General features: G+C 64.9%; 63 protein-coding genes and 3 tRNA genes (2 of these 66 only partly in view). 46 read left to right on the top strand and 20 right to left on the bottom strand.

The annotated features are described in order from the left end of the window. The 4 genes from ACIPPQ_RS13900 to ACIPPQ_RS13885 form a co-directional block, all read left to right on the top strand. Positions 1-448 carry the 3' portion of a fasciclin domain-containing protein gene (locus tag ACIPPQ_RS13900; protein ID WP_446544653.1) on the top strand. Its footprint begins 152 nt before the window's first position, so 448 of the gene's 600 nt are visible here — the last part of the coding sequence; its start codon lies beyond the left edge, outside the window; its stop codon occupies positions 446-448. A gap of 165 nt (positions 449-613) precedes the next feature. After that, complete coding sequence (locus ACIPPQ_RS13895; RefSeq protein WP_327454275.1) at positions 614-895, top strand: NAD(P) transhydrogenase subunit alpha; 282 nt, start codon at positions 614-616, stop codon at positions 893-895. A 1-nt stretch (position 896) separates the two neighbouring features. Continuing rightward, positions 897-2,378 (top strand): NAD(P)(+) transhydrogenase (Re/Si-specific) subunit beta, encoded by a 1,482-nt coding sequence (locus ACIPPQ_RS13890; protein ID WP_446544652.1) that lies wholly within the window; start codon positions 897-899, stop codon positions 2,376-2,378. A 112-nt stretch (positions 2,379-2,490) separates the two neighbouring features. Continuing rightward, entirely contained in the window at positions 2,491-3,186 is a 696-nt protein-coding gene (locus ACIPPQ_RS13885) for an aspartate/glutamate racemase family protein (protein ID WP_446544651.1), read from the top strand. 37 nt (positions 3,187-3,223) lie between these two features. Here the strand turns inward: ACIPPQ_RS13885 and ACIPPQ_RS13880 are convergent, their stop codons facing one another. Next, entirely contained in the window at positions 3,224-3,586 is a 363-nt protein-coding gene (locus ACIPPQ_RS13880; RefSeq protein ID WP_446544650.1) for a DUF2147 domain-containing protein, read from the bottom strand. Positions 3,587-3,734: 148 nt separating this feature from the next. On the opposite strand from ACIPPQ_RS13880, the gene ACIPPQ_RS13875 reads away from it, so the two are divergent. From ACIPPQ_RS13875 to ACIPPQ_RS13840, 8 genes are all read left to right on the top strand, one after another. Beyond that, on the top strand, positions 3,735-4,949 hold the full coding sequence (locus ACIPPQ_RS13875) for a parallel beta-helix domain-containing protein (RefSeq protein ID WP_446544649.1): 1,215 nt from the start codon (positions 3,735-3,737) through the stop codon (positions 4,947-4,949). Further along, positions 4,946-5,974 (top strand): SO2930 family diheme c-type cytochrome, encoded by a 1,029-nt coding sequence (locus ACIPPQ_RS13870; RefSeq protein ID WP_446544648.1) that lies wholly within the window; start codon positions 4,946-4,948, stop codon positions 5,972-5,974. Before ACIPPQ_RS13875 ends, ACIPPQ_RS13870 begins: the two co-directional genes overlap by 4 nt. 7 nt (positions 5,975-5,981) lie before the next feature. Beyond that, complete coding sequence (gene maiA / locus ACIPPQ_RS13865; protein WP_446544647.1) at positions 5,982-6,614, top strand: maleylacetoacetate isomerase; 633 nt, start codon at positions 5,982-5,984, stop codon at positions 6,612-6,614. Next, the gene (locus ACIPPQ_RS13860; RefSeq protein WP_446544646.1) at positions 6,611-8,680 is read left to right on the top strand and encodes a TonB-dependent receptor; all 2,070 of its coding nucleotides are present in this window, start codon (positions 6,611-6,613) and stop codon (positions 8,678-8,680) included. The genes maiA and ACIPPQ_RS13860 overlap by 4 nt, the downstream gene beginning before the upstream one ends. 89 nt (positions 8,681-8,769) lie before the next feature. Further along, positions 8,770-9,216, top strand: a complete 447-nt coding sequence (locus ACIPPQ_RS13855; protein ID WP_327454259.1) for a MarR family winged helix-turn-helix transcriptional regulator — start codon at positions 8,770-8,772, stop codon at positions 9,214-9,216. Next, positions 9,209-9,490, top strand: coding sequence for an HPr-rel-A system PqqD family peptide chaperone (locus ACIPPQ_RS13850; protein WP_446544645.1), 282 nt, complete (start codon positions 9,209-9,211; stop codon positions 9,488-9,490). The genes ACIPPQ_RS13855 and ACIPPQ_RS13850 overlap by 8 nt, the downstream gene beginning before the upstream one ends. After that, positions 9,487-10,353, top strand: a complete 867-nt coding sequence (locus ACIPPQ_RS13845) for an HprK-related kinase A (protein WP_446544644.1) — start codon at positions 9,487-9,489, stop codon at positions 10,351-10,353. The genes ACIPPQ_RS13850 and ACIPPQ_RS13845 overlap by 4 nt, the downstream gene beginning before the upstream one ends. Next, positions 10,350-11,363, top strand: coding sequence for a nucleotidyltransferase domain-containing protein (locus ACIPPQ_RS13840; protein WP_446544643.1), 1,014 nt, complete (start codon positions 10,350-10,352; stop codon positions 11,361-11,363). Before ACIPPQ_RS13845 ends, ACIPPQ_RS13840 begins: the two co-directional genes overlap by 4 nt. On the opposite strand, the gene ACIPPQ_RS13835 is transcribed toward ACIPPQ_RS13840, so the two are convergent. Beyond that, positions 11,360-12,022 carry an HAD-IA family hydrolase gene (locus ACIPPQ_RS13835; RefSeq protein ID WP_446544642.1) on the bottom strand — a complete coding sequence of 221 codons (663 nt, stop codon included), beginning with the start codon at positions 12,020-12,022 and terminating at the stop codon, positions 11,360-11,362. The two genes, ACIPPQ_RS13840 and ACIPPQ_RS13835, sit on opposite strands and share 4 nt — an antisense overlap. Positions 12,023-12,069: 47 nt before the next feature. Here ACIPPQ_RS13835 and glmU point away from each other — a divergent pair, with 47 nt between their 5' ends. The 10 genes from glmU to ACIPPQ_RS13785 all read left to right on the top strand — a co-directional run bounded on the left by glmU (position 12,070) and on the right by ACIPPQ_RS13785 (position 19,698). Next, positions 12,070-13,434 (top strand): bifunctional UDP-N-acetylglucosamine diphosphorylase/glucosamine-1-phosphate N-acetyltransferase GlmU, encoded by a 1,365-nt coding sequence (gene glmU / locus ACIPPQ_RS13830; protein WP_446544641.1) that lies wholly within the window; start codon positions 12,070-12,072, stop codon positions 13,432-13,434. Positions 13,435-13,439: 5 nt separating this feature from the next. Further along, positions 13,440-13,979, top strand: coding sequence for a GNAT family N-acetyltransferase (locus ACIPPQ_RS13825; protein WP_446544640.1), 540 nt, complete (start codon positions 13,440-13,442; stop codon positions 13,977-13,979). After that, on the top strand, positions 13,976-14,290 hold the full coding sequence (locus ACIPPQ_RS13820; protein ID WP_446544639.1) for a hypothetical protein: 315 nt from the start codon (positions 13,976-13,978) through the stop codon (positions 14,288-14,290). Before ACIPPQ_RS13825 ends, ACIPPQ_RS13820 begins: the two co-directional genes overlap by 4 nt. Positions 14,291-14,303: 13 nt before the next feature. After that, the gene (locus ACIPPQ_RS13815) at positions 14,304-14,912 is read left to right on the top strand and encodes a Pr6Pr family membrane protein (protein ID WP_446544638.1); all 609 of its coding nucleotides are present in this window, start codon (positions 14,304-14,306) and stop codon (positions 14,910-14,912) included. A gap of 41 nt (positions 14,913-14,953) precedes the next feature. Next, entirely contained in the window at positions 14,954-15,178 is a 225-nt protein-coding gene (locus ACIPPQ_RS13810; protein ID WP_446544637.1) for a ribbon-helix-helix domain-containing protein, read from the top strand. Next, entirely contained in the window at positions 15,175-15,543 is a 369-nt protein-coding gene (locus tag ACIPPQ_RS13805; protein WP_446544636.1) for a PIN domain-containing protein, read from the top strand. The genes ACIPPQ_RS13810 and ACIPPQ_RS13805 overlap by 4 nt, the downstream gene beginning before the upstream one ends. Positions 15,544-15,558: 15 nt before the next feature. Further along, positions 15,559-17,382 carry a glutamine--fructose-6-phosphate transaminase (isomerizing) gene (glmS, locus tag ACIPPQ_RS13800; protein ID WP_446544635.1) on the top strand — a complete coding sequence of 608 codons (1,824 nt, stop codon included), beginning with the start codon at positions 15,559-15,561 and terminating at the stop codon, positions 17,380-17,382. Positions 17,383-17,386: 4 nt separating this feature from the next. Beyond that, the gene (locus tag ACIPPQ_RS13795) at positions 17,387-18,001 is read left to right on the top strand and encodes an Nmad2 family putative nucleotide modification protein (RefSeq protein ID WP_446544634.1); all 615 of its coding nucleotides are present in this window, start codon (positions 17,387-17,389) and stop codon (positions 17,999-18,001) included. Beyond that, entirely contained in the window at positions 17,998-18,657 is a 660-nt protein-coding gene (locus tag ACIPPQ_RS13790) for an HAD family hydrolase (protein WP_446544633.1), read from the top strand. Before ACIPPQ_RS13795 ends, ACIPPQ_RS13790 begins: the two co-directional genes overlap by 4 nt. A gap of 168 nt (positions 18,658-18,825) precedes the next feature. Next, the gene (locus ACIPPQ_RS13785) at positions 18,826-19,698 is read left to right on the top strand and encodes a dienelactone hydrolase family protein (protein ID WP_446544632.1); all 873 of its coding nucleotides are present in this window, start codon (positions 18,826-18,828) and stop codon (positions 19,696-19,698) included. Between the two features lie 3 nt (positions 19,699-19,701). Here the strand turns inward: ACIPPQ_RS13785 and ACIPPQ_RS13780 are convergent, their stop codons facing one another. Continuing rightward, positions 19,702-20,280 (bottom strand): hypothetical protein, encoded by a 579-nt coding sequence (locus tag ACIPPQ_RS13780; protein WP_446544631.1) that lies wholly within the window; start codon positions 20,278-20,280, stop codon positions 19,702-19,704. Positions 20,281-20,295: 15 nt separating this feature from the next. Beyond that, on the bottom strand, positions 20,296-20,763 hold the full coding sequence (locus ACIPPQ_RS13775) for a DUF411 domain-containing protein (RefSeq protein ID WP_446544630.1): 468 nt from the start codon (positions 20,761-20,763) through the stop codon (positions 20,296-20,298). Between the two features lie 47 nt (positions 20,764-20,810). Between ACIPPQ_RS13775 and ACIPPQ_RS13770 the strand changes: the two genes are divergently transcribed. After that, on the top strand, positions 20,811-21,380 hold the full coding sequence (locus ACIPPQ_RS13770; protein ID WP_446544629.1) for a hypothetical protein: 570 nt from the start codon (positions 20,811-20,813) through the stop codon (positions 21,378-21,380). On the opposite strand, the gene ACIPPQ_RS13765 is transcribed toward ACIPPQ_RS13770, so the two are convergent. Both ACIPPQ_RS13765 and ACIPPQ_RS13760 read right to left on the bottom strand, forming a co-directional pair. Then, positions 21,365-22,381: an aldo/keto reductase gene (locus tag ACIPPQ_RS13765; protein ID WP_446544628.1), complete on the bottom strand. Its 1,017-nt coding sequence runs from the start codon at positions 22,379-22,381 to the stop codon at positions 21,365-21,367. The genes ACIPPQ_RS13770 and ACIPPQ_RS13765 overlap by 16 nt on opposite strands. Before the next feature lie 68 nt (positions 22,382-22,449). Next, a complete protein-coding gene (locus ACIPPQ_RS13760) occupies positions 22,450-23,040 on the bottom strand; it encodes a LysE family translocator (protein ID WP_446544627.1) in 591 nt (196 codons plus the stop codon). 72 nt (positions 23,041-23,112) lie between these two features. Between ACIPPQ_RS13760 and ACIPPQ_RS13755 the strand changes: the two genes are divergently transcribed. The 8 genes from ACIPPQ_RS13755 (at position 23,113) to queE (ending at position 29,812) form a co-directional block, all read left to right on the top strand. Continuing rightward, positions 23,113-23,565 carry an Lrp/AsnC family transcriptional regulator gene (locus ACIPPQ_RS13755; protein WP_446544626.1) on the top strand — a complete coding sequence of 151 codons (453 nt, stop codon included), beginning with the start codon at positions 23,113-23,115 and terminating at the stop codon, positions 23,563-23,565. A gap of 67 nt (positions 23,566-23,632) precedes the next feature. Further along, positions 23,633-24,619: an LLM class flavin-dependent oxidoreductase gene (locus ACIPPQ_RS13750; protein ID WP_446544625.1), complete on the top strand. Its 987-nt coding sequence runs from the start codon at positions 23,633-23,635 to the stop codon at positions 24,617-24,619. A gap of 115 nt (positions 24,620-24,734) precedes the next feature. Continuing rightward, complete coding sequence (locus ACIPPQ_RS13745; protein WP_446544624.1) at positions 24,735-25,922, top strand: acetylornithine transaminase; 1,188 nt, start codon at positions 24,735-24,737, stop codon at positions 25,920-25,922. After that, positions 25,919-26,845: an ornithine carbamoyltransferase gene (argF, locus tag ACIPPQ_RS13740; protein WP_446544719.1), complete on the top strand. Its 927-nt coding sequence runs from the start codon at positions 25,919-25,921 to the stop codon at positions 26,843-26,845. The genes ACIPPQ_RS13745 and argF overlap by 4 nt, the downstream gene beginning before the upstream one ends. Before the next feature lie 7 nt (positions 26,846-26,852). Continuing rightward, complete coding sequence (gene hslO / locus ACIPPQ_RS13735) at positions 26,853-27,767, top strand: Hsp33 family molecular chaperone HslO (protein ID WP_446544623.1); 915 nt, start codon at positions 26,853-26,855, stop codon at positions 27,765-27,767. A gap of 128 nt (positions 27,768-27,895) precedes the next feature. After that, the gene (locus ACIPPQ_RS13730) at positions 27,896-28,300 is read left to right on the top strand and encodes a hypothetical protein (RefSeq protein ID WP_446544622.1); all 405 of its coding nucleotides are present in this window, start codon (positions 27,896-27,898) and stop codon (positions 28,298-28,300) included. Between the two features lie 176 nt (positions 28,301-28,476). Next, positions 28,477-29,175 carry a 7-cyano-7-deazaguanine synthase QueC gene (gene queC / locus ACIPPQ_RS13725; RefSeq protein WP_327454207.1) on the top strand — a complete coding sequence of 233 codons (699 nt, stop codon included), beginning with the start codon at positions 28,477-28,479 and terminating at the stop codon, positions 29,173-29,175. 4 nt (positions 29,176-29,179) lie between these two features. After that, the gene (queE, locus tag ACIPPQ_RS13720; RefSeq protein ID WP_446544621.1) at positions 29,180-29,812 is read left to right on the top strand and encodes a 7-carboxy-7-deazaguanine synthase; all 633 of its coding nucleotides are present in this window, start codon (positions 29,180-29,182) and stop codon (positions 29,810-29,812) included. 1 nt (position 29,813) lies between these two features. Here queE and ACIPPQ_RS13715 read toward each other — a convergent pair whose 3' ends face one another. Beyond that, complete coding sequence (locus ACIPPQ_RS13715; RefSeq protein ID WP_446544620.1) at positions 29,814-30,158, bottom strand: hypothetical protein; 345 nt, start codon at positions 30,156-30,158, stop codon at positions 29,814-29,816. Between the two features lie 9 nt (positions 30,159-30,167). Beyond that, complete coding sequence (gene lipB / locus ACIPPQ_RS13710) at positions 30,168-30,821, bottom strand: lipoyl(octanoyl) transferase LipB (protein WP_446544619.1); 654 nt, start codon at positions 30,819-30,821, stop codon at positions 30,168-30,170. A gap of 130 nt (positions 30,822-30,951) precedes the next feature. Between lipB and ACIPPQ_RS13705 the strand changes: the two genes are divergently transcribed. Together ACIPPQ_RS13705 and ACIPPQ_RS13700 are read left to right on the top strand one after the other, a co-directional pair. Further along, the gene (locus ACIPPQ_RS13705) at positions 30,952-31,767 is read left to right on the top strand and encodes a hypothetical protein (RefSeq protein ID WP_446544618.1); all 816 of its coding nucleotides are present in this window, start codon (positions 30,952-30,954) and stop codon (positions 31,765-31,767) included. 110 nt (positions 31,768-31,877) lie between these two features. Continuing rightward, complete coding sequence (locus tag ACIPPQ_RS13700) at positions 31,878-32,759, top strand: hypothetical protein (RefSeq protein ID WP_446544617.1); 882 nt, start codon at positions 31,878-31,880, stop codon at positions 32,757-32,759. A 55-nt stretch (positions 32,760-32,814) separates the two neighbouring features. On the opposite strand, the gene hemF is transcribed toward ACIPPQ_RS13700, so the two are convergent. Together hemF and ACIPPQ_RS13690 are read right to left on the bottom strand one after the other, a co-directional pair. Next, positions 32,815-33,675: an oxygen-dependent coproporphyrinogen oxidase gene (gene hemF, locus ACIPPQ_RS13695; protein ID WP_446544616.1), complete on the bottom strand. Its 861-nt coding sequence runs from the start codon at positions 33,673-33,675 to the stop codon at positions 32,815-32,817. Beyond that, positions 33,672-34,130 carry a tRNA (cytidine(34)-2'-O)-methyltransferase gene (locus tag ACIPPQ_RS13690; protein WP_446544615.1) on the bottom strand — a complete coding sequence of 153 codons (459 nt, stop codon included), beginning with the start codon at positions 34,128-34,130 and terminating at the stop codon, positions 33,672-33,674. Before ACIPPQ_RS13690 ends, hemF begins: the two co-directional genes overlap by 4 nt. A gap of 222 nt (positions 34,131-34,352) precedes the next feature. On the opposite strand from ACIPPQ_RS13690, the gene petA reads away from it, so the two are divergent. The 4 genes from petA to ACIPPQ_RS13670 are packed head-to-tail and all read left to right on the top strand — an operon-like array spanning position 34,353 to position 37,631. Further along, positions 34,353-34,910: a ubiquinol-cytochrome c reductase iron-sulfur subunit gene (gene petA, locus ACIPPQ_RS13685; RefSeq protein ID WP_327454191.1), complete on the top strand. Its 558-nt coding sequence runs from the start codon at positions 34,353-34,355 to the stop codon at positions 34,908-34,910. Between the two features lie 13 nt (positions 34,911-34,923). Then, complete coding sequence (locus ACIPPQ_RS13680) at positions 34,924-36,210, top strand: cytochrome b (protein ID WP_446544614.1); 1,287 nt, start codon at positions 34,924-34,926, stop codon at positions 36,208-36,210. A 31-nt stretch (positions 36,211-36,241) separates the two neighbouring features. Continuing rightward, positions 36,242-37,054: a cytochrome c1 gene (locus tag ACIPPQ_RS13675; protein ID WP_446544613.1), complete on the top strand. Its 813-nt coding sequence runs from the start codon at positions 36,242-36,244 to the stop codon at positions 37,052-37,054. A gap of 22 nt (positions 37,055-37,076) precedes the next feature. Next, on the top strand, positions 37,077-37,631 hold the full coding sequence (locus ACIPPQ_RS13670) for an adenine phosphoribosyltransferase (protein ID WP_446544612.1): 555 nt from the start codon (positions 37,077-37,079) through the stop codon (positions 37,629-37,631). Here the strand turns inward: ACIPPQ_RS13670 and ACIPPQ_RS13665 are convergent. Both ACIPPQ_RS13665 and ACIPPQ_RS13660 read right to left on the bottom strand, forming a co-directional pair. Continuing rightward, positions 37,628-38,005 (bottom strand): RidA family protein, encoded by a 378-nt coding sequence (locus ACIPPQ_RS13665; protein ID WP_446544611.1) that lies wholly within the window; start codon positions 38,003-38,005, stop codon positions 37,628-37,630. The genes ACIPPQ_RS13670 and ACIPPQ_RS13665 overlap by 4 nt on opposite strands. Before the next feature lie 105 nt (positions 38,006-38,110). Continuing rightward, positions 38,111-38,875 (bottom strand): DUF1134 domain-containing protein, encoded by a 765-nt coding sequence (locus ACIPPQ_RS13660; RefSeq protein WP_446544610.1) that lies wholly within the window; start codon positions 38,873-38,875, stop codon positions 38,111-38,113. A 243-nt stretch (positions 38,876-39,118) separates the two neighbouring features. On the opposite strand from ACIPPQ_RS13660, the gene ACIPPQ_RS13655 reads away from it, so the two are divergent. From ACIPPQ_RS13655 to ACIPPQ_RS13635, 5 genes are all read left to right on the top strand, one after another. Continuing rightward, positions 39,119-39,211 (top strand) — tRNA-Ser (locus ACIPPQ_RS13655). A 150-nt stretch (positions 39,212-39,361) separates the two neighbouring features. Then, positions 39,362-40,006 carry a PepSY-associated TM helix domain-containing protein gene (locus tag ACIPPQ_RS13650; protein WP_446544609.1) on the top strand — a complete coding sequence of 215 codons (645 nt, stop codon included), beginning with the start codon at positions 39,362-39,364 and terminating at the stop codon, positions 40,004-40,006. An 11-nt stretch (positions 40,007-40,017) separates the two neighbouring features. After that, positions 40,018-40,548, top strand: a complete 531-nt coding sequence (locus ACIPPQ_RS13645; protein ID WP_446544608.1) for a DUF2271 domain-containing protein — start codon at positions 40,018-40,020, stop codon at positions 40,546-40,548. Positions 40,549-40,568: 20 nt separating this feature from the next. Further along, a complete protein-coding gene (locus ACIPPQ_RS13640; protein ID WP_446544607.1) occupies positions 40,569-41,402 on the top strand; it encodes a DUF4198 domain-containing protein in 834 nt (277 codons plus the stop codon). A 92-nt stretch (positions 41,403-41,494) separates the two neighbouring features. Next, positions 41,495-42,358: an FAD:protein FMN transferase gene (locus ACIPPQ_RS13635; RefSeq protein ID WP_446544606.1), complete on the top strand. Its 864-nt coding sequence runs from the start codon at positions 41,495-41,497 to the stop codon at positions 42,356-42,358. A gap of 96 nt (positions 42,359-42,454) precedes the next feature. On the opposite strand, the gene ACIPPQ_RS13630 is transcribed toward ACIPPQ_RS13635, so the two are convergent. The 4 genes from ACIPPQ_RS13630 to ACIPPQ_RS13615 form a co-directional block, all read right to left on the bottom strand. Further along, complete coding sequence (locus tag ACIPPQ_RS13630; RefSeq protein WP_446544605.1) at positions 42,455-43,138, bottom strand: Fe2+-dependent dioxygenase; 684 nt, start codon at positions 43,136-43,138, stop codon at positions 42,455-42,457. Positions 43,139-43,197: 59 nt separating this feature from the next. Continuing rightward, on the bottom strand, positions 43,198-45,588 hold the full coding sequence (locus ACIPPQ_RS13625) for a TonB-dependent receptor (RefSeq protein WP_446544604.1): 2,391 nt from the start codon (positions 45,586-45,588) through the stop codon (positions 43,198-43,200). Positions 45,589-45,706: 118 nt separating this feature from the next. Beyond that, a complete protein-coding gene (locus ACIPPQ_RS13620) occupies positions 45,707-46,432 on the bottom strand; it encodes an energy transducer TonB (protein ID WP_446544603.1) in 726 nt (241 codons plus the stop codon). A gap of 46 nt (positions 46,433-46,478) precedes the next feature. After that, the gene (locus ACIPPQ_RS13615) at positions 46,479-47,348 is read right to left on the bottom strand and encodes an alpha/beta fold hydrolase (protein WP_446544602.1); all 870 of its coding nucleotides are present in this window, start codon (positions 47,346-47,348) and stop codon (positions 46,479-46,481) included. A 106-nt stretch (positions 47,349-47,454) separates the two neighbouring features. Between ACIPPQ_RS13615 and ACIPPQ_RS13610 the strand changes: the two genes are divergently transcribed. After that, entirely contained in the window at positions 47,455-48,246 is a 792-nt protein-coding gene (locus ACIPPQ_RS13610; protein ID WP_446544601.1) for an SDR family oxidoreductase, read from the top strand. Positions 48,247-48,312: 66 nt separating this feature from the next. Here ACIPPQ_RS13610 and ACIPPQ_RS13605 read toward each other — a convergent pair. After that, positions 48,313-48,387: transfer RNA gene (locus ACIPPQ_RS13605), tRNA-Val, on the bottom strand. 70 nt (positions 48,388-48,457) lie between these two features. Then, positions 48,458-48,835, bottom strand: a complete 378-nt coding sequence (gene cpdR, locus ACIPPQ_RS13600) for a cell cycle two-component system response regulator CpdR (protein WP_446544600.1) — start codon at positions 48,833-48,835, stop codon at positions 48,458-48,460. Positions 48,836-48,977: 142 nt separating this feature from the next. On the opposite strand from cpdR, the gene ACIPPQ_RS13595 reads away from it, so the two are divergent. Then, the gene (locus ACIPPQ_RS13595; protein WP_446544599.1) at positions 48,978-49,853 is read left to right on the top strand and encodes an N-formylglutamate amidohydrolase; all 876 of its coding nucleotides are present in this window, start codon (positions 48,978-48,980) and stop codon (positions 49,851-49,853) included. 183 nt (positions 49,854-50,036) lie between these two features. Here the strand turns inward: ACIPPQ_RS13595 and ACIPPQ_RS13590 are convergent. Continuing rightward, positions 50,037-50,113: transfer RNA gene (locus tag ACIPPQ_RS13590), tRNA-Pro, on the bottom strand. A gap of 105 nt (positions 50,114-50,218) precedes the next feature. Beyond that, entirely contained in the window at positions 50,219-50,647 is a 429-nt protein-coding gene (locus ACIPPQ_RS13585) for a JAB domain-containing protein (RefSeq protein WP_446544598.1), read from the bottom strand. Positions 50,648-50,799: 152 nt separating this feature from the next. Between ACIPPQ_RS13585 and thyA the strand changes: the two genes are divergently transcribed. Both thyA and ACIPPQ_RS13575 read left to right on the top strand, forming a co-directional pair. Then, the gene (thyA, locus tag ACIPPQ_RS13580) at positions 50,800-51,735 is read left to right on the top strand and encodes a thymidylate synthase (RefSeq protein WP_446544597.1); all 936 of its coding nucleotides are present in this window, start codon (positions 50,800-50,802) and stop codon (positions 51,733-51,735) included. Between the two features lie 92 nt (positions 51,736-51,827). Beyond that, positions 51,828-52,735: the 5' portion of a thiamine pyrophosphate-dependent enzyme gene (locus ACIPPQ_RS13575; protein WP_446544596.1), read on the top strand. It continues 403 nt past the right edge of the window; 908 of the gene's 1,311 nt are visible here — the first part of the coding sequence; the start codon lies at positions 51,828-51,830; its stop codon lies beyond the right edge, outside the window.

Here is a 52,735-nt window from a genome sequence, read left to right as displayed (position 1 = left end):
CGACACGATTGCGCAGAATCTTGCAGCCTCGCCCGCCCATAAGACGCTGGCTGCCGCGCTGACGCAGGCGGGCCTCGCGCAGACCTTGTCGGGTGCCGAGCCCTTAACGGTTTTTGCGCCGACCGACGCGGCCTTCGCACAGGTGCCGCCGGTGACGCGCGACGGCTGGATGCGCCCGGCGCAAAAAGACGTGCTCGCCGCGGTCCTGAAATATCATGTCGTTCCGGGCAAGCTGACCGCAGCCGATCTGGCAGCGAAGATCGCCGAAGGCGGCGGCAAGGCCGTGCTGAGGACGGCGGACGGACAGGATCTGACCGCTACGAAGAGCGGCGATGCGATCCTGCTCACGAGCAGCAGCGGCAACAAGGCGACGGTGACGCAAGCCGACGTCGGCCAGTCGAACGGCGTCGTCCATGTCATCGACGCGGTGCTTCTTCCGAAAATGTAAAAAACATCGCTGGCTCGCCCGGCAATGCGATATTTTATGTCGTGAAACGCCCGCATTTCCCGCGTCCGGAAATGCGGGTGCTGCTTTTTGGCTGCTTTGGAGTCGACAGGCTGGACGGCGCGCGGCAAGAGGTGCGCGAAACGGAATCAGCAGGGGAGCGAGCCCGTGGATTTTATCGCGATTTTTTCGATTTTCATACTGGCCTGCTTTGTCGGCTATTTTGTCGTCTGGTCGGTGACTCCGGCGCTGCACACGCCGCTGATGAGCGTCACTAACGCCATTTCGTCGGTGATCATCGTCGGTGCGCTGATCGCGGCCGCCGCCGCGGGGTCGGCCTCGTCCAAATGGCTCGGCCTCGCCGCGGTCGTGATGGCGAGCATCAATATCTTCGGCGGCTTTGCCGTGACGTCGCGCATGCTCGCGATGTACAAGAAGAAGGGGCGCTAAGATGGACGTTCAGGCCATTCTTTCCGCCGCGACCGGCGGCCATGGCGCAGTAAATCCGTATGCAGCGATCGCCTATCTGGTGTCGGGCATCCTCTTCATTCTCGCGCTGCGCGGGCTGTCGTCGCCAGCGACGGCGCAGAGCGGCAACCGCTTCGGCATGATCGGCATGGCGATTGCGGTCGTCACCACGATGCTCACGCATTCGCCCGTAGGTGCCGACGGCCTGCTCGACAGCATCTCGCTCGTCGAAATCCTCGTCGCCATCGGTATCGGTGCGGTGATCGGGATCGTCATGGCGCGCAAGATTGCGATGACCGCGATGCCGCAGCTCGTCGCGGCCTTCCACAGCCTCGTCGGTCTTGCCGCCGTTGCGGTCGCCGCGGCTGCCTATCTCAATCCGGGCGCGTTCGGGATCGCCGATGCGGCGGGGCAGATCCACACCGTTAGCCGGATCGAAATGGGGCTGGGTATCGCGATCGGTGCGATCACCTTCTCGGGCTCGGTCATCGCGTTCCTCAAGCTCAACGGCAATATGTCGGGTTCGCCGATCATGCTGCCCGGACGCCATGTCATCAACCTCGGCACGCTCGCCGCGATCGTCGCGCTGACGGCCTATTTTACGCAGGACCAGTCGCCGTGGGTGTTCTGGACGATCACCGGCCTCAGCTTCCTGATCGGCTTCCTGCTGATCATCCCGATTGGCGGCGCCGACATGCCCGTCGTCGTGTCGATGCTCAACAGCTATTCGGGCTGGGCCGCGGCGGCGATGGGCTTCACGCTCGGCAACACCGCGATGATCATCACCGGCGCGCTTGTCGGCTCGTCGGGTGCGATCCTGTCGTATATCATGTGCCGCGCGATGAATCGCAGCTTCATCAGCGTGATCGCCGGCGGCTTCGGTGCCGACGCGGCGGCGGGCGATGGCGGGTCGAAGGAACAGCGCCCGTGGAAGCCGGGCAGCGCCGACGACGCCGCCTTCCTGATGAGCCAGGCCGAAAATGTCATCATCGTCCCCGGTTACGGCATGGCGGTCGCACAGGCGCAGCACGCGCTGCGCGAAATGGCCGACCTGCTCAAGAAAGAGGGCGTGAACGTCAAATATGCGATCCACCCCGTCGCGGGACGTATGCCGGGCCATATGAACGTGCTGCTCGCCGAGGCGAATGTCCCCTATGACGAGGTGTTCGAACTCGAGGACATCAACGGCGAATTCGCGCAGTGCGACGTCGCCTTCGTCATCGGCGCGAACGACGTGACCAACCCGTCGGCAAAGACCGACAAGACGTCGCCGATTTACGGGATGCCCGTTCTCGACGTCGAAAAGGCGAAGACGGTGCTGTTCGTGAAGCGCTCGATGGGCGGGGTCGGCTATGCCGGCGTCGACAACGACGTCTTCTATATGGATCAGACGATGATGTTGCTCGGCGATGCCAAGAAGATGGCCGACGACATCGTCAAAGCACTCAACGGCGGCGGGCACTGACGCTTTGCCGCAAACTTGCGCCCCCGGCCTTGCCGGGCGGCGCCAACTTATCTAGCCATGATCGGGACCGGGCAGGCAAAGGCCCGGTCCTTTTGTATTCCGGAGGACCATCTTGCGCAAAATCGGCCTGATCGGGGGAATGAGCTGGGCATCGACCGAGCTTTATTACCGCCATCTCAACAAAGGGGTTCAGAAGCGCCTCGGCACCGCCTGTTCGGCGCCGATCCTGATGGAGAGCCTGAACTATTGCGAGCTGTCGCGGATCACGACGCCCGAGGGGTGGACGCACGCGAAAGAGGTGCTGATCGCCTCGGCGCAGCGGCTTGAGGCGGCGGGGGCGACCGCGCTGATGATCGCAGCCAATTCGATGCACAAGGTGGCGGAAGATGTCGCCGCGTCGATCTCGATCCCGATCCTCCATATCGTCGACGAAACCGGCGAGAAGATGAAGGCCGACGGGATCAAGGCGGCGGCGGTGATCGGCACGCGTAACGTGATGACCGAACCCTGGTTTCGCCAGCGGCTGGTCCGCCACGGGCTGACGCTCGCGCCCTATGACACGACGCGTGCCGACGAGATCGACCGGATCATTTACGAAGAGCTGATGCTCGGCAAGGCGAACGAAAGCTCGCGCCGCACGATGAAGACCTTCATCACCGACATTGCGAAGCAGGATATCCAGGCGATCGTGCTCGCCTGCACCGAGCTGGTGATGCTCGTCGACACCGACGCCAATTTGCTGCCGATCTACGACACGACGCGCATCCATGTCGCGGCGGGGGTCGACTGGATTTTGGGCGAGGGCTGACAGGAGCTCCCCTCCCGCAAGCGGGAGGGGGCCGGGCTCAGCTCATCTTCGTCCACGTCACCGTGCGGCAGAACAGGCTGACGCAGCCTTTCATCGTCATCTTGCCGCCGTTGGCGCGCAGATGCGCCTTGTAGTAGCGGCCGTCCTCGGGGCTGTAGCCTTCGCCTTTCCAGCCGTCGCCGTGCGGGACGAGATCCCAGTAAATCTGCAGCCCGGTGACCTGTCGACCGCGTTTTGCCTGGTCGGGATTGCGCTCGTCGCGCTGGCCGCCGGCGGGCTGCTTGATGAGCAGGCGATCGACGCGTCCGCACATCTTGTTTCCGCACGCCGCCATGACGACGACAGCCTTGCCATCGTCGGTTTTCCATCGCCCCGCGATCGGTGCGGGCGCCGCGGCCATCGATGGCACGGCTATCAAGGCGACAAGCGCCAAACCTAATCTGTGAATCAAAGCGACCTCTCCCCGGTTAGCTACACATATGTCAGCAACATCGCTTGGCATCCGTCAAGTCTTGCACCATGCTCCCCGAAAATAAGGGGAGAGACATATGCGATTCCATGGCCTGCGCCACGCGGCGACGCTTTGCATCGTGGCAGCAACTGCCGCCAGTCCGGCGGCGGCGAAAGTCATCAGCGTCAGTGCGACAACGCCCGACGCGAACGAAAAGCTGCAAGAGGCGCTGATCCTCGCCGCGCCCGGCGATACGGTGCAACTAGGCGCGGGCGTGTGGAAGCTGACCGACGGCCTGTCGCTCGACGTCGCGAATGTGACGATACGCGGTGCGGGGGCCGGCGAGGGCGGGTCGATCCTCGACTTTACCGGACAACAGGGCGCGGGCGAGGGGCTGCTCGTCACCTCCGACGATGTATTCCTGACCGAATTCGCTGTGCTCAACACCAAGGGCGACGGCATCAAGTCGAAAGGCGCCGACCGCATCGTCTATCACAAGCTGCGCGTCGAATGGACCGCAGGGCCCAGGGAAACCAACGGCGCCTACGGCATCTATCCGGTCGAAAGCAGCGATGTGCTGATCGACAGCGTGTTCGTGCGCGGCGCGTCGGACGCGGGCATCTATGTCGGCCAGTCGAAGAATATCGTCGTCCGCGATTCGATCGCGACCGAAAATGTCGCGGGGATCGAGATCGAGAACAGCTACGACGCCGACGTCCACGACAATATCGCGACAAAGAATACCGGCGGCATCCTCGTGTTCGACCTGCCGAGCCTGCCGATGCAAGGCGGCCACAATGTTCGCGTTTTCGAGAATATCGTGAACGACAACAGCACACCCAATTTCGCGCCGAAAGGCAATATCGTCGCGAGCGTGCCGACGGGCACCGGAGTGCTCGTGATGGCGAACCGCAATGTCGAGATTTTCGACAATGTCTTTGCCGACAATGGCACCGCGAATGTCATGATCGTCGGCTATCGTTACGAGCATAAGGACCCGAAGTACCAGCCGCTGCCGAAGCAGATCGTCGTGCGCGGTAACCAGCATGGCAAGGCGGGCTATGCGCCGAAGTTTCCGGGCGGCGACATGATCGCAGCGGCGATGGGCGGCAGCATTCCGCCGGTTCTGTGGGATGGTGCTGGCGATGCGGTCGTGCTGGACAAGGTCGGCGTGCTGTCGCTGAACCTGCCCGACGTGAAGACGCCGCAGAGTGAAGCGAAGCCGTCGCCCGCCGACCTGTCGAAGGGCATGCCGCCCGCGGCGCTGCCAACGATCAAGCTGCCCGATGCGATGGAAGCGAAGGTCCGGTGAGACGCATATTCGCCGCGATTGGTGCGGCGCTGCTGTGTGCGAGCGGCGGGGCGGCCGTCGTGGCGCCGGCTGTCGATCAGGCGCTTGTCGAGAGCGATGCGATGCCGCCGAAGCTGTCGGCGTTCGGGCTGTTCCGCGGCAACGATCCAAAAATGCCGTCGACCGGCGTCGGTTATACGCTGCGCGCACCGCTGTTCAGCGATTATACCGACAAGCACCGCTTCATCTCGATCCCGGCGGGGAAGAAGGCGAAGGCGGGAAGCGACGGAGTGATTGAATTTCCGGTCGGTACGGTGCTCGTCAAAAGCTTTGGCTGGAGCGACGTCAACGGCGGCCGTCCCGTGGAGACGCGCCTGTTGATCCGGCGTGCGTCGGGCTGGACCGCGCTGCCCTATATCTGGGATGCCGACGGCAAGGATGCGACGCTGGCGCTTGGTGGTCGCCGCGTGCCTGTGGCCTTCAAAAGCCCCGATGGCGAAATGCACAACATCCGCTACGCGGTGCCGAACAAGAACCAGTGCAAGGAATGCCACAGCCTTGCCGGCGAGATCGTGCCGATCGGACCCAAGGTGCGCAATTTCATCCTCGACCCGGCGGCATCCGGCAAGCTGCGCGGCCTCTATTTCGAAAATCCGGCGGCGCTGAAACCGACGATGCCGCAATGGGACGATCCGAAAGCCGGCAGCGTTGCGGACCGCGCCCGCGCCTATCTCGACGTCAATTGCGCGCACTGCCACAATCCGGCGGGCAGCGCGTCGAACAGCGGGCTATTCCTGCGCTGGACCGACGATCCCACCGGCGTGAACTATGGCATCGGCAAGCGCCCGACCGCGGCGGGACGCGGCAGCGGGGGCATGGATTTTGCCATCGCGCCGGGCGATCCCGACCACAGCTTCCTGATCTATCGCCTCGAAAGCACCGACCCCGGCATCGCGATGCCCGAGGTCGGGCGGTCGACGGTGCACAGGGAAGGCGCGGCGTTGCTGCGGCAATGGATTGCGGAGATGCCGAAAGCATCGCATTAGGCGGGTTATGACCCAGCTTGTGCTCCACGATTATTTCCGCTCCTCGGCCAGCTTTCGCGTTCGCATCGCGCTCAACCTCAAGGGGCTCGATTACGAGCGCGTCGAGATCAGCCTGATCGCGGGCGAGCAGCGCAGCGACGCCTATCTCGAGCAGAATGCACAGGGCTTCGTGCCGATGCTCGTCGTCGACGGCGAGCCGATCATCCAGAGCATGGCGATCATCGACTGGCTCGACCGCGCTTTCCCCGAACCGCGGCTGATCCCCGAGGACGCGATGCCGCGCGCGATCGCGCTTGCGCGCGCGCAGGTGATCGCGAGCGACATCCACCCGCTCAACAATCTGCGCGTGCTCAAATATCTGAAACGCGATTTGGGTCTCAACGAACAGACCAAGGACCGCTGGATCGCGACATGGATCACGCAGGGGTTCGAGGCATTGGAGGCGATGGCGGGCGACGGCAAATATCTCGGCGGCGATACGCCGGGGATCGCCGACTGCTGCCTCGTGCCGCAAATCTATAACGCGCGGCGCTTCGAGGTGCCGCTCGACGCCTTCCCGCGGCTGATCGAGATCGACGCCGCGTGCATGGAGCTGGAAGCATTTCAAAAGGCGCATCCCGACGCGGTCAAGCCGGCGTGATCCGCCTTTTGACCGGAGCCGCCGCGCTCGCACTGCCGGCGGCGGCGATGGCGCAGCAGGAGGCGCCTGCCGAACCCGCCGACGAGACCTATTACGAAGAGTGCTGCGTCCATTATTATCCTCTGCCGAAGGATGTCATCGTTGTGAACGGCAGCGGCGTGCTCGGTCGGTCCGATAGCGACAAGGTCCAGGCGAACAGCTTTCTGACCGACGTTGATCCGGGGCTGGGCAACCGGATCGAGAACCGGCTGCGCGACGAGGCGGGGCTGGTGCAATTTCGTCGATCGGATGGGCGTTCCGCGCATCCGACGAGTCAAGGCATCACGCTCCGCGGCCTCGGTGGTAACGCGTCGAGCCGCGCGCTGGTGACGCTCGACGGAATCCCGCAGGCCGATCCCTTCGGCGGCTGGGTCGCGTGGAGCGCCTATGATGCGATCAATCTCGGTGGCATCTTCATCACTCGCGGCGGTGGCAGTGGCGTCGATGGTCCCGGCGCCCTCGCAGGAACGATCGGCCTTCATTCGGAGATGACCGACGGTGTGACGGGCAGCGTCGCCTATGGCAGCCGCGACAGCCTCGACGCCTCGGCGTCGGCAGGAACTGAACTCGGCGAGGGCGGGCACGTCGCGCTCGATGCACGCTATGGCCGCGGCGACGGCTTCATTCCGGTTGCCAAAGATCAGCGCGGCACGGTCGATCGCGCCGCACCCTATGAACAGGGCGGCCTTGGTCTGCGGCTGCGCTTCGATGCCGGTGACGACAGCCGGATCGAAGCAAGTGTGCGTGGCTTCTCCGACCGGCGCGACCGCGGTACCGATTTCACCGACAGCCGGATCGACGGAGTCGATGCCAGCTTGCGGTTCCTGCACAATCCGTGGGGTTCGACCCAGTTGCTCGCGCTTGCCTATATCCAGCTTCGCGACTTCGAGAGCGGTTTCGCGAGCGTCGCTGCGGGACGCAACAGCGTCGCGCCCGCACTCTTCCAGCGCGTGCCGGCGACAGGGCTTGGCGCGCGCGTCGAAGTGCGCCCCGGGATCGATCTCGAAAACCCGCTGCGCATCGGCGTCGACTGGCGGCGGACGGTCGGGCGGACCGAGGAGGATTTCTTCTTCACCGGCACCGTGCCCGGTCGCCATCGGGTCGCGGGAGGGAGCGGGGACACTGTCGGGGCCTATGCCGAATGGACTTCGGGCGAGGTTCAGGACGGCTTCCTCTGGACGCTGAGCGGCCGCGTCGATCGCTGGTGGCTCGGCGAGGGCTATCGGCTCGAACGCAATATGGCCGGGCCCGTGATCACCAACCTTCGCTTTGCGGAGCGGCAGGGGTGGGAGGGCAGCGGCCGCGCGGGCGTGCGTTGGAGCTCCGACGCCTTCATCTTGCGTGCTGCCGCCTATCGCGGCTGGCGCCTGCCGACGCTCAACGAACTCTATCGTCCCTTCCGCGTCGGCGCCGAAGTCACGACCGCGAACGAGATGCTGAAGCCCGAGCGACTGTGGGGTGGCGAGGTTGGGGCCGATTGGGACAATGGCGATACGAAACTGTCGGCGACGCTATTCGCCAATCGCCTGACGAACGCCATCGCCAATGTCACTCTCGCGCCGAATCTCAACCAGCGGCAGAATCTCGACGCGATCGACAGCAAGGGCGTCGAGGTCAGCGCCGAGCAGGCGGTCGGTCCGCTGACACTGCGTGCAACCTATGCCTACACCGATGCGAAGGTCGACACTTCGGGCGCGGCGATCGCGCTCGACGGGCGCCGTCCGGCACAGATCGCGAAGCATGGTGGCAGCGTGTCTCTGCGCAACAATGGGCGCGGCCCGTTCGGGGGCTTTGCGACGCTGCGTTATATCGGCGGGCAGAACGAGGACGACCTCGGGTTGCTCCGGTTGGACGATGCGCTGACGCTCGATGCGGGCCTGTCCTGGCGCTTCTCCGATGCGATCAGCATCGAGGCGCGTGGCGAGAATCTGTTCGACGAACTCGTGCCCGCCGCGATCTCGTCATCGGGGATCGTCGAACGTGCGACCCCGCGGACCCTGTGGGTGGGCGCGCGCGTATCTTTCTGACTTTTGCGCGGTTCCGCCCTTCACAGGCCCGAAACAGGCGATAGGATGGACGGCGCCGGGATTTTCGAGCGTGTGGGGGTTACCAATTCATGGCCGCGAAGAAGCTGAATCTCGACAATTTCCTGCCGTACCGCCTGTCCATCGCATCGAATGCCCTGTCGAGCCGGATCGCCGCCGAATATGAGAATCGCTTCGGGCTGAAGATTCCCGAATGGCGGTTGATGGCGGTGCTCGGCGAAGGCCAGCCGAAGACGCAGCGCGAACTGGTCGAGGCGACGCGCATGGACAAGGTGACGGTGAACCGCGCCGCCAAGGCGCTCGCCGACCGTCAGTTGATCGCGCGCCAGGCGCATGAAGCCGACGGGCGCTCGCACCATCTCGACCTCACCGAAACCGGGCGCTCGCTCTATGATGCGATCGTTCCCGCCGCGCTGGCGAGCGAGGCGCAGCTCGAATCGAATATCAGCGCGGGTGAGCGCGCCACGCTGATGGCGATCCTGGCGAAGCTGACCGCTGCCGCCGAAGATTATGGTTGATCGTGCGTACCGTGCCGCGCCGTCCGAAGCGTTGCGCGTCGAGCCGCTGGGCGAACTGACCGCGATTTTCGACCGGCGCTCGATGCAGACGCACCTCGTCGTCTCGCCGCTGCCCGAAATACTGGGTGCGATGGGTTCCGACTCCTGCAACGCCGCCGATCTCGCCGCGCGGTTGGCCGCCACCTTCGATCTCGGCGCGGCGACGGACGCGCGGCCGATCCTTGCCGAGCGCCTCGCCGAACTCGCCGCGATGGGGCTGGTGGAGCGCGCGTGAGGCATAGTGCGCGCATTGCGGTCGGCCCGGTGCAATTCCGTATCGGCAGCGACTGGCGGGAACCGATCGCGGCGCTCGAACGCCTCTACGCCGGCTATCCACAGGACGATGCGCGCCCCGCTGACGCAACGGTGCGGTTGTTCGCGGCGCGGCCGTGGCGGCGCTGGCTGCGCCCGTCGGTGCATATCGGCGGCGACTTCATCGTTCCCGACGCGCTGCCGCTGCCGCTGTCGATGGGGCTGCTCGCCGCGGAGATGGGGATGAATTTGCAGGTCGCGCTCGGCTGGCGGCGGCACATGTTGCTGCACGCGAGCGCGGTCGCGAAGGACGGCCGCGCGCTGATCATGTCGGGCGAATCGGGGTCGGGCAAGTCGACGCTCGCGGCACTGCTCGGTGAAGGCGACTGGCGGCTGATGGGCGACGAATTCACGCTGATCGATCCCGCCCGCGGTGATGCCTTCGCGTTCCCGCGCGCGGTCAGCCTGAAGAATGAAGCGATTGCCGAGGTCGTCGCGTGCGTCGACCCGGCGCGGCTTGGCCCGCTGCTCGCGGGCACGCCGAAGGGCGATATCCGCCACCTGATCCCGCGCGCCGACGCAATCGCCGCGATGCACGAGCCCGCGCGCCCGGCGCTGCTGCTCTTCCCGCGCTTCGGCGGTGCGGTGTCGGTCGAACGGATGGGTGAGGGCGAGGCGTTCGTTCGGCTGACCGAGGCGTCGACCAACTATGTTGCGCTCGGGGAGGCGGGTTTCGCTGCACTGACGCGGCTGGTCCGCGAAACCCCGGCGTTCGGCATCACCTATCCCGACAGCGCAGCCGGGATATCGCTGGTCGGGCAGTTATGGGCCGAGGCCGCCAAATGAGCGCGGTGCGTACCTTCGTCGACCTGCTCGCCGGCCGCTGCGCCGCCGCCGCTCTGGCACGGCGTGATTGGGACGGGGTGATCGGCGTTGCGCGTAGTGAGGCGATGCTTGCGACGCTCGCGCACCTTATCGCCGAGGCCGACTTGCCGCCGGCCGTCGCCGCGCTCTTCGCCGACCAGCGCGCCGCCGCCAAAGTCGCGCAGCGCCAAGCCTTGTGGGAGGCCGAGATGGCGCGGCGCGCGCTCGCGCCCGTCGGGATCGAGTTCGTCTTGCTGAAGGGGACGGCCTATGCCGCGGCCGGCATGGCGTGCGCCGAAGGGCGGCAGATCGGCGATCTCGATATCCTCGTCCTCGCCACCGACATCCGCCGTGCAGAGAATGAACTGCTCAACGCCGGATGGGAGTGGGTCAAGTCGGACCCCTATGACGACCTCTATTACCGCGAGCATATGCACGAGCTGCCGCCGCTGATTCACAAGGCGCGCGACCGGATGATCGATGTTCACCACACGATCCTGCCGCGCACGCACCGGATCACCCCCGACGCGCTCGCGCTGGTCAGCGATGCGGTGACGATCCGCGATGGCCATGCGGTGCTGAACCCCGCCGACATGGCGTGCCATTGCGCGGCGCATCTGCTCGCCGATGGCGATTTGCAGGGTGGCCTGCGCAACCTGTGGGATTTTCACACAATGACGCGTGATTTCGCGGCGGCCGATCCGGGTTTCTGGGGGCGGCTCGACGGACGCGCGGCGCTCCACGGGCTGCGCGATGCGGTCCACCGCGCGGCGCGTCTGGCGCGTGATGTCTATGGCGCGGTGTTGCCCGAGGGGTGGGACCGGCAGGATCCGTCCGACATCTGGTTCCGCCGCCGGCTGTTCGCGCGCGACGATTGGGGGCGGGTCACGCACCCCGTGCTGGAACAGGCCTTCTACATTCGCTCGCACTGGCTGCGGATGCCGCCCACGATGCTCGCGCGGCATTTGTGGACCAAGTGGCGCAAGCGCTAAAGGCTCGCGAGCAAAGGCACCAGCGCGTCGAAATGGTCGATGACATGGTCCGCGCCGAGTTCGGCAGCGGGGCGGTCGAGAAAGCCGAAACTGACCGCGACGCTCGGTACGCCCGTATTTTTTGCGGCCATGACGTCATAGATGCTGTCGCCGACAAAGGCCGTGCGCCCGCCGCCGCATCGTTCGACCATCGCGCGGATCGGTTCGGGCGACGGCTTGCGGACCCCCAGCGTGTCGCCGCCGATGATCGTCGCCATGCGGTCGGCAAGGCCGAATTCGGCGAGCAGGATGCGTGCGAGATGCTCGGCCTTGTTCGTGACCACCGCCGTGCGCACGCCCAGCGCGTCGAGCCGGTCGAGCGCGGCGGTCACGCCGGGGAAGGGGCGGCTGTGGACCGCGATATGCGCCTCATAGAAGCGCAATAGCTCGGGATAGAGCCGCTCGACCGCGCCATCGGGTGCGCCTCCGGTCGCGCGCAGGCCTTCCTCCAGCATATGCTTCGCACCGCGTCCGATCATCGGCCGCACGGCCGCCTCCGCCAGCGGTGCGCGGTCCATCAGTCCCAGCGCATGATTGACCGCAGCGGCCAGGTCGCCGAGCGTATCGAGAAGCGTGCCGTCCAGGTCGAAGCCGACGATCGCGAAAGGAAATCCGTTCATCCGCCGCGCATGGCGCGATGCTCTGGAAACCGCAATGATTTGCTGGCATGGCAACGCGCATGAGCAATAAGATCGCCGCTATCGTCCTTGCCGCCGGCAAGGGAACCCGCATGAAGTCCGACCTGCACAAGGTTCTGCACCCGATCGCCGGGCGGCCGATGTTGCTGCACCTGATGGCGAGCGTCGATGAACTGAGCCCTGCGAAGAAGGTGGTCGTCGTCGGGGACAAGGCTGACCAGCTCGAGGCGGCGCTTGGCGGCACGGCCGAGCTTGCCGTGCAGGACCCGCAGCTCGGCACCGGCCATGCGGTGCAGCAGGCCGAGGGTGCGCTGGCGGGTTTCGACGGCGACGTGCTGATCCTCTATGGCGACGTGCCCTTCGTTCCTGCCGCGACGATGCAGGCGATGATCGACCGGCTGGGCGCCGCCGACGCGCCCGCCGTCGTCGTGCTCGCCTTCGAGCCCGCCGATCCGTTGCAATATGGCCGCGTCATCACCGAGGGCGACCGCGTCGTGAAGATGGTCGAGCATAAGGATGCGACCGACGCGGAGCGCGCGGTGCGCCTCTGCAATTCGGGGTTGATGGCGGCGAAGGCGCGCGACCTGTTCGCATTGCTCGCGCGCGTCACCGACGACAATGCCGCGAAGGAATTTTATCTCGTCGACATCGTCAACATCGCGAACGCCGACGGGCGGTCGTGCGCGGTCGTGAAGACCGACGCCGACGATGTCGCCGGGATCAACAGCCGCGCCGAACTCGCCGCGGCCGAGGCGCAGTGGCAGGCGTTCAAGCGCGAGGAAGCGATGGCGGGCGGGGCCTCGCTGCGCGCGCCCGAGACGGTCTGGTTCTCGTGGGATACTGAGCTTGGCCGCGACGTGACGATCGAGCCCAATGTCTTTTTCGGCCCCGGGGTGAAAGTTGCCGACGGCGTGAATATCCGCGCCAATTGCCATATCGAGGGCGCGACGATCGGCACGGGGTGCGAGGTCGGCCCCTTCGCCCGCCTTCGCCCCGGTACGGTCCTTGGCGAAAAGGCGAAGATCGGCAATTTCGTCGAGACGAAAAAGGCGGTGCTGGGCAAGGGCGCGAAGGCGAACCACCTGACCTATTTGGGTGATGTGACTGTTGGCGCCGGTGCGAACATCGGCGCGGGCACGATCACCTGCAATTATGACGGCTATTTCAAATACAAGACCGAGATCGGCGAGCGCGCCTTCATCGGATCTAACAGCGCGCTCGTCGCGCCGGTAAAGATCGGTGCCGATGCGATCGTCGCTGCGGGCAGCGCGGTGACGCGCGACGTCGCCGACGGCGAGCTTCGCCTCGTGCGCGGCGAGCAGCTGGTCAAGCCCGGCTGGGCCGACCGCTTCCACGACGCGATGCGCAAGAAAAAAGCCGCAGAGAAGAAATAACCACCATGCCCGCACCAACGTTGACGACCGCGCGCCTCGTGCTGCGCCAGCTGCGCGAGGACGATGCCGCGGCGCTGTTTCCCGTGCTGTCGGACCCCGAGGTGATGACCTGGTGGTCGAGCGGGCCGCATGAATCGCTCTCCGAGACGGTAGACTATGTCAAAGGCAATGCCAGCGAGGGGCAGGGCTTCCTGTGCTGGGCGATCACGGCGGGTGACGATGCGGCGCTCGGGTGGGTCATCCTGATCGACGGCAAGCCCGACGTAAAAGAGATCGGCTATATCCTGCACCGCGACCATTGGGGCAGGGGCATCGCGCGCGAGGCGGTCGCGCGGGTGATCGATCATGGCTTCGATGACCTGAAATTGCGCCGAATCTTCGCCGACACCGACCCCGAAAATGCCGGTTCGATCGGACTGCTCGAACGCCTGGGCTTCCAGCGCGAAGGCCATCTGCGCGGCGAATGGGAAACGCATATCGGGGTGCGGGACTCGCTGATCTATGGCCTGCTGCGCGACGAATGGACATTGGAGAAGACGAGATGAGCGACCGCTATACCGACAAGCCCTTCCTGCGCTTTGTCGATGCCTGGGTATTGAAGGCGATCGGGCATCTCGACGAGGCAACCGAAACTTATTGCAAGGCGATGGCGCCGCAGCTCCAGCAAAGCTTCGGTGTCACCGGCACATGGGAGCGGATCGTCGAACAGCAGATGAAATTCGGGCCCGACCTGCCTGCGCAGATCCGCAAGATATGGACCGATGGCAAGGCAAGGTTCGCCGAGGGCAATGGTGCGGCGCCCGATCCGGCGCAGTTCGCGATGATCTTCGTCGACCGCAATTTCGGCCGCAGTTAAAATGGGGAGGGGCGTGCGCACCCTTCATATCATTACGGCGCTGGCCGCGTGGGGTGCGCTCGGGCTGCAACTCGCCTTGTCGCTTGCCGCCGCGCCCGAAGCCGGGCAGTCGGTGGCCGCGGCGATCTGGCGTTTCCTCGGCTTTTTTACCGTCCTCACCAATTTGTTCGTCGCGATCGTCGCAACGGCTGCGGTGCTGGCACCGCGTCAGGCGCTCGCTTCGACGCGGGTGCGTTTCGCGGCGCTGATCGCGATCCTGTTGGTCGGTATCGTCTATTCGCTCGCGCTGCGTCACATCTGGAATCCGCAAGGCTGGCAAGCGGTCGCCGACCACGCACTTCACGATGCGACGCCGCTTCTGTATCTGCTTGCCTGGCTCTCTGGGCGGCACGGGGCGCTTGGCTGGCGCGACGCGCCGCGGGCGCTGGTCTTTCCCGCCGCCTACCTCGCCTATGCGCTCGCGCGCGGAGCGGTTGAAGGCTGGTACGCTTATTATTTCCTCAACCCCGCGGAGCAGGGCTGGGCACAGTTCCTCGTCAGCGTCGCGGCGATATTGGGGGGCATCATGGCGGCTGCCTGGCTCGTGATCGCCCTCGACAAGTTTCTTGCCCGGATGCGCTAACAGTGGCTTGTATTGATATCACGATATGATATCATGGTTTCATGCGCTTCCTCGCCGACATTCCCGACGATGATATCCAGTGGCTCGACGCGCTCGCCGCCGGGCAGGGGCTGTCACGCGCCGAACTCGTTCGCCGCGCGGTCGCGGCCTATCGCGCCGATGTGTCGGGTGACGCGATCGACAATGCGTTCGGCATCTGGAAGGGGCGCGACGATATCGGCGACGGGCTGAAATATCAGCGGCGCCTCAGGGGCAAGCGCGAATGATCGACGCGCAGTTCGACAGCGATATTTTGATCGACGCGCTGAACGGCGTCGAGGCCGCGCGCGCCGAAATCCGCCGTGCCGGGCGCAAGAGCGTCAGCCGGATCAGCTGGACCGAGGTGATGTCGGCGGCCGACTCCGCATCGGTGAAAGCGGTCGAGGCGTTTCTCGGCTGTTTTCAGGTCGAGGAAGTCGGCGATGCGGTCGCGCGCCGTGCCGCGGCGCTGCGCGCCGAGCGCAAGGGCTTGACCTTGGCCGACGCTTTCGTACTGGCGACCGCGCAGATCAGCGGCCGCATCCTCGTGACTCGCAATATCAAGGTGTTCCGGGCCGCAATGCCGGGTATTCGCGTTCCCTACACGCTCTAACGAAAGCCAGACCCCATGTGCGGAATTATCGGAATCATCGGCAAGGACCAGGTGGCGGACCGGCTGGTCGATGGCCTCAAACGCATGGAATATCGCGGCTATGATTCGGCGGGCGTGTGCACGGTCGAGGGCGGACAGCTGATCCGCCGCCGCGCCGAGGGCAAGCTCGGCAATCTCGTCAAGGAGCTGGCGGGCAATCCCGCGCCGGGTCTTGTCGGCATCGCGCACACGCGCTGGGCGACGCACGGCGCGCCGACGACAAGCAACGCGCACCCGCATGCCACGGGCGAAGTCGCGCTCGTCCACAACGGGATCATCGAGAATTTCAAGCCGCTGCGCGAGGCGTTGCAAGCGCGCGGCCGGACCTTCGAAAGCGAGACTGATACCGAAGTCGTCGCGCATCTCGTCTCCGAACAGGTCGAGGCGGGGCTCTCGCCGCAGGATGCGGTGAAGGCGGTATTGCCCCAGCTTCGCGGCGCCTTTGCGCTCGCGATCGCCTTCCGCCAGCATCCGGACCTGCTCATCGGCGCACGCCTCGGCTCGCCGCTCGTGGTGGGCTATGGCGAGGGCGAAACCTACCTCGGCTCGGATGCGCTCGCGCTTGCGCCGCTGACGCAAAAGATCGCCTATCTCGACGAAGGCGACTGGGTCGTCATCACGCGCGAAGGCGCGCAGATCTTCGACGCCGACAATAATCCGGTAACACGCGAGATCACGACCAGCGGCGTCACCGCCGCGGCGGTCGAGAAGGGCAATTACCGCCACTTCATGCAGAAGGAGATTTTCGAGCAGCCGACGGTGGTCGCGCAGACGCTCTCCTCCTACATCCGCCCGCTCGAACAGACCGTTGCGCTGCCGCAAATGGATTTCGACCTGTCGAAGGTCGAGCGCATCACCATCGTCGCATGCGGCACCAGCTTCTACGCGGGCATGGTCGCCAAATATTGGTTCGAGACCTTCGCGCGTGTCCCGGTCGACATCGATGTCGCGTCCGAATTTCGCTACCGCGACCCGGTGCTCCAGCCCGGGGGCCTCGCGCTCTTCATTTCGCAGTCGGGCGAGACCGCCGACACGCTCGCGGCGCTCCGCCATTGCAAGGCGAACGGACAGACGATCGCGGTCGTCGTCAATGTGCCGACGAGCAGCATGGCGCGCGAAGCCGACCTGCTTCTCCCGACGCACGCGGGCCCCGAAATCGGCGTCGCGTCGACCAAGGCGTTCACCTGCCAGCTCGCGGTGCTCGCCGCGCTCGCCGCGCACCTCGCGCTCAAGAAGGGCAAGCTCAGCGCCGCTGACGAGCGCGAGATCGTCAAGCATCTGATCGAAGCGCCCGCCGCGCTCAACGCCGCGCTCGCGCACGACGAGGAAATTTCGAAGATGGCGCACCTCGTCGCCCCGGCGCGCGACGTGCTCTATCTCGGCCGCGGCCCCGATTACCCGCTCGCGCTCGAAGGGGCGCTCAAGCTCAAGGAAATCTCGTACATCCACGCCGAAGGCTATGCCTCGGGCGAAATGAAGCACGGACCCATCGCGCTGATCGACGAAGCGGTGCCGGTGATCGTCCTCGCCCCGTCGGGCCCGCTGTTCGAAAAGACCGTGAGCAACATGCAGGAAGTGATGGCGCGCGGCGGCAAGGTCGTGCTGATTTCGGACGCCGAAGGCCTCGCCGAAGCCGGCGACGGCTGCATGGCGACGATCGAAATGCCCAAGGTCCACCCGCTGATCGCGCCGCTGGTCTACGCCGTGCCGGTGCAGCTCTTGGCGTACCATGTCGCCGTGGCGAAAGGCACCGACGTCGACCAGCCGCGCAACCTCGCGAAGTCGGTGACGGTGGAATAGCCGTTTGGCACGATTCTACCGATATATCCATGTCAGCGACGATGGCCATGCACCGTGCGTCGATCACGGCCTGATAACGCTCGCGACTTGCAAACCCCAGATACGCAGTAGCGCAAAGGTGGGCGATTGGGTTGCGGGCTATATGCCAAAGGGGCTTGGGGAAGGTTTGGTGACCTGGGTCGGGCGCGTTGCCGAAACCGTGTCGCCGACCGACTATGAACGGCGCTTTCGCGGTCGGAAGGACGCCCAATACCGATTGTCGGACGATGGGCATGTCGAGCGGGTCGATCCCGACTATCACCCCGGCATCGCCGAGCAGCGCAAGGACATGTCCGCGAAAGTACTGATCTTTGACCCGAACGCGTCGTGGTATTTTGGGGATCGGCCGATAGAGCTTCCGTCGATGTTCGGAGTCCTCGCCGCATCTGGGCAGGGGCACCGCGTGAATTTGCGTTTGCCTGACGACATCGCACAGATTGAAGCGTGGTTGCATGGGCAGGTGGTGGCGGGAGTCCATGGTGACCCGCGTGACGGCGCTGGTTGTGGAACTCCGTGCTCGACCACACCCCCCCAGGGCCAAGAGACGTCGATCGGGCGGATGTTGAGTTCGAGGCCTTGATCCCCGCAGCCATCATCTTCGACTTCGATGGCGTGATCGCCGACAGCGAGGTGCGCGCGAACCGGACGCTTGCCGAGAGCCTGACCGCGATCGGGCTGCCGACGACTTACGAGGACTGCCTGCGCGATTATTGCGGACATAATTGGCAGGAGACCGAGCGGCGTATCGTCGCGCGCTTCGGGCAGCCCTTGCCCTCCGATTTTCGCGAGCAGCACCGCGCGCGGGCGCGCGAGCGCTTCGCCGAGGGCTTCGCGCCGGTACCGGGCGCGCCGGCCTTCCTCGACACCCTCGATGCGCGGCCGCGCGCGATCGCTTCTTCGAGCAGTCCCGACTATATTGCGATGTCGCTCGGCCGCTTCGGTCTGGGGCATCATTTCGGCGCGCATGTCTACAGCGCCGACGGCTGGGACCGCGGCAAGCCCTTTCCCGACATCTATCTCGCCGCGGCGAAGGGGCTGGGCGTCGATCCGGCGAACTGCCTCGCGATCGAGGATTCGCCGATCGGGGCGCGTGCCGCGATCGCGGCGGGGATGACCGTCATCGGCTTTTGCGGCGCGGGGCATATCGTCGACCGCGCCACGCATGGCGAGATGTTGCGCCGCGCGGGGGTTCACCATGTCGCGATGACGTTCGACGAAGTCACGGCTTTCGCCTGACCCGCCGAAGGGGTGGTTGGACCCGCGCGAAAAACCGCTGTCCTATCATGTCATGCTGGATTAGCTTCGCGCTCGGTTCGATCCCGATCACCGGACGAAACATGAAATTGCGAGTAAAGTTGCCCAGTTTTCTGCGACTTTCCGGAGCCGGCCCCAAGGAGAGAAACGATGTGCACCGACAACACCGAAGCCGATCTCGACCGCGCCGGAATGCCCGTCGCGCGGCGCAGCTTTGCGGCGCTTGCCGGGACGGGCGCGCTGATGGCTGCGCTTCCGGCGCGCGCCCTGGCCGGCAAGCCGGTGAAGGGCCGCGACGTCACGATCAAGACCGCCGACGGGACATGCGACGCTTATTTCGTCGCGCCCGCGACCGGCAAGCATCCCGCGGTGCTGGTGTGGCCCGATATTCGCGGACTCCGGCCCGCGTTCCGCCAGATGGCCGACCGGCTGGCGGGCGAGGGCTATGCCGTCCTTACGGTCAATCCCTTCTACCGTTGGCAAAAGTCGCCCGTCGTCGACGCCGCGAACGATTGGAGCAATGAGGCGGTTCGCCAAAAGCTGTTCGGCTATCTGAAGCAGCTCACGCGCCCGATCGTCGAGACCGACGCCAAGGCGCATCTCGCCTTCCTCGACGCGCAGAAGGAAGTCGATCGCAAGCGCCGGATCGGCACGACGGGATATTGCATGGGCGGCGCGATGACGATCTACACCGCGGCGCTGAAACCCGACCGCGTTGGCGCGGCGGCGAGCTTCCATGGCGGCGGCGTTGGCACCGACAAGCCCGACAGCCCACACCTGCTGATCCCGGGAACCAACGCGGGTTATCTCTTCGCGATCGCGGACAATGACGACAAGGAAACGCCGAACGAGAAGGTCTTGCTGAAAGCGGTCCTCGAGCCGCGCAAACAATGGCACGAGGTCGAGGTCTATGAAGGCGCGATGCACGGCTGGTGCCCGCCCGACGGCCGCGCCTACAATGAAGCTGCGGCCGAAAAGGCGTGGGCGCGGATGCTCGCGCTGTTCAAGGCCGAACTTGCCTGATCGCTAGCCGGGCAGGGCGCCCAGCAACGCCTTGCCGCGCGGCGACAGGCGGTATCCCGTCTCGAGGCTTTCGGTCAAGCCGAGCTCCTTGAGCTTGCGGATATTCTGTTTGAGCGCGGCTTTTTCGACGCCGAAAGCGCTGGCGATATCCGCCGCGGGTTGCCCCTCGTGGAGCGCGATATGGTGCAGCACGGGGCGTGTCCATGCCCCGCCGGAACCGCGGTCGAAGCGGTCGAGCCGCTGCGTGAGCGCTGCTATGTCTCCAGCCGAGAGGTCCGCGCTTTCGCGCAGGGCGATGCGCGGATCGCCGCGGTTGAAGCGGAAGGCGATGCGATAGATATCGCCCTCCTGCCGCGCGTCGAGTTCGGCGAGCAACCCGGCGCGCGTGGCAAAGCCCGCCGCGCGCGCGTCGGCTTCCGAAATGACGTCCGCAGTGCAGGTGTCCAAGGTATCGATCGTGAGTTCGCCGATCGCGGTGCGCAATCGCCCGCCGGCCTTCACCGTCGGCCGCCGCCAGCGCCGGAAGGCAAGCGTGACCTCGCCCGCCTTGATCCGGTCGAGAAGGGCGGCGCGAAAAAGCATCGGGCCGCCGCGTGCTCAGTGCGCGTGCGCGCCGCCGCTCGCGGCGTAGCTGGCATAAACGCGCTGGCCGGCGGGGCCGAAGGTCATGACCTTATACGCCTCGCGGTGGTCGCCATGCTCCATGCCGGGCGATCCCATCGGCATGCCGCCGACCGCGAGTCCCTTCACGCCCTTCGGCTTTTCGCGAAGCAGGCGGGCGATCTCTTTGGCGGGGACATGCCCTTCGATCACATAGCCGCCGACGAGCACCGTGTGGCAGCTGCGCAGCGCCTCTGGCACACCCTGCTTGTCCTTGACCGCGTTCATGTCGGGCGAATTGACCACGACCGCTTTCTGCCCGAACGAGGCCTTCACCTGTTCGAGCCATTTGAGGCAGCAACCGCAGCCGGCGTCGCGGAACATCACCGGGTTTGCCGCATGCGCGGTGCCGACGATGGCAGAGAAAGCGGCGAGGGCGAAAAACGCGCGGCGGGCAGGAGTCATCGCAAATCCTTTTGGCAGAACGGAATCTGAAGCTACAGGCGGACCTTATGAAAGTCCATTTCATCCGGTCGGGCGAGCGCCGCTATGGCATGCGGATCGAGCGTACGGGTGCGCCGGTGCTGGTGATGGATCCGGCGCCGGGTTTCGATCCCGATTTGCCGCACGACATGGTGCATTTCGTCGTCGAGGCGGCGCTGAAACTCAACACCGGCGTGTTCGGTCAGATCGCTGCGGGCGGCGACGCGGGTTCCTTCCATGTCGAAGCGGGCGGTGCCCTGTCGGCGAAGGAGCGCCAGCGCGCGGCGCGCAAGCAGGTCGCCAAGGGCGCGAAGCTGATCAAGAATCAGGGCCGCGAAGGCGAATTGTCCGAAATCGCCGCCTTCCTGTTCGATATCGCGTGGCGGAGCGGCCAGCGCCCCGACAGCGCGGCGCAGCGCGCGGTGATCGGCGAGACCGAACGGACCCGCGCCTCGCTCAGTGCCGACGAACGCGCGCGGATCGATGCGGCGCGGCCGCGCGTGTTCGAGGATTTCGAGCGGCTGTCGAAAGCGTGGCGTGCGCTGCCTGTCGGCGATGCGTTGACCTTCGAGTGGCCGTCCACTCAGCCCATCGGGTAGAGGATGTCCTTGCTGACCTTGTTGAGCGCCTTCATCACATCGTCGCTCAGCACCAGTTCCATCGCGTCGAGGATCGGATCGACCTGATCATAAGCACTGACGCCGACGATCGTCGAGGCGACGAAGTCGTGCTGTTTCGACCAGGCAGTCGCCATCGTCACCGGGTGCAGCCCGGCCTCTTCGGCGATCGCGAGGTAGCGCTCGGTCGCGGCAAGGCTCTTGTCGTTGACGAAGCGCCGCCCCATCGCGGCCTGCCGGCCCTCCATCTTCAGGTAGCGTGAGAAGCGTGCACCCTCGGGAGTCGCGCCGCCCTGATATTTGCCCGAAAGCACCCCGCCGGCGAGCGGCGAATAGGGGATCAGGCTCACGCCTTCCTGCCGGCACACCTGCGCCAGCTCGTCCTCGAAGCGGCGGTTGTTGAGGCTGAAATTATTCTGGATCGTGTGATAGCGCGCGCTGCCGAGCCGTTCCGACGCCGCGATCGACTTCATCAGCCCCCAGCTCGTTTCGTTCGAGCAGCCGAGGATGCGTACCTTGCCGGCGCGGACAAGCTCGTCGAGCGCGTCCATCATCTCGTCATAGGGCGCGTCATGATCGGGCCAGTGCGTCTGGTAGAGGTCGACATAGTCGGTCTGGAGCCGCGTCAGGCTATCGTCGACGGCCTGCATGATATTCTTGCGGTCGAGCGCGGTCATGCCATTCCGGCACGGCGACTTGAACCAGACGTGGCTCGGTCCCGACACTTTGGTTGCGAGGATGATCGCGTCGCGCGGCTTGGTCTTTAGCCAGCGCCCGACGATCTCCTCGGTGCGCCCGACCCATTTGACATCGGGCGGCACCGGATAGCCCTCCGCGGTGTCGTAGAAATTGATCCCCGCGTCGAAACAGCGGTCGAGAACGCGGAACGCCGTCACCTCGTCGGCCTGGCTGCCGAATGTCATCGTGCCCATGCAGATGTCGGACACATGGATAGCGCTTCGTCCGAGGCGGCGGCTTTGCATGGCTCTGGTCTCCGGTCAGAAGAGGGGAGCGCCGTGCATAGGTTGCGAACCGCAACCTTGCAATCGGATCAGATGAGAAGCGCGAGCGAACCGACGAGCAGTGCTGCCATCGTCCAGTTGAACGCCTTCAGCCGCGCCGGGCTCGACAGCCACCCGCGCAGTACCTGTCCCATCACCGCCCACAGGCTGGTCGAGGGTAGGTTGATGATGCCGAACACAACGGCGACGAGCAGTACCGCGCCCAGATTGCGGTCGGGCGCGTAGAGCGCGATCGCGGTCAGCGCCATCGACCAGGCCTTGGGATTGACCCACTGGAACAGCACCGCCTGAAAGAAGGTCATCGGCTTGCCGCGCGCGCCGGTCTCGGTGTCGGGTGCGGCGGCGTTGGCGATCTTCCACGCGAGCCAGAGCAGATAGACGACGCTCACTACCTTGAGAACGGTATTCAGAACCGGGAAAAGATCGAACAAGCCCATCAACCCGACGCCGACGAGGACGATCATCAGCGTGAAACCGATACCCACCCCCAACGCGTGCGGCACCGTCCGGCGCAGCCCGAAATTGGCGCCCGATGCCATCAGCATCATATTGTTCGGCCCTGGGGTGATCGACGAGACGAGCGCGAAGGCGGAGAGCGCGAAAAGGGTGGTCTGGTTCATGCGCGCAACATAATTCGTTTCTTCCCCGATGGATTGCAAAGATGGCCTGAAATCGGATAGATTATGCAATCTATGATCAAAATTGACGCTATTGGTCGCAAAATATTGCACGAACTTTCGACGGACGGGCGAATCTCGAACCTTGAGCTCGCCGAGCGCGTCGGACTGTCGCCCTCTGCTTGTCTGCGCCGCGTGCAGGAGCTTGAGCGCAGTGGGGTGATCAAAGGCTATCGCGCGGTGATCGACCCCGCGAAGCTTGGGTTGACCTTCCTTGCCTATGTGACCGTTGGCCTGTCGTCGCACACGAAGAAATCGCAGGTCGATTTCGAAGCTGCGATGGCGGGCGCACCCGAGGTGCGCGAATGCCACAATATCACTGGCACGATCGAGTATCTGCTGCGCGTCGAGACCGAAGACCTCGCCGCCTACAAGCATTTCCATACCGAGGTGCTCGGCGTGCTGCCGCAGGTCCATTCGATCACGACCTATGTGCTGATGGATTCGCCGAAAGACGAACGGGCATAGTTTTTCTTCGCCCGTCCGGCGAAGCGGTGCGCTTGAACCGCGGGCCCGCCGACCGCATATCGGTTGCATGACGAAACTCTCTTTCCTTGACCTCGTGCCCGTCACCGATACCGGCACGATCACGCAGTCGCTCGCCAACGCAGCCGATCTGGCCCGTCACGCCGAAGCGCTCGGCTATGCCCGCTACTGGGTCGCCGAGCACCACGGCATGGCGGGGATCGCCAGCGCCGCGACGTCGGTCGTCCTCGCGCATATTGGGCACGCGACCCAGAGCATCCGCATCGGATCGGCGGGTATCATGCTGCCCAACCATGCGCCGATGGTGATCGCCGAGCAGTTCGGAACGCTCGAAGCTTTGTTCCCCGGCCGTGTCGACCTCGGCTTGGGCCGCGCCCCCGGGTCGGACCAGCGCGTCGCACGCGCCTTGCGCCGTACGCTCGCGAGTGACGAGCGCCAGTTCCCGCAGGATGTGCTGGAATTGCAGGCCTTCCTCGCCGGCGACGAGCAACTCGGCATCACCGCGGTTCCCGGCGCGGGCACGCATATCCCGCTGTGGATATTGGGCTCAAGCACCTTTGGCGCGCAGCTCGCGGCGATGCTGGGGCTGCCTTATGCCTTCGCCAGCCATTTCGCGCCCGACGCGCTCGACGAGGCGCTCGACATCTATCGCCGCCAGTTCAAGCCGTCGGCGCAGCTCGCCGAGCCTTATGCGGCCGCGGCGTTCAATGCTTTTGCTGCCGACAGCCGCGAGGAGGCCGAGCTTCTCGCCTCTTCGCAGCAGCAGGCGTTTGTGGCGCTGCGCACGGGCAACCCGGGCCGGATGCAGCCCCCGCTTGCGGGCTACAAGGATAGCCTGCCGCCGAACGCGCGCGCGATCCTCGACCATGTGCTGCAATGCTCGGCGGTCGGCACCGCCGACGATATCGCCGCGGGGCTGAAAGCCTTCGTCGCGCGCACCGGCGTCGACGAGGTGATCGTCGCGTCGTCGATGTACGACCATGATGCGCGTAAACATTCGCTCGCGTTGACGATGGAGGCGGCGAAAACGCTGTAGCCGCGCTGCGGCGCTGTGTTGACGCGCCTCGGACTGCGGCAGTATAGGAGCGGCCCGACCAAGGGCGGCCCGCAAGGAGGGTCGCCTTTTTACTTTTGACTGAAAGGTGCTTGCCATGACGATCACGCCGCTGATGCCCGTATACCCCCGGTGCGGTGTGCGTCCGGTTCGCGGCGAGGGCGCCTATCTGATCGGCGAGCGAGGCGAGCGCTACCTGGACTTCGCGAGCGGCATTGCGGTGAACCTGCTCGGCCACGGCCATCCGCACCTGACGAAGGCGATCCAGGAGCAGGCCGCGACGCTGATGCATGTGTCGAACCTCTATGGCAGCCCGCAGGGTGAGGCCTATGCCGCGCGTCTTGTCGACAACACGTTTGCCGACACGGTCTTCCTGACCAATTCGGGCGCCGAGGCGGTCGAATGCGCGATCAAGACCGCGCGCGCCTATCATTCGAGCGCGGGCAATCCCGAAAAGCACACGCTGATCACCTTCAACAACGCCTTCCACGGCCGCACGCTCGGCACGATCTCGGCGACCAATCAGGAGAAGCTGCGCAAGGGCTTCGACCCGTTGCTGCCGGGCTTCGCCTATGCGCCGTTCGACGATATCAACGCCGCGCTCGATCTGGTCGACGACAATACGGCAGGCTTCCTCGTCGAGCCGATCCAGGGTGAGGGCGGCATCCGCCCCGCGTCGCAGCCCTTCCTGCAGGCGCTGCGCGACATTTGTGACAAGCGCGACCTGATGCTCGTGTTCGACGAAGTCCAGTGCGGCGTCGCGCGCACCGGCCATCTTTACGCCTATGAACATTATGGCGTCACCCCCGACATCATGGCGAGCGCCAAGGGTATCGGTGGCGGCTTCCCGATGGGCGCGTGCCTCGCGACCGAAAAGGCGGCGCGCGGCATGGTCATTGGTACGCATGGTTCGACCTATGGCGGTAACCCGCTCGCGTGTGCGGCCGGGCAGGCGGTGCTCGACGTCGTGCTCGAAGAGGGCTTCCTCGACCAGGTGAAGGCGACCGGCGAACGGCTGCGTGGCGCGCTCGAACAGCTCATCCCCAACCACGACCAGCTGTTCGACAGCGTCCGCGGCGTTGGCCTGATGCTCGGGCTCAAGCTCAATTCGGACAGCCGCGCGTTCGTCGCGCACCTGCGCGACAACCACGGGCTGCTGACCGTTGCGGCGGGCGAGAATGTCGTCCGCGTGCTGCCGCCGCTCAACATCGACGACAGCCACATCGCCGAATTCATCGAGAAACTGTCAGCGGGCGCGGCGAGCTACACGCCGCCTGAAGCCTGATGCCGCACTTCCTGAACCTGTCCGACGCGGGCGGGGATGCGGTCGCCGCGATGCTCGCCGATGCGATCGATCGCAAGGCGGCGCGCACCGGCTGGCCGAAGGGCAAGGTCGATGACGATGCGCCGCTGGCGGGCCATGTGCTCGCGATGGTGTTCGAGAAGAATTCGACGCGCACCCGCGCCTCGTTCGACATCGCGATCCGCCAACTCGGCGGTACCGCGATGATCATGGACGCGGGCGTGACACAGCTCGGGCGCGGCGAGACGATCGCCGATACGTCGCGCGTGCTGTCGCGCTATGCCGATGCGATCATGATCCGCACCGACGACCATGCGAAGGTCGAGGAACTCGCCGAATTTGCAAGTGTCCCGGTGATCAACGGGCTGACCGACCTGTCGCATCCGTGCCAGATTGTCGCCGACCTGTTGACGATCGTCGAAAGCGGGAAGGCGTTGCCGGGGCTCGAACTTGCGTGGCTCGGCGACGGCAACAATGTCCTTTCCTCACTGATCGAGGCGGCGGGGCTGTTCGGTTTCCACGTCCGCGCGGGGGTTCCGCAGGGCTATGATCCCGACCCGGCCTTCGTCGACGCCGCGCGCGCAAAGGGATCGCGCATCGACGTCGTGCGCGATGCGCGCGAGGCCGTCGCGGGCGCCGACCTTGTCGTCACCGACACCTGGGTGTCGATGGGGCAGGATCATGCGCACAACAAGATTGCGGCAATGGCGCCCTATCAGGTCGACGAGCGGCTGATGACGGCTGCGAAGTCCGACGCGATCTTCCTCCACTGCCTGCCGGCGCATCGCGGCGATGAAGTCGTCGACGCGGTGATCGACGGGCCACAGTCGCGCGTCTGGGATGAAGCGGAGAACCGCGTCCACGCGCAGAAGTCGATCCTGCTATGGGCGCTCGGGAAATTGTGAGTCCGGTATGAGCGAAACGATCGAAACCTGGTTCGACCAGCCCCTGCTGTTCACCATCGCCGAACGCCATGTGCGCGGGCGCCTCGTGCGGCTCGGACCGACGCTGCGGACGATCATCGCCGCGCACAATTACCCGCCGGTCGCCGAAAAGCTGCTCGCCGAAGCGCTCGTGCTCACGGTGCTGCTCGGCTCGACGCTGAAAGACGAGAACGGCCAGATGACGTTGCAGGCGCAGACCGGCGGTGGGCCGGTCGAACTGCTCGTGTGCGATTATCGCGGCGGCGAGCTGCGCGGCTACCTGAAGTTCGACGCCGAACGGTTGGCCGAGGTCGGATCCGACCCGACTTTGTTCGCGCTGTTCGGCGAAGGCTTTCTCGCGATCACCTTCGACCAGGCGACGACCGGCGAGCGTTACCAGGGCATTGTTCCGCTTGAAGGCGCTTCGATCGGCGAGGCGGCCGAGCATTATTTCGAGCAGTCGGAACAGATTTCGAGCCTGATCAAGCTCGCGGCGCGCCATGACGCCGAGGCGGGATGCCTCGCCGGCGGCCTGCTGCTCCAGCATCTGCCCGAGGGCGAGGTCGGTCGCGACCGGCTCCACGTCCGCCATGACAATCCCGAATGGGACCATGCGCGCACGATCGCCGTGACGCTCAAGGACGAGGAACTTACCGATCCCGCGACGTCGCTCGAAACGCTCGCGTGGCGACTGTTCCACGAGGACGAAGTGCGGGTCGAGCCGGGCTTAGCAGTATCGCGCGGCTGCCGTTGCAGCACGGGTTATTTTGCCGGTGTTCTGGCACAATTCCCCGCGGCCGAACGCGCGGACATGGCCGACGATGCGGGCAATATCGTCGTCGATTGCGCCTTTTGTTCGCGGATTTTCCCGATCCCGCTCGACGAAATTTCGGCAGGTACCTGACCTTTCGCCACCGACGAAGCGGTGTAATCTGGCGCCAAGCGGTTGAAATCGGGCTTCCCCATTGCTAGCTAAGGGAGAACGGGGTCGCAGTTCAGCCCGGTCACGGGTGGCCAGTGGAAAAGGTGAAAATGGCGATCTTCTCTCCCTTCTTGCGATGGTCGCTCGCGGCCTGCACGCTAGCCGGCGCGAGCGCGGTGCCGGCGCAGGCGCCGTCGCTGGCGATGCTCGACCGGCTCGAAAAGGGCAGCTGGCAGCTGCGCGAGCGCGGCAAGGACGGCGTGCTGCAGACGATCTGCGTCGGCGATGCGCGCAAGTTGATCCAAGTCTATCATCCGCGTGCGAGCTGTTCACGCTATGTCATTGAAGACACGCCGAATGCGGTGACCGTCCATTACACCTGTCCCGGCGCCGGCCATGGCCGCACCAGCATCCGCAGCGAGACGAACCGCCTCGTGCAGATCGACACGCAGGGCATAGCCGAGGGCAAACCTTTCTCGCAGGCGATCGAAGCGCGGCGCACCGGCGGCTGCTGAAGCGAACGATATGTTAACCATCAGGTGCTAGAGGGGAGGCGCGGCATACCGTTGTGTGCCCATTCTCCCTAACGGCTGTCATGCCGAACTGGGCCGTGCGGCGATCGCCTCGCGGCCCGTTTCTTTGATGCGGTGCGGCCCTTGCGCCCCCGGCAACGCGGGCCTATCTGGCGCCGATGCAGCAAGTTTCCGGAAAAACGGTGATCGTCCTCCTGTCGGGCGGGCTCGACTCGATGGTCTGTGCGGGCCTCGCGCGCGAGGCAGGCGCGCGCATCGTCGCGCTGACGGTCGATTATAACCAGCGCCACCGCGTCGAGCTGGAATCGGCGGCGCGGATCGCCGACTATGTCGGCGCGGCCGAACATATCGTCCTGCCGCTCGACCTGCGCCGCTTCGGCGGCTCGGCGCTGACCGCCGATATCGATGTGCCGAAGGACGGCGTACCCGAGGTTGAAGGCGGCGGCGACGTTCCGATCACCTATGTGCCCGCGCGCAACCTGATCTTCCTGTCGCTGACGCTCGGCCTCGCCGAGGCACGGCAGGCGCAGGACATTGTCATCGGGGTCAACGCGCTCGACTATTCGGGCTATCCTGACTGCCGTCCCGAATTTATCCAGGGCTTCGAAAAGCTTGCGGCGCTGGCGACGCGCGATGGCGACAAGGGCGTCGATTTCCACATCCACGCGCCGCTGCAGCATATGACCAAGGCCGATATCGCCGCCGAGGCGGCGCGGCTGGGGATGGACGCGGGGATGAGCTGGTCGTGCTACGATCCGACGCCCGAGGGGTTGCATTGCGGCTCGTGTGACAGCTGCCGCTTGCGGTCGAAGGGCTTTGCCGACGCGGGACTCGCCGACCCTACGCGCTACGCCTGAGCCGATGGCCTACGCCGTCAAAGAGATTTTCCTCACCCTGCAGGGCGAGGGCGCACAGGCGGGGCGGCGTGCGGTCTTCTGCCGCTTTGCCGGTTGTAACCTGTGGACGGGGCGCGAAAAGGATCGCGCCAAGGCGATCTGCCAGTTCTGCGACACCGATTTTGTCGGCACCGACGGGACCCTCGGCGGCAAATATCGCCACGCCGATGCGCTAGCCGATGTGATCGCCGAAAGCTGGGGGCAGGGGCGCGACGACCGCTATGTCGTGCTGACCGGCGGCGAACCGATGTTGCAGGTCGACGACGCGCTGATCGATGCGCTCCACGCGCGCGGTTTCACGATCGCGATCGAAAGCAACGGCACCCTTCCGGTCCCGCGCAGCATCGACTGGATCTGCGTCAGCCCGAAGGCGGGCAGCGATTTGGTGCAGTTGAGCGGCGACGAACTGAAACTCGTCTGGCCGCAGCCGGGCAGCGATGTCGCGCGGCTCGCGTCGCTCGATTTCAAGCATCTGCTCGTCCAGCCGCTCGACGATCCGCATGCCGCCGCCAATGTGCAGGCGTGCATCGATCTGGTGATGGACGATCCGCGCTGGCGCCTGTCGCTCCAGACGCACAAGAATCTGGGGCTGCGCTAGCTTATTCGCCCTTCTTGGCGGCGGAATCGGCGGTGATCGCCTTTTTTGCGACCGGCATGTCGACCGCTTCGGGGTTGTTATCCCCTTCGCTTTCCGGCGCGGCCTCGTCTGCGGCGTTCGTTTCGTCGGGCTTGGCGGCTTCTTTCTTCGTGCCGTCGTCGGGAACGCTGTTGTCGACCGCCGTGCCGTCGCTCGCGGCATCGTCGAGGATGATCATCGAATCGCTCACCGACCCCGGCTGGACCTCGACCGCGTCGAGCTTGGTCGTCGATTTACCGGCGGTGTCGCCGCCGCCGCAGGCGGCGAGGGCGAGCAGGGAGAGCGATGCGAGAAGGGTGCGGGTCATGCGGCGTTCCTAGTCTTTCGGCGAAAGCTTGTCGAGAAAGGCCGGAAGCGCCCGGGCCAGCGCCGCGTCGACTTCGGCGAACGATGCCAGGTGCCCCAATGCGGCGAGGCTGGTGACGGGGAATTCGGCGATGCCGCACGGCACGATGCCGCCGAAATGCGCAAGATCGGGCGCGACGTTCAGCGAAAAGCCGTGCATCGTCACCCAGCGTTTCACGCGCACGCCGATCGCGCCGATCTTTGCCTCGCGCCCGTCGGGTGCGTCGGTCCAGATGCCGATGCGCCCCTCGGCACGGCGCGCCTCAACCCCGAGCAGCGCGAGCGCGTCGATCACCCAGCCTTCGAGCGCGGATACATAGGCGCGCACGTCGCGCCCGCGCCGCGTCAGGTCGAGCTGGACATAGCCGACGCGCTGGCCCGGGCCGTGATAGGTGTAACGCCCGCCGCGGCCCGCGTCATAGACCGGAAAACGCGGATCGAGCAGTTCGGCGGGATCGGCGCTCGTCCCCGCCGTGTAGAGCGGCGGATGTTCGAGCAGCCATATGCGCTCGCCCGCGTCGTCGGCATGGATCGCGGCCGCGCGTGCCTCCATGTCGGCGAGCGCGATGTCATAGGCGGTCAGGCCCGGCGAAAGGGCCCATTCGGGTAAGGGGAGCAGGCTCATGCGCTAGCTATCTGGCCCGCCGCCGCTGCCGGTGCAAGGGGTTCGCAGACGATTGGCGAGAGGGCTGGACATCGGCGCCGAAGATCGTCACTTTCCACCGACCGGGGAACCAGAAAATGACGGGGTATCAATGACAAAATTCGACATGGGTGCGGCATGGGACGACAGTATAGTCCTGCTGCGATCACACTTGCCCCTGACCGCTACGATCGCTGCGGTGTTCATTTTCCTGCCGAACCTCGTGCTCAGCTGGTTCGGCCCCGTCCCGATCGAGCCTGCGGCGGGCGCCTCGATGGAACAGGTCATGGCCGTTTTTCGCCAGTCGATGGCCGAGATATTGCCCTATCAACTGCTGATCAGCGTGATCGGCGCCATCGGCGGCGTCGGCGTGCTGCGCCTGTGGCTGTCGCGGACCGGCACGAGTGTCGGCGATGCGCTTATGTTCGCGCTCCGGATGATTCCGACGATGGTCGCGGTACAGATCATCCTGTTCGTCGCGCTCGCGCTGGCCGTTTTCCTGCTGCTTCTGCCCGGCATCGCCATCGGCGGCGGGGGCGGGATAGCGCTGGTGGCTCTCGGGTTGCTGGGTTTTGTTGGCCTCGCGGCTTATTTTTGGGGCCGTCTTTCAGTTATTTCGCCGATCATCGCCGACCGGACGGTCTATAATCCGCTTGCCGCCATTCAGGAGAGTTTTGTGCTCACCAAGGGGAATGGTTGGCGGATTTTCCTGTTCATGTTCCTCGTCGTCCTCGTATTCCTGATCGCGGCGCTGTTCATTGGCGGCATGGTCGGTGTGGTCGCGGGATGGGCCGGGGGCGCCGGCCGTATGGTGACGGGGCTGGTCGAGGCGGTGGTCGCGGGCATCGGCGGGCTGGTCTCGGTTGCCGTATCGGCTGCGGCTTATCGACAACTCGCGCTTCGGACTTCGTCCGACGTGTTCAAGTGACAGGGCCATCAACGAAAAGAAACGTGTCGCAACCAGGGTGAAGCCATCTGGCTCAGCCCGTCTCGAATGAAACTTGGGAGAGAGTGGTTCATAAAAGCAGGGGAAGTGACATGACAAAGATGAGTATCGGTGCGGCCTTCTCGGAAACCTTCGCGTTTCTGAAGGCGAATTGGCAGCAAATGCTGTTGTGGGTGGGTGGCGCGTTGGTCGTCGTCGGCTTGCTCGGTTACCTGTTCCTCGGATCGACCTTCTCGGCGATGGCGCTGGCGCCCAACGATCCGTCGCTGGTGATGGGCGCAATCGGCAAGATTTTCCTGTTTGCGCTGATTGCCGCGGTCATCCTTTACGGCGTGTCGATGCTGATCTGGCGCGGCGGGCTGCATCCCGGCGAAGCGCCCAATTTTGCATGGGCGTTCCAGGCCGGCCCGGCCTTCGCTTTCGGCATGTTCGTCGTCATGTTGGCGGCATATATCCTCATCTTCATCGTCATGTTCATCCTGACGCTGATCTTCGGCGCCGCGCTGGGCGGGATGGGCGCTTTGTCTCCCTCCGCGCTGGAATCGGGCGCCGCTGGTGCCGTGGGCGGCGGAGCGATCTTCCTGATGATCATCCTCTATATCGCGGTGATCGTGTTCATGCTGTGGGTGCAGGCGCGCTTCTCGGTCGCCGGTCCGGTGATGGCCGACCGCCTGACGCGCAATCCGGTGACGGGCCTTGGCGAATCGTGGCGGCTGACCGGGGCGTCGCAGTGGTCGATCGTCGGCTTCTACCTGCTCTTCACGATCGGCATCTTCATCTATGCGCTGATCGCGGGCATGATCTTCGGCGGTATCCTCGGCGCCATCGCGGGCGGCTCGGTCGTCGGCGCAATCCTGACGATGATTGTCATGGCGGCGGCGGTCTATCTGCCGATGATCATGATATCCTTCTCGATGCCGATCGGCATCTATCGCGCGCTTGCACCGCGTGCATCGGGTGACGTTTTCGCCTGATCGCCGGTCAAAGAAGCAAGGGGGCGCCTCCGGTAACGGGGGCGCCCTTCCTGTTTCAGCTCCACTTTGCGAGCGGGGGCAGGCTCATCAGGATCGCGTCGATATTGCCGCCGGTCTTCAGCCCGAACAGCGTGCCGCGATCGTAGACGAGGTTGAATTCGGCATAGCGCCCACGCCAGATCAGCTGTGCGTCGCGCTCGCCTTCGGTGAAGGGCAGGCCCATCCGCCGCCGCACGATCTGCGGGAAGATGTCGAGGAATGCCTCGCCTACCTCCCGTGTCAGCTGGAAATTGCGGTCGAATTCGGCGTCGTCGCCGCATTCGAGATGGTCGTAAAAGATGCCGCCGACGCCGCGATGGACGCCGCGATGCGGGATGTAGAAATAATCCTCGGCCCATTTGGCATAGCGTTCATAGACGTCGGGGCCGAAAGGCGCGCACGCCGCGCGCAGCCGCGCGTGAAAGGCGTCGGTGTCTTCCTGGTAGGGAATCGGCGGGTTGAGGTCGGCGCCGCCGCCGAACCAGCGCTTCGTCGTCGCGAGGAAGCGCGTGTTCATATGCACCGCGGGCACATGCGGATTCGCCATATGCGCGACGAGGCTGATCCCGGTCGCAAAGAAACTCGGGTCTTCGCCCGCGCCGTGGATCGATGCGGCGAAATCGGGGGCGAACTGCCCGCCGACGGTCGAGACATTGACCCCGACCTTTTCGAATACCCGGCCTGTCATCACGCCGCGTACACCGCCGCCGCCTTCGCCAGGCGCCAAGCCGTCGGCTTCGCGGTCCCACGGCGTATAAGCGAAGCGCGCGTCGCTGCCCGCCTCGGCTTCGATCTTCTCGAATTCTGCGCAGATGCGGTCGCGGAGCGATTCGAACCAGTCGCGTGCCGCCTGTTGCTGGGGATCGAGCGAGATCATGCCGGAAAGCCTTTCGTTTGCCTGAGCGCCTCGGCGAGCGCGATGCCAGCCGCGACCGCGACATTCAAGGAGCGAAAGCCCGCCTGCATCGGAATCGCGACCCGCGCCGCTGCGGCGTCATGAACATGTGGCGGTACGCCCGAAGATTCGGCGCCAAGCAGCAACACGTCGTCCGCCTCGAACGCAAAGGCGGGCAGGGGCGTCGCGCCCGCCGTCGTCAGCAGCACGATGCGCCGCCGGGCTTCGACACTCCATTGGTGGAAGCTGCCCCAGTCGGAATGGCGACGCACATTTGCCCTTACGGCATAGTCCATTCCCGCACGTTTCAGCGCGCTGTCGGAGAAGGGGAAGCCGCACGGCTCGATGATATGCGCGGCAACGCCGAAACAGGCGGCGGTGCGCAATGTCGTTCCGACATTGCCCGCGATATCCGGCTGAAACAGGGCGATTTCCATAAATGGCCCATAGCTGCCGCCGCCGGAGGAATCGAGAGGTCTCGGCCCGGCGCCTTCATACAGTAACAGAAGCGGAAATTGCCTGTTGGCAAGCCCGGACAGTGCGGCTATCAGGCCCGCAATTCCCGGAGGGGCCGCCGGGTTGTGCGCTTTCGTGCGCGTGCAACAGGGGCGGCCATTCTTCGAGAACTTTTGTTAGTTCACCCATGCAAGGGCAGTCGAATGGCCAGTGAATCTGAACTCAACGCCGGTATCGAAGATGGCGTACGCCGCCGGGATTTCATCAATATTGCGGCAGTGAGTTTCGCTGGTGTCGGTTCGGTTGCGGTGGTCCTGCCGCTGCTCAACCAGATGAACCCGTCGGCCGACGTGCTCGCGCTGTCGACCACCGAAATCGACATTTCGGCGATCCAGCCCGGTCAGGCGATCAAGACCAGCTGGCGCAAGCAGCCGGTGTTCGTGCGCAACCTTGTCGCCAAGGAAATCGCCGAAGCCAAGGCGGTGCCGATGGGCGACCTGCGCGATCCCGAAACGATCGACCAGCGCACCAAGCCCGGCAAGGAAAACTGGCTGATCACGCTCGGCGTCTGCACCCACCTCGGCTGCGTGCCGCTCGGTGCTGCGGAGGGCGAGAACAAGGGCGATTTCGGCGGTTATTTCTGCCCGTGCCACGGTTCGCACTACGACACCGCAGCGCGCATCCGTAAGGGCCCGGCACCCAAGAATCTGGTTGTGCCGCCCTATGAATTCAACAGCGACACCGTCGTGACGATCGGCTGAGGAGCGAGATAAGATGAGCTTTCCCTGGGCCAAACCCTATGAGCCGACGCATCCGCTGATGAAGTGGATGGACGAGAAGCTGCCGATTCCGCGCCTCGTCTATAATGCCACGGGCCCCGGCTATCCGGTCCCGCGCAACCTCAACTATTTCTGGAACTTCGGCGTCCTCGCCGGCGCCGCGCTGATGATCCAGATCATCACCGGTATCGTTCTGGCGATGCACTATGCCGCGAACGCGAGCGTCGCGTTCAATTCGGTCGAGCATATCATGCGCGACGTGAACGCCGGCTGGTTCATCCGCTACGCGCATATGAACGGCGCGAGCATGTTCTTCATCGTCGTCTATCTGCATATCTTCCGCGGCCTTTATTATGGTTCGTACAAGGCGCCGCGCGAAATGGTGTGGCTGCTCGGCGTCGTGATCTTCCTCCTCATGATGGCGACCGCCTTCATGGGCTACGTTCTCCCGTGGGGCCAGATGAGTTTCTGGGGCGCGCAGGTGATCACGGGCTTCTTCTCGGCGATACCGATCGTCGGCGAGCCGGTGCGCGAATGGCTGCTCGGCGGCTTCGTCCCCGACAACGCGACGCTCAACCGATTCTTCTCGCTGCACTATCTGCTGCCGTTCGTGATCCTGGGTGTCATCATCCTGCACATCTGGGCGCTGCACATCCCGGGTTCGTCGAACCCGACCGGCATCGAGGTGAAGGACGAACAGGACACTGTCCCGTTCCACCCCTATTACACCGCGAAGGACGGCTTCGGGGTCGGCGTCTTCCTGCTGATCTTCGTCGCGCTGACCTTCTTCAGCCCGAACACGCTCGGTCACGCGGACAACTATATCCCGGCGAACTCGCTTTCGACCCCGGCGCATATCGTTCCCGAATGGTACTTCCTGCCCTTCTACGCGATCCTGAAGGCCTTCACCTTCAACTTCCTGTGGATCGACGCGAAGCTGTGGGGCGTCATCGCGATGTTCGCATCGATCGCGCTGCTGTTCTTCCTGCCCTGGCTCGACAGCTCGCCGATCAAGTCGTCGAACTATCGTCCGCTGTACCGGATCTTCTTCTGGATCCTCGTCGCCGACGTCCTGCTTCTCGGCTGGTGCGGCATGCAGCCGGCGGAGCAGCCGTGGGTGATCCTCAGCCAGCTGGGTGCCATCTATTATTTCGCCCACTTCCTGGTGATCCTGCCGATCGTGTCGCGGATCGAACGCCCGCTTCCGATGCCGAATTCGATCACCGAAGCGGTCCTCGCCAAACATGCCACCGACGTGAAGTCGGTTTCGGCAACGGCCTGAGCGCCGGACTTTAATAGGAGCTGATACAGCCATGGTTCGTCCGCTCGGTTTTCTCGTCGGTCTCGGTTTCATTACCGCGCTGGTGCTCGCGATCTTCACGACGCCGCTCAAGAATGAACCCAATGTCGCGCACGAGTTTCACAAGCATCCCAAGCATCTGAAGCTCGCCAGCGACGGCGTCGTGCTGCCGCATTGGGACAAGGCCCAGTTGCAGCGCGGGATGCAGGTGTACAAGGAAGTCTGCTCGGCGTGTCACAGCCTGCACCTCGTCGCCTTCCGCGACATTGCAGACCTCGGCTACAGCGAAGGCCAGATCAAGACCTTCGCCAAGGGCTTCCAGGTTCCGTCGATCAACCCCGACACGGGTGAGCCGGCGACGCGCGACGGCCTGCCGTCGGATTATTTCCCGTCGCCCTATGCGAACGAAACGGCTGCTCGCGCCGCGAACAACAACGCGCTGCCGCCCGACCTGTCGCTGATCACCAAGGCGCGCGAAGGCGGCAAGGATTATATCTATTCGCTGCTGACCGGGTTCCAGAACCCGCCCGCGAACCTGCCAGCCGAACTCAAGCCGGGCACGGGGCTGCACTACAACCCCTATTTCGCGAACCTCAACCTCGCGATGGCTCCGCCGCTGGCACCTAATCAGGTGACCTATGCCGACGGCACCAAGGCAACCGTCGACCAGATGTCAAAGGACGTCACGGCGTTCCTCGTCTGGACCGCCGAGCCGAAGCTGATCAAGCGCATCCAGGTGGGTTATGCAGTCTTCTTCTTCCTGCTGATCTTCACCGTGCTGACCTATCTGTCGTACCGGAACATCTGGGCCGACAAGAAGCATTGATGAGCCGGGGAGGGCGAGTTTCATGATCGCCCTCCCGCCTCAGCCGGACCTCGACCTCGCGTCGCTCGTCCGCACCATCCCGGATTTTCCGAAGCCGGGCATCCAGTTTCGCGATATTACGACGCTGATCGGCGACGCCACGGGTTTCGCCGAGAGCGTCCGGCGCCTGAGCGCGCTCGCCGCCGTCCATCGGCCCGACTTCATCGTCGCAGTCGAGGCGCGCGGTTTTTTGTTCGGGGCAGCGATGGCCACCGCGATGGGGCTGGGCGTCGTTCCGGTGCGCAAGGCGGGCAAGCTCCCCGGCGTCACGATCGGCGTCGATTATGAACTCGAATATGGCGTCGACCGGCTCGAACTGCACGAAGGCGCGGTCCTGCCCGGTCACCGCGTCGTGCTCGTCGACGACCTGCTTGCGACCGGCGGGACGATCCTCGCGACCGCGGCGCTGATGCAGAGCGTCGGAGCAGAGGTTGCGGCCGCGCTGTTCGTTATCGACCTGCCCGACCTTGGCGGATCGCAGCGGCTGGAGGCCGCGGGCCTCCCCTGCGAAACGCTGATCGCCTTCGACGGCGACTAGGCGGCGTCCGTCGTCGCCAGAGCGACGGCTTCGATCTCGATCCGGAAACCGAAATGAAGCGGCCCGGTGGGCACCACGCTCCTCGACGGCCGTGTTACGCCGAAGAATTCGCCGTAGACCTCGTCGAGTTCATCCCAGTCGGCGATGTCACTGAGATAGACGGTCGTCTTGATCACCTGCGTCAGGTCGGCGCCCGCGTCCCGAAGCACGGATTTCAGATTGTGCAGGGTCTGCTCGACCTGTTCCTTGAAAGGCGCATCCGCCAACGAGGTGTCGCGGCCCGGCTTCAGGGGTAGCTGCCCGGACACGAAGATGAGGCCCCCGCCGACCGTGAAGGGCGAATAATGCGGGCCGTCAGCGGGCTGCGATGTCATGTCGTCGATCTTCCGATTTGGTTGCGCCCGCGTGATATCATCTGCCCAAAGAAAAAGCCCGCGCCGAAGCGCGGGCTATCGCCCCCGTGGCAAACGGGTTGTGTCTTAGAAGGGCACCCAGTTCTGCTTCTTGCGGAACTTCATATAGCCGACGTTCGCGCCAAGCCGTGCGCCGACGCCGACGCGGATCGGGATGAGCACTACGTCGCCGCGGCGCAGGTAGCTCGCGTTGAAGCCACCGATCAGATAGGCGGCGCCTTCGCCCGCGGGGTAGCGCTTGTAGAGATCTTCGCTGTCGAAGAGGTTGTAAACGAGGACAAAGGTGTTGCCGGCGTTGGCGCCCGCGTCGAAACCGACCGAGGGGCCGGTCCAGTAGGCGGGTAGTTCGCCCTCGATCTTGTGATGGAGCGTGCCCGAGCCATAGCGCACGCCGACCACCAGCGCGCCGCCGGCCTCGCGTCCCACGATATAGGCGTTGGGTTCGCCCTGCTTTTTCAGGATATCCTCGATCAGGCCGGCGAGGCCTTGCGCGCCCTTGCCGAACACGCCTTCGGCGGCGCCGATCAGGTCGTCCTTCTTGTAGGTCGATCCGGGCGCCGCGGCCACCGTCGTCGCCGAGACGTCCGCGGCGGCGGTGCTCCCGTCGGCAGGAACTCCGCTCGTCTGCTGGTCGCCGGTGGCGAGGTCGCTGTCGTACGAGGGTTCGCTCGTGGTGGTGCTCACCGGGGGCGGGGCGGGGTTGTCGATATCCGAATCGATGGCCGTATTGGGATCGACTTCGCGCATCTGCGCCGCCGCCGGCAGCGGTGAAAGCGCGAGGCCGAGCGACGCGATGGCCGCAAATGCCAGGCTGGTGAATGTCTTCCGCATATTGGACCCCCAAAAATCAAATGGCGCCGCGTAGGCGAAACCGGCGTTAATCATGACTCGCTTTCGGCGGCGGGCAATGAACGGGCGATGACTTGAGTCGAATTTAAGCCAGACCGAATCATCCGGGCGACGAAATGCCTGTCGAGACGTCAAAATAGGTCAATCTTTGCCGTTGCGGGGCGCGAAGTGCATGGCTATAGCGACCCGCCTAGGCCAAACTGCCGTTAGCGCGGCAGACCATGCGGAGACGTGGGTGAGTGGCTGAAACCAACGGTTTGCTAAACCGTCGTACTGGTAAATCCGGTACCGAGGGTTCGAATCCCTCCGTCTCCGCCACCTTTTCCTCATCATCGAAAACCGATCGAAGCCGTGCTTCGTCCGCGGGCGGCGACCTGTGCTTTATCCAGCCGAAAAGTGGGAATAATTATTGTAATTGCGAATCGTTCTCGATAATGCCCGCGCATCATTCCCAAACAGAATCTTTCGATGCACGCACCCACATCCCCGCGACCGGCGACCAAGAAGAGCCGGAAAGCCTTTTGGCTGAAACAGCTGCACATGTGGCACTGGATGAGTTCGGCCGTCAGCCTGATCGGGCTGCTCCTGTTCGCGATCACGGGCTTCACGCTTAATCACGCCGCCGATATCGAAGGATCGCCGGTCGTCACGCAGGGATCGGCGCAGATGCCGCCAGCGCTGCTGACGCGCTTGAAGGCGGCGGTCCCCGACGCCGAAAAGGCGCCACTGCCCGCCGATGTTGCAGCATGGGTCGAGGACAGCTTCCCGGTGAAGGCCTCGGCGGAGGCCGAATGGTCCGCCGACGAAGTCTATCTGCCCGCGCCGCGTCCCGGCGGCGACGCGTGGGTCGCGATCGACCTCACGACCGGCGCCGCGTCAAGCGAGGTGACCAGCCGCGGTTGGATCTCCTACCTCAACGACCTGCACAAGGGGCGCAATTCGGGCGGCGAGTGGAGCCTGTTCATCGACATCTTCTCTTTCGCCTGCCTCGTCTTCGCGATCACCGGCCTGTTCCTGCTCCAGCTCCATTCGGCGAAGCGCAAGAGCACCTGGCCGCTCGTCGGGCTGGGTCTCGCGATCCCCGCCGCCATCGCCGTCATCTTCATTCACTAGGGAGACCAGTCATGCAGCTTTCCACCCCCGCGCGCATCCTTGGCGGCACGATCGGCCTCGGCGCGGTCTTTGCTGCGCCGGCGTTCGCGGCCGATCCGGGAACGATGGATGTGACCATCAACATCCCGCGGCTGAAGGTCGCCGAATATCACAAGCCCTATGTCGCGATCTGGGTCGAGAAGGCCGGGGCCAAGGCAAAGACCGTCGCGGTCTGGTACGATTATGACATGAAGGCCAACGAAGGAACCAAGTGGCTTCGCGACGTGCGCCAGTGGTGGCGCGCCGCGGGCCGCTCGATGACTTTCCCCGCAAACGGCATCACGGGTGCGACGCGCGCACCGGGCGCGCACAAGGTTTCCTTCTCGCGCGCGCAGCTCGGCGCGACGGCTCCCGGCGCATACACGCTGGTGATCGAGGCGGCGCGCGAGGTTGGCGGCCGCGAGCTTCTGCGCATTCCGTTCACCTGGCCCGCAAAGGCCGGGGCGGGCGGGCGTGCCGCTGGAACGACTGAACTGGGCGCCGTTTCGGTCGCCTTCCGCTGAACTGGGAAAAGGACAGGATTATGAAAAAGCGAATTTGGGGTTTCGCCGCGACCGCTGCGCTTGCGGCACTGGTCGCCGTTCCGGCCTCCGCACACCGCCAGTGGATGATGCCGTCGTCGACCGTCCTGTCGGGCGACGACGTCTGGGTCACCGTCGACGCTGCGGTGTCGAACGACCTTTTCTATTTCGAGCACCAGCCGCTGCGCCTCGACGCGATGAAGGCGTGGGCACCCGATGGCACCGAAGCCGCGATCGAGAACAAGGCGACGGGCCGTTATCGCAGCACCTTCGACGTCCATCTGACGCAGAAAGGGACCTGGCGCATCGCATCGGTGTCCGACGGCGTGATGGGAAGCTATGACCTCGGCGGCAAGACCGAGCGCCTTCCGCGCGGCACGACGACCGCCAATCTCGCCGAGCGGATTCCCGCCGGTGCGACGAATGTGAAAACCGCCGAATCGAACAATCGCAACGAGATTTTCGTGACCGTCGGCGAGCCGACGACGACCTTGTTCAAACCGACGGGCAAGGGCATCGAACTGGTTCCGGTGACCCACCCGAACGACCTGATCGCCGGTGAGGCCGCAACCTTCCAGTTCCTGCTCGATGGCAAGCCTGCGGCGGGTCTCCCGGTGACGCTGATCCCCGGCGGCATCCGCTATCGCGATCAGCTCGGCCAGGTCGATCTCAAGACCGGTGCCGACGGCAAGGTCGAGATCAACTGGGCCGAACCCGGCCTCTATTGGCTGAACGTCACGACGCCGCAGGCCGAGCGTGCCGAGGGTGCGCCCGAACCCGCGACGCCACAGCGCCGCGCGAGCTATGTCACGACGCTGGAAGTGCTGGCGCCCTGACCGACCGTATCCTGATCCCCCGCGCGCTGACGCCCGCGGCATTTGCCGGGCGCGACGCGGGGGCGACGGTTCAAAGCTTCTCCGGCACCAGTATGGGGACCGACTGGTCGCTGCACGCCGTTTCGCCGCCTCCCGGTGCGGCCGAAGGCGTTCAGGCGGCGCTCGACCTCGTCGTGGCGCAGATGAGCCAGTGGGAGGTCGAGTCCGACCTGTCGCGCTTCAACCGCGGCGCGGCAGGGGCGTGGCACGAGATTCCCGCCGAATTCGCGCATGTCGTCGAGGCGGGGCTCCAGATCGCGCGTGCCAGCGACGGGGCGTTCGACCCCGGGCTCGGCCATCTGACCGAGGCATGGGGATTCGGCAGCGCGGGGCCGGTCGAGGCCGTTCCCGAACGGGCCGCGACACCCGATCGCACGATCGATTTCGACCCCGCGACGCGGCGTATCCGGCGCGGCGAGGGCGCCGCGCTTGACCTGTCGGGGATCGCCAAGGGCTATGGCGTCGACCTCGCCGCCGAATGGCTGCTCGCGAACGGCATCCGCCATTTCCTGCTCGAAGTCGGCGGTGAATTGCGCGGCGAGGGGATCCGCCCCGACGGACAGCCATGGTGGGTCGATGTCGAAATGCCGCCGACCTCCTCGATCGCGCCATGGCGTATCGCGCTGCACGACCTGTCAGTCGCGACCTCGGGCAATTATCGCCGCGGTTTCAGCGCCGGCGGGAGATATTATTCACACAGCTTCGACCCGAACACCGGGCGCCCGGTCGTCAACGGCGTTGCGTCGGTGACGGTGCTGCATCGCGACTGCATGATGGCGGACGGCTGGGCGACCGCATTGACCGTGCTCGGGCCCGATGCGGCGATCCTGCTTGCCGATACGCACGGCCTTGCAGCGTGCGTCGTCGCGGGTGACCGCGAACATGTCTCGCGCGCGTGGCGCGCCATGCTGGACTAGCGTGCCGGGTTTGATTGAATCAAAACCGGCACTCTGGATTCTAGTTTTACCGCGTTTTCCGAGTCGTCAGGTGTTCCCACCTGACTTGAAAACGCTCTAGCTGTCGGCCCAGCGGCGCAGCAAATTATGATAGACGCCGGTCAGGCGAACGACGGTGGCATCGCCCTGGCCGAGTGCCGCGGCCGCGCCCTGCACGCCCATGTCGAGGTCGAACAACAGGTTTCGCTGCCCCTGATCGCGGATCATCGACTGGATCCACATGAAGCTCGCTACGCGCGCACCCGACGTCACCGGCTCGACGCGGTGCACCGTGGTCGACGGATAGAGCACCATATGCCCCGCCGGCAGCTTGAGACCGGGGGCTTCGGTAAAACCTTCGACGACCAGCCCGCCGCCTTCATAGCTGTCCGGATCGGCGAGGAAGAGCGTCGCCGACAGGTCGCTCCGCATCCGGAAATCGCTGCCGCGACGCAGACGGATCGCATTGTCGATATGATCGCCGAAATTCTCGCCGCCCGAATAGCGGTTGAAATAGGGCGGGTAGATTTTGAGCGGCAGCGCGGCGGCGATGAACAGCGGGCTGCGGCCGAGTGCGTCGAGCACGAAGCGCCCCGCTTCGCCCGCAGCTTCGCCGAATTCGGGGAGCTGCTGGTTACGTTTGGCAAGCGCAGCTTGCGGACCCGACGTCTCATTGCCGTCGATCCACTCGGCCGCATCGAGGATGGCGCGGAGCCGGGCGACACCGTCGGCGTCGAGCAGGTCGGGAATGATGCGGATCATGGCACCGCTTCTAGGCCCAAAAGGGCGGGCACAGCAATCGCCGCGCCCGCCCGCCGGGATCAGAAATTATAGAAGAGGCTGAACACAGCCGAGCGTGCGTCGCCGGGGGTTGCCCAGCCGCCCGTGACGGCACCGGTCGTCGCGTTCACATTGTTGCGGACGCCGGTGTAATAATCCTCGTTCGTGACGTTCTGGACGTTGACCTGTGCGACGAGGCCGTTCTTGAAGTCATACGACACAAAGGCACGGTGGATCAGATAATCGTCGACCGAGAGCGGCGTACGCTGTGCCAGGTTGCGCTGGTGCGTCGTGAACTTGCCCTGATAGGTCAGGCCATATCCGACCTGCAGCCCGAACGGGAAGACATAGGTCGTGAACAGGCTGCCCGAATGCTTGGGCGTCTGGAACAGCCGGTCGCCGCGCTGCGGATCGGGAACGGCAACGCTGTTGCCGCAACCGGTGCTGCCCGGGTTGGCAAGACAGAAGTCCGAAACGCTCTGCTTCACCTTGCCGTCGAGGTAGGTGTAGTTCGCAAAGACAGCCCATTCGGGGGTGACATTGCCGCTTACGCCGATCGCGACGCCATCGACGCGCGAGCGGCCGTCGAGGATCTGCAACGAAGCGGGCTGCGCCGGGTCGTTCGAGGGCACGCGATAGTTGGTGCGCTCGTTGCGGAACACCGCGGCGGTGAGGAGCAGCTTCTTGTCCAGCAGTTCGGCCTTCGCGCCGAATTCGATGTTTCGCGCCTTTTCCGGAGCCGTCGCACAGGGATCGGCCGCGGTCGGGCTTGCCGGCAGGCCGCAGCCCGCACGGACGCTCGCCGAGGTCGGCGTCTTGGCGTTGCCATAGGCGGCGTAGAGGCTGACATTCTCGACCGGGTGGAACACCGCGCCGACGCGGTACGAGAAGAGATTCTCGTCGCTGACCTGATCGGCGCCGCGGGTATAGACTGCGCCCGTTGCCGGGGTGGTCACCGTATCAGCGCGGAAGACAGTACGCGCATTTTCATAGCGGACGCCGGCGTTGATCTCGAACATCGGCGAAATTTCGAGCGTGTCGAACGCATAGATCGCCCAGTTTCGCGTGTCGCCATAGCTGTTGCCGGTGCGGATATAATTGACCGGGCCGGTCCAGACGGTGTTCGGGTTCGACAGGCTGATCGGCGGCAGCACGGGATTGGGCGTCGCGCCGCCCGGATTGCGCAGCAGCTGTGCATTCTCGATCGAATAATCTTCCTGGCTGTACGACGCGCCGATGACCAGCGTGTTGAACAGGCCGCCCCGGGCGCCGCTGAGGATCGTCAGGTCGGTCTGGTTGTGCAGCAGGTCGTTGACCTGATCACGGACAAGGCCGCGCGGCCCCGAGGGGTAAAAGGTACCGGGGGTGTTTTGGCCCGCAGGGCAGGGAATGCCGACCGTCGAGGTCGCATTCGCGCCGATCGGCTGCAGTCCGTTGGCAAGGCAGAAGACACCCTGGGGAGCGCTCGTCTGGCTGTACTGATGGACACGCTGCCAGCGGGTGAGGTTGCGGACCGAAACGCTGTCGCTGAACGCATGGCGGAAGGTCGCGGTCAGACGATCGACCTTCGTCTTCTGTTCGTCGAGGTTGACGATACCGAAATAATCGCTGTCGTCGACGCCGGGAAGCGGGCCGTTGTTCACTCGTCCCAGAATATAGGGAACGCCATAGATCGGCGTATTGTCGTCGTCCTGATGGATATAGGCCAGCGTCAGGCTGGTGTCGCTGTCGACGCCGATCGTGATCGACGGCGCGACACCCCAGCGCTTGAACGATTCGACGTCGCGGCCCGGGACGTCATTCTCGTGGTACATCGCATTCAGGCGGACGGCGATCAGGTCATTGAGGCGCCAGTTGCTGTCGACCGCCGCGCGGTAATAATTGTCGGTGCCTACCGCCGCCTGAACCGTCGTCGCGTTCCGCGCGAAGGGAATCTTGCTGACGAGGTTGATGGTCCCGCCGACGCTGCCCGATCCGTTGAAGACGGAGTTTGCGCCGTTGTAGACCTCGATCTGCTGCAGGTTGAAGGGGTCGGTACGGCTGTATTGCGCGCTGTCGCGCACCCCGTCGACGGTCAGGTCGTTGTTTGCCGAATAGCCGCGAAGATTGATCGAGTCGCCATAACCGCCGCCGCCTTCGCCTGCACCGAAGGTGATGCCAGGGATTGTCGCGAGCGCATCGCGCAGGGTGAGCAGGTTTTGCTGGCGGAGCTGTTCCTGCGAGACCACGGTGATCGTTTGCGGCGTATCGACGATCGGGGCCGTCGATTTCGGCGACTCCACCTCGGTGGCAAGCGTGCCGCTGACGACGATGTCGTTGCGGCTGCCGGGCGCGTCCTGCGCGGCGTCGGCTTCGGCAGCGAAGGCCGGCGCGCTGATCAGGCTGCCCACGCAGGAGAGCGCGAGGAACGAGGCGGAGGTCGATGGCTTCACGGTAAACCCCTTGTTTTGTGATTGGTTCGGGGGCGCCGCTATTGAGAGTCGCTTGCAAAGTCAACACTAATGCGAATCGTTCGCGATATTGTCGCAATTGATACCATCGGAGAGCGGCCTAATGTCGCCGCTCGAGCCACCATGTTTGTCGCCAGCCATATTGGCTGGCGACAGGATCGCCCGCGGCGTTGGTCGCGGGCTTGAAGCGGAAGCGCTCCTCGATCAGGTCGCATGTCGTCCGGTCGAGCGAGGCATCGCCGCTCGATCGGGTGATGCGGCATCCGCTGACGCGGCCGCTTGCCTCGATGGTGAAGCGGACCTCGACTTCGCCCCCCGCCCTTGCGTGGCTGGCTTCGCGGGGATAGTCGCGGTCGCGGATCGTACCGCTGCGCCACACCGCCTTCGAACCGCCGCCGGTCCCGCTCCCCATGCCGCCGGCGCCTGTACCGTCACCACGCCCGCCCGCGCCCGATCCGGCGCCCGGGTTGGGGGCGGCGCCGGCCGACGCGTCGGTCCCGGTACCGGGGCGCGGAGCTGCTGCTACCGGCGGGGCAATCGGGGGCAGTTTCGGCGGAGGCGCGACGACCGGCGCGGCCTTGGCATGTTTGTTCGCCGCCGACGCCTTGCCGCTGGCTTTTTCGCTGGAGGCGTTCGACGGCACCACCTCCTCGCGTGGGGGTGGCGGTGCCGGGATGGCGATCGCGCCGATCGCTTCGCTGGCCTTGCGGACGACGTCGAGGTCGAGGCCGCTGGCGAGGCCCAGCCCGACCGCGACAACCGCGACCAGTACGCCGCCGCCCGACAGGGCCTTTTGTCGCCCCGAAATCTGCCCCGTATAGGCCATCGCGCCGCCTCTTATCGCGCGCAGTCGCGCGCAACCGACAGCCTGTTTAGAGGAATTCGTCTAGCGTGGACATGAACCGGTCGAACTGGTCGTGGTGCAGCCAGTGGCCGGCATTCTCGAACTCGATCACCTTTGCGTTGTTGAAATGCCGAAGGCGGCCGTCCTGTTCGGGATTCGACGCCCAGCTGTTGGCGCCATAGAGGAGCAGGGTGGGGCAGGCGATGGCGCCCCACAGCGCGGCAATGTCGTCCTGCGGCATGTCGAACGCGGGCCAGATGTTGAGGTAATTGTCGAACTTCCAGCTCCACGATCCGTCCTCGTTGCGACTGATGCCGTGGATCGTCAGGTGGCGCGCCTGCGCTTCGGTCAGGTAGCTGTTCTCGCCCATCATGCGCGCAAGCGCGTCGTCGAGCGTCGCATAGCGGCGCGGCGTGCGCCCCGCGGCCTGCCTTTTGTCGTCGATCCATTTGCGGAAGCGTTCGGCATAACCCGTCTTTGCGCGTTCGGCGATCATCTTGGGCGAGGGGCCGAGGCCCTCGATCGCGACGAGCTTGCGGACATTGTCGGGATAGAGTCCGGTATAGCGCAGCGCGATATTACCGCCCATCGAATGCGCGACGATCGACAGCGGGCCGAGGTCGAGCTGGTGGATCAACTGGGCGAGGTCATAGACAAAAGTGTCCATGGCGTAATTGCCGTCGGGCGACCATGCACTGTCGCCATGACCACGCAGATCGGGGGCGATGATGTGATAGCTGTCCTGCAGCTTTTCCGCGACCCAGTCCCAGTTGCGGCAATGGTCACGGCCCCCGTGGACGAGCAGCAACGGCGGCGCGCCGCGGTTGCCCCAGTCGACATAGTGAAGCTTCAGCCGCTGTGAGATGAAGCTGTTCGAAGTGGGGCCGGCACTTGCCATCGGTTCGTCCTTGCTGTCTGTTCCAGTTTCAAAAGGCGACTGGTTTCGATCCGTCAACCCCGCATCGGTGCGATCGGCCTTCAGGGATAAATCAAGGGAGAGAGATATGAGCACATTCCGCGACAATCTGCTGGCCGGGAAGACGGCGTTCGTTGCCGGCGGTACCAGCGGCATCAACCTTGGCATTGCCAAGCGTTTTGCCGAGCTGGGCGCAAAAGTCGCCGTCGCGGGGCGCGATCCGGACAAGGCTGCACGTGCGGCGGCGGACATCGGCAAGGGCGCGCTTGGCCTGTCGGGCGACGTGCGCGATTATGCGGCGATCCGCGGGGTGATGGAGCGCGTCGCGGGCGAACTGGGCCCGATGGACATCGTTGTTTCGGGCGCAGCAGGCAATTTCCTCGCCCCCGCGCTCGGCATGTCGGCGAATGCGTTTCGTACCGTCGTCGACATCGACCTCAACGGCACCTTCAACGTCTTTCGTGGCTGTCACGACCTGCTCAATCGCCCCGGCGCGTCGCTGATCGCGATCACCGCGGGGCAGGCAGTCAACGCGTCGGCGCTGCAGGCGCACGCCTGCGCTGCGAAGGCGGGGATCAATCAGCTGATTCGTGTCTTGGCGCTCGAGTGGGGACCCGAGGTGCGGGTGAACGGGATTTCGCCGGGGCCGATCGCCGGGACCGAAGGCATGGCGCGCCTCGCGCCTGATGCTGCAACGCGTCAGTCGCATTTCGACCGCATCGCGATGAAGCGCTGGGGCGAGGTCGAGGAGGTCGCCGAATCGGCGGTGTTCCTCTGTTCGCCGGCGGCAGGATATATTACCGGGACGATCCTCGACTGCGACGGCGGCAGCCAGATCGGCGACGCGTCGCGCGGTGACCTGGCCCGCGGAATGGCATGACCCCGGGCGTCGCCGGGACGCCAAAGCAAAAACGCCGCCAACCCGTTGGGGTGGCGGCGTTTTTAATGGTGGGCGTGGCAAGGATTGAACTTGCGACCCCTGCGATGTCAACACAGTGCTCTACCACTGAGCTACACGCCCATCCCTTGGGGTGACGCGCCCCCTAAAGGCCTCTGCGCGGCTTGGCAAGCCCTCGCGCGCGCCGTCGTGATTATTGTTGGCTCGACCGGTCGGCGCGGCCGAACATATTGTCGACCTCGCGCACCAGATTCTTGAGGTGAAACGGCTTCGAAAGCAGCTTCGCCTGCGGGACATTTTCCTCGGCGCGCAGCGACACTGCGGCAAAGCCGGTGATGAACATGACCTGCGTCTGCGGCGCGGCCTTGGCCGTATGCTGGGCGAGTTCGATCCCGTCCATTTCGGGCATGACGATATCCGACAGCAGCAGGTCGAACGTCCCCGAATCGATATAGGGCACCGCCGCGGTACCGCGATCGACCGCTGTGACATGATAGCCGGCGCTGGTCAGCGCGCGCGCGAGATATTCGCGCATCACGTCGTCATCTTCGGCCAGCAAAATACGAATCATGCTGAATATTATTCCCTGGTCCCTCGACGCCGCCGGTTCCCTTTGGCCGCGTCCTCTAAGCTGTATCCGGCATAGCGTCAGAGATTTAACAAATTGACGCGCGGTGCTGGATTCATCGGGCTTTTTTTGCCACGCAGTATCCATGCCGTTCCGCAGCATCCCGCCTGCCGCCATCGCTGTCAACCGGCCCGCGGCGAATGGGCCCGTGGTCGTGTCGGTGCCGCACGCGGGGCGCATCTATCCGCCGGAAATCCTGGCTGCCGCGCGCGTCGAGCGGTCGCATCTCGAGCGGCTTGAGGATGGCTGGTGCGACCTGATCGCCGCCGATGCAATCGATGCGGGGGGGACAGTCGTGCAGGCGCTCTGGGCGCGCGCCGTCGCGGATTGCAATCGCGGCGAAGGCCAGATGGCGCCGGGCGAGGTCGCGATGTCGCTGCGAAACCGGTTCTCGGCGCCCGGCCGCAAGGAGCGGGCGGGGCTTGGCGTCATACCAACGCGACTCGCCGACTGCGGTCCGTTGTGGAAGCGGCCGATCGATCCCGCGGCGCTGCATTGGCGCCTCGAATCGCTTCACCGGCCCTATCATGCGATGCTGGCCGAAGAGCTGGCGGCGGCGCGCGACCGGTTCGGCCACGCGATATTGATCGACCTGCATTCGATGCCCCCGATTCCGGTCGGGCAGCCGGGGCATGGCGCGCGCATCGTCGTGGGCGATCATTTCGGCGCGACGGCGGGCGCATGGCTCGTCGACCTGGTGATGGCATCGGCCGAGCGGCTGGACGCGTCGGTGTCACGTAATCAGCCTTATGCCGGCGGCCATATTGTCCGGACGCACGGCCGACCGGGCGATGCGATTCACGCCGTGCAGATCGAGATCGATCGCAACCTTTATCTGACGCCGGAACGCCTGCCCGACGCGACGCGCATCAGGGAGCTGGCGGGCTGGTTTGCTGAAATGGTTGCGGAAGCAGGGCAGGCGCGGCCCTCGGCCGAAATATTCCCGCAAGCGGCTGAATAAAAAAACCACCCCGTACCGAAGTACGAGGTGGCCAGGGTCCAGGGAGGACGCGCCCGCGCCAATGAAGGCTGGGCACTCACCGCGATGGAAAGGGGGAAAACCATGGCGGTGTAAGAGGAATTTAGGGTGTTGTGCCCCGACTTACAAGAAGAGACGGTGCAAAATTTGCAATATGCAAGAAATTGGTCGGGGAGAGAGGATTCGAACCTCCGGCCCCTGCCTCCCGAAGACAGTGCTCTACCAGGCTGAGCTACTCCCCGACCGATCTTTGCACCGGCGGGCCGGTGCGAAGGCAGGGCGGTCCTCTAGACGCGCAATCTGTGAACTTCAAGCGGCAATCGGTACGTCGGATGCGATTGTCCAACCTACATCATTTGGGCTGTCCGAAAGCTGAAATGGCCGTCGGTCACGAAAATCAGGTGATCGGCCAGCTCGATGCCCATCGTCCGCAGGAAAAGCGCGGCGTCATGCGTTGTGCGGATGTCGGCGTCGCTCGGCCAGGGCGTGCCCGAAGGATGGTTGTGCGCCATCACGACCGCTGCGATGTCGCCGCCCAGCAACGCGCGCCAGCAACGCGGCGGGATGACGCAGCGGCCGGTCGCGTCGCCATCGGCGCGTTCCAGCCGCACCAGCCGTTCGAACGCGTCGAATCCCGCGATAAGCAAGGTTTCGCGTTCGTCGTCGAACAGCGGGCGCAGCAAATGGCGCGCGACAAGATCCTCGGACGGACGGGGCACGAATCCGGCCAGCGCCGACGGTTCCGGCGCTTTGCCGACGGGTTCGAACAGGGTCATCGCCGGGGCCATGCGCCGGAAGCGCGCGATTCCCAACGCAGGAATGACCCGCATCGGAGGCTTTACGCGGGCGTTCGCGCAGGCTCCCGCTGCTCCCTTGTCCGCGCGGGGCGCGAGGCCTAGCAACGGAGGGAGAAAATCGGGAGTGTGTCTTGTCTGATTCCATCCATTATGAACTTCAATATCTCGACCTGATGCGTCGTATCTGGGTCGAGGGCGACGAGCGCATCGATCGGACGGGCGTCGGGACGCGCTCGCTGTTCGGCGAAACGATGCGATTCTCGCTGCGCGACGATTCGATTCCCTTGCTCACGACCAAGCGCGTCTATTGGAAGACCGCGGTGCGCGAACTGCTGTGGTTCCTGACGGGCAACACGAACATCCGTCCCCTCGTCGCGCAGGGCGTCAAGATCTGGACCGACTGGCCGCTCGACAAATATCGCCGCGAAACGGGTGAGGCGATGAGCGCCGCCGATTTCGAGGCACGGATCGTCGCCGACGCCGATTTCGCCGCGCGCTGGGGCGACCTCGGTCCGGTTTACGGGCATCAATGGGTGAACTGGCCGCGCTACGAACCGGCGGGCGAGGGGCTTTATCGACGCAGCGAGCAAGGGCACAACCAGATATCGGCGCTGATCGAGTCGCTGCGGAACAATCCGGGATCGCGGCGGCACATCTTTACCGGCTGGAATGTCGCCGACCTCGACCGCATGGCGCTGCCGCCCTGTCACATGACCTATCAGTTCCATGTCCGCAGCGACGGCGGCTTGTCGTGCCTCCTGTTCCAGCGTTCGTGCGACCTGGGCCTGGGCTTCGCCTTCAACGTCTTCGAGGCGGCGCTGCTGACGCGCCTAATTGCACAACAATGCGACCTTCATGCACACGAACTGGTGTGGACGGGCGGCGACGTCCATCTCTACCTCAACCACGCGGACCTGGTCGAAGAACAGCTGTCGCGCGTGCCGGAAGGCAGCCCCCGGCTGCATATCCTGCGGCGTCCCGACAGCATTTTCGACTATCGGTTCGAGGATTTCACGGTCGAGGATTATGCGCCGCAAGCGCATATTCCGGCGCCCGTCGCGGTTTGACCACCGCCGTTGCATTCGTATGGCGACTGTAATATTATGTCGCCACGTTGAAATATAACTAGGCGCTGATTCGCGCCTCGAAGGACGAGGACATGCCCGAGACGCACCCCCCGAAGGATGAGGGGCGCGCGGCGAGCAATCTGCCGCCGCTGTCGCTTCATATCCCCGAACCGCGCTATCGCCCCGGCGATACCCCCGACTTTGGCGATATCGATGTCCCGGCGGTCGAAGCGGCCCCGCGTCCGGGCGAGGCGACGAAGCCCGACGCGATGCGCGAGCTGAGCTACGGACTGGTCCGCGTGCTCGATTTCGACGGGCAGGCGAAGGGGCAGTGGAATCCGAAACTGACGCCCGAAAGACTGCGCGTCATGCTCCGCTACATGATGCTCGTCCGCGCGTTCGACGATCGCATGTTCCGTGCCCAGCGGCAGGGCAAGACCAGCTTTTACATGAAGTGCACCGGCGAAGAGGCGACCTCGGTCGCGTCGACGATGGCACTCGACCGCGGCGACATGTGTTTCCCCAGCTATCGCCAGCAGGGCATCCTGATCGCGCGCGACTATCCGCTGATCCAGATGATGAACCAGATCTACTCGAACCGCGGCGATCACCTGCTCGGTCGCCAGCTGCCGATCATGTATTCGGCGCCCGAGCACGGCTTCTTCAGCGTGTCGGGCAACCTCGCGACACAATATCCGCAGGCGGTGGGTTGGGCGATGGCATCAGCGTCGAAGGGCGACAGCCGGATCGCGACGGTATGGTGCGGCGAAGGCTCGTCGGCCGAGGGCGACTTCCACTCGGCGCTGACCTTCGCGACCGTTTATAACGCGCCGGTCATCTTCAACGTCGTCAACAACCAGTGGGCGATCTCCAGCTTCTCGGGCTTTGCCGGCGGCGAGCGCACGACATTTGCGGCGCGCGCCGTGGGTTACGGCATCGCCGGGCTGCGCATCGACGGCAACGACCCGCTCGCGGTCTATGCCGCGACGCAGTGGGCCGC

It is taken from the genome of Sphingopyxis sp. LARHCG72, assembly GCF_052871675.1.
Note: the sequence above shows the minus strand (reverse complement) of the source record. Positions and strands in the feature narration are given on the sequence as shown.

What these genes read in the sequence shown, in the direction of transcription:
- ACIPPQ_RS13890 (WP_446544652.1), top strand. Translation starts at nt 897, where the DNA reads ATGGACGTTCAGGCCATTCTTTCCGCCGCGACCGGCGGCCATGGCGCA.
- ACIPPQ_RS13880 (WP_446544650.1), bottom strand. Translation starts at nt 3,586, where the DNA reads ATGGCCGCGGCGCCCGCACCGATCGCGGGGCGATGGAAAACCGACGAT.
- ACIPPQ_RS13875 (WP_446544649.1), top strand. Translation starts at nt 3,735, where the DNA reads ATGCGATTCCATGGCCTGCGCCACGCGGCGACGCTTTGCATCGTGGCA.
- maiA (WP_446544647.1), top strand. Translation starts at nt 5,982, where the DNA reads ATGACCCAGCTTGTGCTCCACGATTATTTCCGCTCCTCGGCCAGCTTT.
- ACIPPQ_RS13855 (WP_327454259.1), top strand. Translation starts at nt 8,770, where the DNA reads ATGGCCGCGAAGAAGCTGAATCTCGACAATTTCCTGCCGTACCGCCTG.
- ACIPPQ_RS13850 (WP_446544645.1), top strand. Translation starts at nt 9,209, where the DNA reads ATGGTTGATCGTGCGTACCGTGCCGCGCCGTCCGAAGCGTTGCGCGTC.
- ACIPPQ_RS13840 (WP_446544643.1), top strand. Translation starts at nt 10,350, where the DNA reads ATGAGCGCGGTGCGTACCTTCGTCGACCTGCTCGCCGGCCGCTGCGCC.
- ACIPPQ_RS13835 (WP_446544642.1), bottom strand. Translation starts at nt 12,022, where the DNA reads ATGAACGGATTTCCTTTCGCGATCGTCGGCTTCGACCTGGACGGCACG.
- glmU (WP_446544641.1), top strand. Translation starts at nt 12,070, where the DNA reads ATGGCAACGCGCATGAGCAATAAGATCGCCGCTATCGTCCTTGCCGCC.
- ACIPPQ_RS13825 (WP_446544640.1), top strand. Translation starts at nt 13,440, where the DNA reads ATGCCCGCACCAACGTTGACGACCGCGCGCCTCGTGCTGCGCCAGCTG.
- ACIPPQ_RS13820 (WP_446544639.1), top strand. Translation starts at nt 13,976, where the DNA reads ATGAGCGACCGCTATACCGACAAGCCCTTCCTGCGCTTTGTCGATGCC.
- ACIPPQ_RS13810 (WP_446544637.1), top strand. Translation starts at nt 14,954, where the DNA reads ATGCGCTTCCTCGCCGACATTCCCGACGATGATATCCAGTGGCTCGAC.
- ACIPPQ_RS13805 (WP_446544636.1), top strand. Translation starts at nt 15,175, where the DNA reads ATGATCGACGCGCAGTTCGACAGCGATATTTTGATCGACGCGCTGAAC.
- glmS (WP_446544635.1), top strand. Translation starts at nt 15,559, where the DNA reads ATGTGCGGAATTATCGGAATCATCGGCAAGGACCAGGTGGCGGACCGG.
- ACIPPQ_RS13785 (WP_446544632.1), top strand. Translation starts at nt 18,826, where the DNA reads ATGTGCACCGACAACACCGAAGCCGATCTCGACCGCGCCGGAATGCCC.
- ACIPPQ_RS13780 (WP_446544631.1), bottom strand. Translation starts at nt 20,280, where the DNA reads ATGCTTTTTCGCGCCGCCCTTCTCGACCGGATCAAGGCGGGCGAGGTC.
- ACIPPQ_RS13775 (WP_446544630.1), bottom strand. Translation starts at nt 20,763, where the DNA reads ATGACTCCTGCCCGCCGCGCGTTTTTCGCCCTCGCCGCTTTCTCTGCC.
- ACIPPQ_RS13770 (WP_446544629.1), top strand. Translation starts at nt 20,811, where the DNA reads ATGAAAGTCCATTTCATCCGGTCGGGCGAGCGCCGCTATGGCATGCGG.
- ACIPPQ_RS13765 (WP_446544628.1), bottom strand. Translation starts at nt 22,381, where the DNA reads ATGCAAAGCCGCCGCCTCGGACGAAGCGCTATCCATGTGTCCGACATC.
- ACIPPQ_RS13760 (WP_446544627.1), bottom strand. Translation starts at nt 23,040, where the DNA reads ATGAACCAGACCACCCTTTTCGCGCTCTCCGCCTTCGCGCTCGTCTCG.
- ACIPPQ_RS13755 (WP_446544626.1), top strand. Translation starts at nt 23,113, where the DNA reads ATGATCAAAATTGACGCTATTGGTCGCAAAATATTGCACGAACTTTCG.
- ACIPPQ_RS13750 (WP_446544625.1), top strand. Translation starts at nt 23,633, where the DNA reads ATGACGAAACTCTCTTTCCTTGACCTCGTGCCCGTCACCGATACCGGC.
- ACIPPQ_RS13745 (WP_446544624.1), top strand. Translation starts at nt 24,735, where the DNA reads ATGACGATCACGCCGCTGATGCCCGTATACCCCCGGTGCGGTGTGCGT.
- hslO (WP_446544623.1), top strand. Translation starts at nt 26,853, where the DNA reads ATGAGCGAAACGATCGAAACCTGGTTCGACCAGCCCCTGCTGTTCACC.
- ACIPPQ_RS13730 (WP_446544622.1), top strand. Translation starts at nt 27,896, where the DNA reads ATGGCGATCTTCTCTCCCTTCTTGCGATGGTCGCTCGCGGCCTGCACG.
- queC (WP_327454207.1), top strand. Translation starts at nt 28,477, where the DNA reads ATGCAGCAAGTTTCCGGAAAAACGGTGATCGTCCTCCTGTCGGGCGGG.
- queE (WP_446544621.1), top strand. Translation starts at nt 29,180, where the DNA reads ATGGCCTACGCCGTCAAAGAGATTTTCCTCACCCTGCAGGGCGAGGGC.
- ACIPPQ_RS13715 (WP_446544620.1), bottom strand. Translation starts at nt 30,158, where the DNA reads ATGACCCGCACCCTTCTCGCATCGCTCTCCCTGCTCGCCCTCGCCGCC.
- lipB (WP_446544619.1), bottom strand. Translation starts at nt 30,821, where the DNA reads ATGAGCCTGCTCCCCTTACCCGAATGGGCCCTTTCGCCGGGCCTGACC.
- ACIPPQ_RS13705 (WP_446544618.1), top strand. Translation starts at nt 30,952, where the DNA reads ATGACAAAATTCGACATGGGTGCGGCATGGGACGACAGTATAGTCCTG.
- ACIPPQ_RS13700 (WP_446544617.1), top strand. Translation starts at nt 31,878, where the DNA reads ATGACAAAGATGAGTATCGGTGCGGCCTTCTCGGAAACCTTCGCGTTT.
- hemF (WP_446544616.1), bottom strand. Translation starts at nt 33,675, where the DNA reads ATGATCTCGCTCGATCCCCAGCAACAGGCGGCACGCGACTGGTTCGAA.
- ACIPPQ_RS13690 (WP_446544615.1), bottom strand. Translation starts at nt 34,130, where the DNA reads ATGGAAATCGCCCTGTTTCAGCCGGATATCGCGGGCAATGTCGGAACG.
- petA (WP_327454191.1), top strand. Translation starts at nt 34,353, where the DNA reads ATGGCCAGTGAATCTGAACTCAACGCCGGTATCGAAGATGGCGTACGC.
- ACIPPQ_RS13680 (WP_446544614.1), top strand. Translation starts at nt 34,924, where the DNA reads ATGAGCTTTCCCTGGGCCAAACCCTATGAGCCGACGCATCCGCTGATG.
- ACIPPQ_RS13675 (WP_446544613.1), top strand. Translation starts at nt 36,242, where the DNA reads ATGGTTCGTCCGCTCGGTTTTCTCGTCGGTCTCGGTTTCATTACCGCG.
- ACIPPQ_RS13670 (WP_446544612.1), top strand. Translation starts at nt 37,077, where the DNA reads ATGATCGCCCTCCCGCCTCAGCCGGACCTCGACCTCGCGTCGCTCGTC.
- ACIPPQ_RS13665 (WP_446544611.1), bottom strand. Translation starts at nt 38,005, where the DNA reads ATGACATCGCAGCCCGCTGACGGCCCGCATTATTCGCCCTTCACGGTC.
- ACIPPQ_RS13660 (WP_446544610.1), bottom strand. Translation starts at nt 38,875, where the DNA reads ATGCGGAAGACATTCACCAGCCTGGCATTTGCGGCCATCGCGTCGCTC.
- ACIPPQ_RS13650 (WP_446544609.1), top strand. Translation starts at nt 39,362, where the DNA reads ATGCACGCACCCACATCCCCGCGACCGGCGACCAAGAAGAGCCGGAAA.
- ACIPPQ_RS13645 (WP_446544608.1), top strand. Translation starts at nt 40,018, where the DNA reads ATGCAGCTTTCCACCCCCGCGCGCATCCTTGGCGGCACGATCGGCCTC.
- ACIPPQ_RS13640 (WP_446544607.1), top strand. Translation starts at nt 40,569, where the DNA reads ATGAAAAAGCGAATTTGGGGTTTCGCCGCGACCGCTGCGCTTGCGGCA.
- ACIPPQ_RS13635 (WP_446544606.1), top strand. Translation starts at nt 41,495, where the DNA reads ATGGGGACCGACTGGTCGCTGCACGCCGTTTCGCCGCCTCCCGGTGCG.
- ACIPPQ_RS13630 (WP_446544605.1), bottom strand. Translation starts at nt 43,138, where the DNA reads ATGATCCGCATCATTCCCGACCTGCTCGACGCCGACGGTGTCGCCCGG.
- ACIPPQ_RS13620 (WP_446544603.1), bottom strand. Translation starts at nt 46,432, where the DNA reads ATGGCCTATACGGGGCAGATTTCGGGGCGACAAAAGGCCCTGTCGGGC.
- ACIPPQ_RS13615 (WP_446544602.1), bottom strand. Translation starts at nt 47,348, where the DNA reads ATGGCAAGTGCCGGCCCCACTTCGAACAGCTTCATCTCACAGCGGCTG.
- ACIPPQ_RS13610 (WP_446544601.1), top strand. Translation starts at nt 47,455, where the DNA reads ATGAGCACATTCCGCGACAATCTGCTGGCCGGGAAGACGGCGTTCGTT.
- cpdR (WP_446544600.1), bottom strand. Translation starts at nt 48,835, where the DNA reads ATGATTCGTATTTTGCTGGCCGAAGATGACGACGTGATGCGCGAATAT.
- ACIPPQ_RS13595 (WP_446544599.1), top strand. Translation starts at nt 48,978, where the DNA reads ATGCCGTTCCGCAGCATCCCGCCTGCCGCCATCGCTGTCAACCGGCCC.
- ACIPPQ_RS13585 (WP_446544598.1), bottom strand. Translation starts at nt 50,647, where the DNA reads ATGACCCTGTTCGAACCCGTCGGCAAAGCGCCGGAACCGTCGGCGCTG.